This window comes from Nonomuraea africana, from assembly GCF_014873535.1.
Lineage (GTDB): Bacteria > Actinomycetota > Actinomycetes > Streptosporangiales > Streptosporangiaceae > Nonomuraea > Nonomuraea africana.
The window spans coordinates 7,847,317-7,902,929 of sequence record NZ_JADBEF010000001.1; the positions used below are offsets into that span (position 1 = coordinate 7,847,317).

The 55,613-nt window shown below is 70.2% G+C and carries 54 protein-coding genes, 1 tRNA gene and 1 pseudogene (1 of these 56 running past the window's edge); 33 read left to right on the forward strand and 23 right to left on the reverse strand.

Annotated elements, in window-relative coordinates:
* Positions 1-182: 182 nt before the first annotated feature.
* Both H4W81_RS37405 and H4W81_RS37410 read left to right on the forward strand, forming a co-directional pair.
* Complete coding sequence (locus H4W81_RS37405) at positions 183-1,013, forward strand: thioesterase family protein (protein ID WP_192779114.1); 831 nt, start codon at positions 183-185, stop codon at positions 1,011-1,013.
* 303 nt (positions 1,014-1,316) lie between these two features.
* Positions 1,317-3,338, forward strand: a complete 2,022-nt coding sequence (locus H4W81_RS37410; protein ID WP_192779115.1) for an AAA family ATPase — start codon at positions 1,317-1,319, stop codon at positions 3,336-3,338.
* Between the two features lie 124 nt (positions 3,339-3,462).
* Here the strand turns inward: H4W81_RS37410 and H4W81_RS37415 are convergent, their stop codons facing one another.
* Both H4W81_RS37415 and H4W81_RS37420 read right to left on the reverse strand, forming a co-directional pair.
* Complete coding sequence (locus H4W81_RS37415) at positions 3,463-4,584, reverse strand: sensor histidine kinase (protein WP_192779116.1); 1,122 nt, start codon at positions 4,582-4,584, stop codon at positions 3,463-3,465.
* Entirely contained in the window at positions 4,581-5,240 is a 660-nt protein-coding gene (locus H4W81_RS37420) for a response regulator transcription factor (RefSeq protein WP_192779117.1), read from the reverse strand. Before H4W81_RS37420 ends, H4W81_RS37415 begins: the two co-directional genes overlap by 4 nt.
* A 187-nt stretch (positions 5,241-5,427) precedes the next feature.
* Between H4W81_RS37420 and H4W81_RS37425 the strand changes: the two genes are divergently transcribed.
* The 3 genes and pseudogenes from H4W81_RS37425 to H4W81_RS50240 form a co-directional block, all read left to right on the forward strand.
* Positions 5,428-5,658, forward strand: a complete 231-nt coding sequence (locus H4W81_RS37425; RefSeq protein ID WP_192779118.1) for a hypothetical protein — start codon at positions 5,428-5,430, stop codon at positions 5,656-5,658.
* A 197-nt stretch (positions 5,659-5,855) separates the two neighbouring features.
* On the forward strand, positions 5,856-6,746 hold the full coding sequence (locus H4W81_RS37430) for a CHRD domain-containing protein (RefSeq protein WP_192779119.1): 891 nt from the start codon (positions 5,856-5,858) through the stop codon (positions 6,744-6,746).
* An 18-nt stretch (positions 6,747-6,764) separates the two neighbouring features.
* Positions 6,765-7,037, forward strand: a pseudogene (locus H4W81_RS50240) (D-alanyl-D-alanine carboxypeptidase); the annotation flags it as partial.
* Here the strand turns inward: H4W81_RS50240 and H4W81_RS37440 are convergent.
* The 4 genes from H4W81_RS37440 to H4W81_RS37455 form a co-directional block, all read right to left on the reverse strand.
* A complete protein-coding gene (locus H4W81_RS37440; protein ID WP_192779121.1) occupies positions 7,018-7,893 on the reverse strand; it encodes an SGNH/GDSL hydrolase family protein in 876 nt (291 codons plus the stop codon). The pseudogene H4W81_RS50240 and the gene H4W81_RS37440 sit on opposite strands and share 20 nt — an antisense overlap.
* Positions 7,894-8,319: 426 nt before the next feature.
* Positions 8,320-8,646 (reverse strand): SCO4225 family membrane protein, encoded by a 327-nt coding sequence (locus H4W81_RS37445; protein WP_192779122.1) that lies wholly within the window; start codon positions 8,644-8,646, stop codon positions 8,320-8,322.
* Between the two features lie 438 nt (positions 8,647-9,084).
* A tRNA-Pro gene (locus H4W81_RS37450) sits at positions 9,085-9,158 on the reverse strand.
* A 63-nt stretch (positions 9,159-9,221) separates the two neighbouring features.
* Positions 9,222-10,115, reverse strand: coding sequence for a metallophosphoesterase (locus H4W81_RS37455; RefSeq protein WP_192779123.1), 894 nt, complete (start codon positions 10,113-10,115; stop codon positions 9,222-9,224).
* Between the two features lie 30 nt (positions 10,116-10,145).
* Between H4W81_RS37455 and H4W81_RS37460 the strand changes: the two genes are divergently transcribed.
* The gene (locus H4W81_RS37460) at positions 10,146-10,598 is read left to right on the forward strand and encodes a GatB/YqeY domain-containing protein (RefSeq protein ID WP_192779124.1); all 453 of its coding nucleotides are present in this window, start codon (positions 10,146-10,148) and stop codon (positions 10,596-10,598) included.
* Positions 10,599-10,757: 159 nt separating this feature from the next.
* Here the strand turns inward: H4W81_RS37460 and H4W81_RS37465 are convergent, their stop codons facing one another.
* A complete protein-coding gene (locus H4W81_RS37465; RefSeq protein ID WP_318782260.1) occupies positions 10,758-12,998 on the reverse strand; it encodes a transglycosylase domain-containing protein in 2,241 nt (746 codons plus the stop codon).
* A 243-nt stretch (positions 12,999-13,241) separates the two neighbouring features.
* Between H4W81_RS37465 and H4W81_RS37470 the strand changes: the two genes are divergently transcribed.
* Positions 13,242-13,538 (forward strand): WhiB family transcriptional regulator, encoded by a 297-nt coding sequence (locus H4W81_RS37470; protein ID WP_148036282.1) that lies wholly within the window; start codon positions 13,242-13,244, stop codon positions 13,536-13,538.
* A 50-nt stretch (positions 13,539-13,588) separates the two neighbouring features.
* On the opposite strand, the gene bagB is transcribed toward H4W81_RS37470, so the two are convergent.
* Both bagB and bagA read right to left on the reverse strand, forming a co-directional pair.
* Positions 13,589-14,722: an ATPase BagB gene (gene bagB / locus H4W81_RS37475; protein ID WP_192779126.1), complete on the reverse strand. Its 1,134-nt coding sequence runs from the start codon at positions 14,720-14,722 to the stop codon at positions 13,589-13,591.
* Entirely contained in the window at positions 14,719-15,723 is a 1,005-nt protein-coding gene (gene bagA / locus H4W81_RS37480) for an ATPase BagA (RefSeq protein WP_192779127.1), read from the reverse strand. The genes bagB and bagA overlap by 4 nt, the downstream gene beginning before the upstream one ends.
* A 296-nt stretch (positions 15,724-16,019) precedes the next feature.
* Here bagA and H4W81_RS37485 point away from each other — a divergent pair, with 296 nt between their 5' ends.
* Genes H4W81_RS37485 through H4W81_RS37500 form a run of 4 tightly spaced genes read left to right on the forward strand, consistent with a single transcriptional unit; the run spans position 16,020 to position 18,239 of the window.
* The gene (locus tag H4W81_RS37485) at positions 16,020-16,175 is read left to right on the forward strand and encodes a Sp36 family protein (RefSeq protein ID WP_183652343.1); all 156 of its coding nucleotides are present in this window, start codon (positions 16,020-16,022) and stop codon (positions 16,173-16,175) included.
* Positions 16,172-16,627 (forward strand): RidA family protein, encoded by a 456-nt coding sequence (locus H4W81_RS37490; RefSeq protein ID WP_192779128.1) that lies wholly within the window; start codon positions 16,172-16,174, stop codon positions 16,625-16,627. Before H4W81_RS37485 ends, H4W81_RS37490 begins: the two co-directional genes overlap by 4 nt.
* 26 nt (positions 16,628-16,653) lie before the next feature.
* Complete coding sequence (locus H4W81_RS37495; protein ID WP_318782261.1) at positions 16,654-17,454, forward strand: NUDIX hydrolase; 801 nt, start codon at positions 16,654-16,656, stop codon at positions 17,452-17,454.
* Positions 17,451-18,239 carry an MBL fold metallo-hydrolase gene (locus H4W81_RS37500; protein WP_192779129.1) on the forward strand — a complete coding sequence of 263 codons (789 nt, stop codon included), beginning with the start codon at positions 17,451-17,453 and terminating at the stop codon, positions 18,237-18,239. Before H4W81_RS37495 ends, H4W81_RS37500 begins: the two co-directional genes overlap by 4 nt.
* Here H4W81_RS37500 and H4W81_RS37505 read toward each other — a convergent pair.
* Positions 18,221-18,901: a Crp/Fnr family transcriptional regulator gene (locus H4W81_RS37505; protein WP_192779130.1), complete on the reverse strand. Its 681-nt coding sequence runs from the start codon at positions 18,899-18,901 to the stop codon at positions 18,221-18,223. The genes H4W81_RS37500 and H4W81_RS37505 overlap by 19 nt on opposite strands.
* 193 nt (positions 18,902-19,094) lie before the next feature.
* Here H4W81_RS37505 and nth point away from each other — a divergent pair, with 193 nt between their 5' ends.
* The gene (nth, locus tag H4W81_RS37510; RefSeq protein WP_192779131.1) at positions 19,095-19,790 is read left to right on the forward strand and encodes an endonuclease III; all 696 of its coding nucleotides are present in this window, start codon (positions 19,095-19,097) and stop codon (positions 19,788-19,790) included.
* Between the two features lie 54 nt (positions 19,791-19,844).
* Positions 19,845-20,492 carry an NUDIX hydrolase gene (locus H4W81_RS37515; RefSeq protein WP_192779132.1) on the forward strand — a complete coding sequence of 216 codons (648 nt, stop codon included), beginning with the start codon at positions 19,845-19,847 and terminating at the stop codon, positions 20,490-20,492.
* Here H4W81_RS37515 and H4W81_RS37520 read toward each other — a convergent pair.
* On the reverse strand, positions 20,454-20,969 hold the full coding sequence (locus H4W81_RS37520) for a HEAT repeat domain-containing protein (protein WP_192779133.1): 516 nt from the start codon (positions 20,967-20,969) through the stop codon (positions 20,454-20,456). The two genes, H4W81_RS37515 and H4W81_RS37520, sit on opposite strands and share 39 nt — an antisense overlap.
* 79 nt (positions 20,970-21,048) lie before the next feature.
* On the opposite strand from H4W81_RS37520, the gene H4W81_RS37525 reads away from it, so the two are divergent.
* Positions 21,049-22,242 (forward strand): MarP family serine protease, encoded by a 1,194-nt coding sequence (locus H4W81_RS37525; RefSeq protein ID WP_192779134.1) that lies wholly within the window; start codon positions 21,049-21,051, stop codon positions 22,240-22,242.
* On the opposite strand, the gene H4W81_RS37530 is transcribed toward H4W81_RS37525, so the two are convergent.
* The 5 genes from H4W81_RS37530 to acs form a co-directional block, all read right to left on the reverse strand.
* Positions 22,243-22,680: a DUF309 domain-containing protein gene (locus tag H4W81_RS37530; protein ID WP_192779135.1), complete on the reverse strand. Its 438-nt coding sequence runs from the start codon at positions 22,678-22,680 to the stop codon at positions 22,243-22,245.
* On the reverse strand, positions 22,677-23,594 hold the full coding sequence (locus H4W81_RS37535; RefSeq protein ID WP_192779136.1) for an alpha/beta fold hydrolase: 918 nt from the start codon (positions 23,592-23,594) through the stop codon (positions 22,677-22,679). The genes H4W81_RS37530 and H4W81_RS37535 overlap by 4 nt, the downstream gene beginning before the upstream one ends.
* A complete protein-coding gene (locus tag H4W81_RS37540; protein ID WP_192779137.1) occupies positions 23,587-23,997 on the reverse strand; it encodes a phage holin family protein in 411 nt (136 codons plus the stop codon). The genes H4W81_RS37535 and H4W81_RS37540 overlap by 8 nt, the downstream gene beginning before the upstream one ends.
* 31 nt (positions 23,998-24,028) lie before the next feature.
* Positions 24,029-25,255: a Na+/H+ antiporter NhaA gene (gene nhaA / locus H4W81_RS37545; RefSeq protein WP_318782263.1), complete on the reverse strand. Its 1,227-nt coding sequence runs from the start codon at positions 25,253-25,255 to the stop codon at positions 24,029-24,031.
* 280 nt (positions 25,256-25,535) lie between these two features.
* Positions 25,536-27,524 (reverse strand): acetate--CoA ligase, encoded by a 1,989-nt coding sequence (gene acs, locus H4W81_RS37550; RefSeq protein ID WP_192779139.1) that lies wholly within the window; start codon positions 27,522-27,524, stop codon positions 25,536-25,538.
* A 210-nt stretch (positions 27,525-27,734) separates the two neighbouring features.
* On the opposite strand from acs, the gene H4W81_RS37555 reads away from it, so the two are divergent.
* The 8 genes from H4W81_RS37555 (at position 27,735) to H4W81_RS37590 (ending at position 34,716) form a co-directional block, all read left to right on the forward strand.
* Positions 27,735-28,514, forward strand: coding sequence for a Fic family protein (locus H4W81_RS37555; RefSeq protein ID WP_192779140.1), 780 nt, complete (start codon positions 27,735-27,737; stop codon positions 28,512-28,514).
* Between the two features lie 594 nt (positions 28,515-29,108).
* The gene (gene ssd, locus H4W81_RS37560) at positions 29,109-30,149 is read left to right on the forward strand and encodes a septum site-determining protein Ssd (protein WP_192779141.1); all 1,041 of its coding nucleotides are present in this window, start codon (positions 29,109-29,111) and stop codon (positions 30,147-30,149) included.
* On the forward strand, positions 30,146-31,315 hold the full coding sequence (locus H4W81_RS37565) for a TadA family conjugal transfer-associated ATPase (protein WP_192779142.1): 1,170 nt from the start codon (positions 30,146-30,148) through the stop codon (positions 31,313-31,315). Before ssd ends, H4W81_RS37565 begins: the two co-directional genes overlap by 4 nt.
* 300 nt (positions 31,316-31,615) lie before the next feature.
* A complete protein-coding gene (locus H4W81_RS37570) occupies positions 31,616-32,308 on the forward strand; it encodes a type II secretion system F family protein (protein WP_318782264.1) in 693 nt (230 codons plus the stop codon).
* On the forward strand, positions 32,305-33,081 hold the full coding sequence (locus H4W81_RS37575; protein ID WP_192779144.1) for a type II secretion system F family protein: 777 nt from the start codon (positions 32,305-32,307) through the stop codon (positions 33,079-33,081). The genes H4W81_RS37570 and H4W81_RS37575 overlap by 4 nt, the downstream gene beginning before the upstream one ends.
* Before the next feature lie 210 nt (positions 33,082-33,291).
* The gene (locus tag H4W81_RS48980) at positions 33,292-33,537 is read left to right on the forward strand and encodes a DUF4244 domain-containing protein (protein ID WP_192779145.1); all 246 of its coding nucleotides are present in this window, start codon (positions 33,292-33,294) and stop codon (positions 33,535-33,537) included.
* A 124-nt stretch (positions 33,538-33,661) separates the two neighbouring features.
* Positions 33,662-34,141, forward strand: coding sequence for a TadE family type IV pilus minor pilin (locus H4W81_RS37585; RefSeq protein ID WP_192779146.1), 480 nt, complete (start codon positions 33,662-33,664; stop codon positions 34,139-34,141).
* 197 nt (positions 34,142-34,338) lie between these two features.
* Positions 34,339-34,716, forward strand: a complete 378-nt coding sequence (locus H4W81_RS37590) for an Rv3654c family TadE-like protein (RefSeq protein ID WP_192779147.1) — start codon at positions 34,339-34,341, stop codon at positions 34,714-34,716.
* A gap of 407 nt (positions 34,717-35,123) precedes the next feature.
* Here the strand turns inward: H4W81_RS37590 and H4W81_RS37595 are convergent, their stop codons facing one another.
* Complete coding sequence (locus H4W81_RS37595; protein ID WP_192779148.1) at positions 35,124-35,807, reverse strand: GAP family protein; 684 nt, start codon at positions 35,805-35,807, stop codon at positions 35,124-35,126.
* 408 nt (positions 35,808-36,215) lie between these two features.
* On the opposite strand from H4W81_RS37595, the gene H4W81_RS37600 reads away from it, so the two are divergent.
* Positions 36,216-36,629, forward strand: coding sequence for a hypothetical protein (locus H4W81_RS37600; RefSeq protein WP_192779149.1), 414 nt, complete (start codon positions 36,216-36,218; stop codon positions 36,627-36,629).
* A 341-nt stretch (positions 36,630-36,970) separates the two neighbouring features.
* Positions 36,971-38,602, forward strand: a complete 1,632-nt coding sequence (locus tag H4W81_RS37605) for a fibronectin type III domain-containing protein (RefSeq protein ID WP_192779150.1) — start codon at positions 36,971-36,973, stop codon at positions 38,600-38,602.
* 118 nt (positions 38,603-38,720) lie between these two features.
* On the opposite strand, the gene H4W81_RS37610 is transcribed toward H4W81_RS37605, so the two are convergent.
* Positions 38,721-41,105 (reverse strand): DEAD/DEAH box helicase, encoded by a 2,385-nt coding sequence (locus H4W81_RS37610; protein ID WP_420538731.1) that lies wholly within the window; start codon positions 41,103-41,105, stop codon positions 38,721-38,723.
* A gap of 398 nt (positions 41,106-41,503) precedes the next feature.
* On the opposite strand from H4W81_RS37610, the gene H4W81_RS37615 reads away from it, so the two are divergent.
* The 5 genes from H4W81_RS37615 (at position 41,504) to H4W81_RS37635 (ending at position 48,035) form a co-directional block, all read left to right on the forward strand.
* Entirely contained in the window at positions 41,504-41,854 is a 351-nt protein-coding gene (locus tag H4W81_RS37615; RefSeq protein WP_183652283.1) for an STAS domain-containing protein, read from the forward strand.
* Positions 41,855-41,856: 2 nt separating this feature from the next.
* Complete coding sequence (locus tag H4W81_RS37620) at positions 41,857-42,285, forward strand: ATP-binding protein (protein ID WP_192779152.1); 429 nt, start codon at positions 41,857-41,859, stop codon at positions 42,283-42,285.
* A gap of 448 nt (positions 42,286-42,733) precedes the next feature.
* The gene (locus H4W81_RS37625) at positions 42,734-45,043 is read left to right on the forward strand and encodes a sodium-translocating pyrophosphatase (protein ID WP_192779153.1); all 2,310 of its coding nucleotides are present in this window, start codon (positions 42,734-42,736) and stop codon (positions 45,041-45,043) included.
* Positions 45,044-45,516: 473 nt separating this feature from the next.
* Positions 45,517-45,984: a SixA phosphatase family protein gene (locus tag H4W81_RS37630; protein WP_225958985.1), complete on the forward strand. Its 468-nt coding sequence runs from the start codon at positions 45,517-45,519 to the stop codon at positions 45,982-45,984.
* A 23-nt stretch (positions 45,985-46,007) separates the two neighbouring features.
* Complete coding sequence (locus H4W81_RS37635) at positions 46,008-48,035, forward strand: FUSC family protein (RefSeq protein WP_192779154.1); 2,028 nt, start codon at positions 46,008-46,010, stop codon at positions 48,033-48,035.
* Here H4W81_RS37635 and serB read toward each other — a convergent pair.
* On the reverse strand, positions 48,025-49,239 hold the full coding sequence (serB, locus tag H4W81_RS37640) for a phosphoserine phosphatase SerB (protein WP_318782528.1): 1,215 nt from the start codon (positions 49,237-49,239) through the stop codon (positions 48,025-48,027). The two genes, H4W81_RS37635 and serB, sit on opposite strands and share 11 nt — an antisense overlap.
* 103 nt (positions 49,240-49,342) lie before the next feature.
* On the opposite strand from serB, the gene H4W81_RS37645 reads away from it, so the two are divergent.
* Both H4W81_RS37645 and H4W81_RS37650 read left to right on the forward strand, forming a co-directional pair.
* Entirely contained in the window at positions 49,343-50,029 is a 687-nt protein-coding gene (locus H4W81_RS37645) for a GNAT family N-acetyltransferase (protein ID WP_225958986.1), read from the forward strand.
* Positions 50,026-50,901, forward strand: a complete 876-nt coding sequence (locus H4W81_RS37650; RefSeq protein WP_192779157.1) for a lysophospholipid acyltransferase family protein — start codon at positions 50,026-50,028, stop codon at positions 50,899-50,901. The genes H4W81_RS37645 and H4W81_RS37650 overlap by 4 nt, the downstream gene beginning before the upstream one ends.
* Before the next feature lie 67 nt (positions 50,902-50,968).
* Here H4W81_RS37650 and H4W81_RS37655 read toward each other — a convergent pair whose 3' ends face one another.
* The 3 genes from H4W81_RS37655 to H4W81_RS37665 all read right to left on the reverse strand — a co-directional run bounded on the left by H4W81_RS37655 (position 50,969) and on the right by H4W81_RS37665 (position 53,362).
* Entirely contained in the window at positions 50,969-51,514 is a 546-nt protein-coding gene (locus tag H4W81_RS37655; RefSeq protein ID WP_192779158.1) for a DUF11 domain-containing protein, read from the reverse strand.
* 118 nt (positions 51,515-51,632) lie between these two features.
* Positions 51,633-52,709, reverse strand: coding sequence for an S-adenosylmethionine:tRNA ribosyltransferase-isomerase (locus tag H4W81_RS37660; RefSeq protein ID WP_225958987.1), 1,077 nt, complete (start codon positions 52,707-52,709; stop codon positions 51,633-51,635).
* Positions 52,706-53,362 carry an SDR family NAD(P)-dependent oxidoreductase gene (locus H4W81_RS37665; RefSeq protein ID WP_192779159.1) on the reverse strand — a complete coding sequence of 219 codons (657 nt, stop codon included), beginning with the start codon at positions 53,360-53,362 and terminating at the stop codon, positions 52,706-52,708. The genes H4W81_RS37660 and H4W81_RS37665 overlap by 4 nt, the downstream gene beginning before the upstream one ends.
* 93 nt (positions 53,363-53,455) lie before the next feature.
* Between H4W81_RS37665 and H4W81_RS37670 the strand changes: the two genes are divergently transcribed.
* Together H4W81_RS37670 and H4W81_RS37675 are read left to right on the forward strand one after the other, a co-directional pair.
* Positions 53,456-54,571 (forward strand): GAF domain-containing sensor histidine kinase, encoded by a 1,116-nt coding sequence (locus tag H4W81_RS37670; RefSeq protein ID WP_318782266.1) that lies wholly within the window; start codon positions 53,456-53,458, stop codon positions 54,569-54,571.
* Positions 54,568-55,173, forward strand: coding sequence for a response regulator transcription factor (locus H4W81_RS37675; RefSeq protein ID WP_318782267.1), 606 nt, complete (start codon positions 54,568-54,570; stop codon positions 55,171-55,173). Before H4W81_RS37670 ends, H4W81_RS37675 begins: the two co-directional genes overlap by 4 nt.
* A 221-nt stretch (positions 55,174-55,394) precedes the next feature.
* Here H4W81_RS37675 and H4W81_RS37680 read toward each other — a convergent pair whose 3' ends face one another.
* On the reverse strand, positions 55,395-55,613 hold the 3' end of the coding sequence (locus H4W81_RS37680) for a hypothetical protein (RefSeq protein WP_192779160.1). The gene runs 456 nt beyond the window's last position; the window shows 219 of its 675 coding nt (coding positions 457-675); its start codon lies off the right edge, out of view; the stop codon is at positions 55,395-55,397.

A 55,613-nucleotide genomic window follows, 5' to 3' on the forward strand; every position in this document is an offset into this window, starting at 1 on the left:
ACACGTCGGGTGGCTAAGCCTTGCATGTCGCGCGCGAGCAACGTGACACCGGACTGTTCGAGCACCGTGTTCAGCACGCCCAGGACTCGCGGCGGAGAAGCGATGGGCCCAGGTGCGCGCAGGCCGCTTACCGACAAGTCGGCCTGACAGCGTCCTCGCCACATTGACTACATGGAGAGACATTGAGCGCCACAAGCACATTCGACCAAGCCATCGCACTTGCCCGCACCGAACGCGCGGCCGTCCACCACGCCGAACTGGACGCCTCCTGGGGGTTCGGCCCGAGGATCCACGGCGGGCTGCTGATGGCCCTCGCCGGACACGCGCTTTCGCTGGATCTGCGGGAGGAGTCTGGGCACGCCGATCCCATCTCCCTGAGTGCGTACTTCCTCTCAGCCGCGCAGTCCGGCAAGGCCGTTGTGAGCACGCAAGTCCTTCGCCGCGGCAGAAGTCACACCAGCGCGATGGCTTCCCTCGCACAAGACGGCCAGGAACGGATGCGTATCCTCGCGACGTTCGGCAATTTGGACGACCAGCCTTCCGCCGCTCCTGTGCAGGTGTTCACGGCTCCGCCGAGGATGCCTTCCCCCGAGAAGTGCGTGGGCACGGAGGCGGCACCACCCGAGTTACTCAAGGAGGCGCCACTCCTGGAGCGTTTGGACCTACGCCTCGACCCCCAGTGTGTGGGCTGGGCGCTCGGGGCGCCTTCCGGTCAGAGCTGGATGCAGGGCTGGCTGAGGTTCCCGGACGATCGTGAGCCCGATCCACTGATGCTCCTGTTGGCCGTCGATTGCCTTCCGCCGGTCAGCCTCGACCTCGGTGTCTCGGGTTGGGCGCCGACGTTGGAGCTCACCGCGCACATCCGGGCGAGGCCCGCCCCGGGCTGGCTACGGTTGAAGCATTCCACGGTTCTGGTCGGCGGCGGCTACATGGAAGAGGACGCCGAGATCTGGGACTCGGAAGGACGTCTGGTTGCGCAGTCCCGGCAACTGGCCCGGGTCGGGCGGGCGTAGCCTGGCCCGGTGGTCGGCGACCTCGCCAGAGGCGCCGGGCCATCCCACATCTGACGCAATCCGTACCCCACCGGATAGGCAAGAATCACCGACGCGAACGTGCGCGGGCCACTGCGATCGTCGTGAGCATGAGCAGCGCCCCTCCTCAGGCTTATGACCAGGACACCGCCGGTTATCCTGCCGGATGCCGCCGCAGGGGAAACGCGCTCGATCACGAAGCGATCCTGACGTGTCGCGAAGCGTTGCGGCAGCGGCCGGAAGGGGACTGGTGAGCAGTGGAGGGTGGGCGTGCTAGGAGGCCAGGTGCAGGCGGCACGAGACCGTGCCTTCGTGGGGCGGGCGGCCGAGCTGGGCATTTTCCGCGCCGCGCTGTCCGGTGGCGCGAAGCCTGTCGCGGTGGTGTACTTGCACGGGCCCGGAGGCATGGGCAAGTCCATGCTGCTGCGCCGCTTCGCCGCCGAAGCGCGAGCGGCTGGACGTCATGTGCTGGAAATCGACGGCCGGCTCATTGAGCCTACTCCGGAGGCGTTCGCGAAAGAGGCCGAGACGGTGCTCACCGACGAATGCGCCGTCCTACTCGTCGACACCTTCGAACGATGCCAGGGACTCGAGGGATGGCTGCGGGACAGGTTTCTGACCCGGCTGCCGGCCGGGGCACTCGTCGTCATCGCGGGACGGCAGCCGCCGGACGTGCGGTGGGTCTCCGATCCAGGCTGGGCGGAGCTGCTGCGGACGGTGGCCCTGCGGAATCTCGCGCCGGACGAGGCCACGGCCTTCCTACGCCTGCGTGGCGTGCCGGAGCGGATGCACGCGGCGCTGCTGGCCTTCACCGGTGGCAATCCCCTCGCCCTGACGCTCGCTGCGGCGGTGGCCGAGCGGGACGAAGAGGGAAGGACGGACTGGCGGCCCAGCCGCGATGTCATCGAGACGCTGCTGCCCCAGCTGATCGGCGAGGTGCCCACGCCGGTGCACCGCCGGGCTCTGGAAGTGTGCGCCCACGCCTATCTCACCACGGAGTCGCTCCTGCGTGCCGTGCTCGGCGACGAGGCGGTGCGGACGTTCGCCTGGTTGCGCGGCCTTCCGTTCGTCGAGTCCGCCCAGCAGGGCCTGTTCCCGCACGACGTGGTCCGTGAGGCGCTGGAGGCCGACCTGCGATGGCGTGATCCCGAGGGGTACGCGGAACTGCACGGCAAACTCCGCCGCCACTTCTTCGAGCGGATCCAGACAGCCCCAGAAAGCGGGATGCTGCCCGCCGTGGGGGCGTTCATGTATCTGTACCGGGCCGGTCGGTACATGTCCGACTACATCACCTGGCGTGGTGAGGACGAGCTGTGGCTGAGCCGCTGCGAACCGGCGGACCACGCCACGGTGATCGACATGACGGCCGAGGTCGAGGGCCCGGACTCAGCGGCCGTGGCGCGTTTCTGGCTGAGCCGGCAGCCGGAGGCGTTCCGGCTGTGCCGGTCGACGCGGAACGACGAGATCGTGGGCTTCTCCGCCTGGCTGCGGCTGACCGAGCCGTACGGCGAAGACGCCGACCCTGTGATCGAGACGGTCTGGGCGCACGCCCGAAGCTCCACCTCGTTGCGTCACGGCGAGCATCTCGGCGTGGCGCGCTTCTCCGTGACCTCGCGGAAGTATCGCAAAAACCTCAACAGTCCCATCTCGCCGGTCGAGGATCTCCATCAGTGGCGAATCGTGGCCGAGATCGCCCGTGCCGGGCCCAGGCTGGCCTGGTCCTATCTCGCGATCCGCGCCGGAGAGTTCTGGGCTCCGTACCTGACGAGTCTCGGCCTCGAGATCGTCGCGGACCGGCCACGAGTCGGCGACCTGACCTACACGCTGTTCGGGTACGACTGGCGGACCCAGCCGCTATGGACGTGGGCGGAGGAGAGGACCCGTCTGATGCTGTCAGGCCTGCCATCTGTTCCCGAGGCGCCCGCCACGGGCCGGCGCACCGAACTCGTGGTCCTGGACCGGCCGGAATTCGATGCCGCCGTGCGCGACGCGCTGCGCGTGCTGCAGCGGTCGGCGGAGCTCGCGAACAATCCACTGGCCCGCAGCAGGTTGATCGTCGAGCACGGTGTGGCGCTGCATGACGTACTGACCCAGGCCATCGAAGCGCTGCGCAAGGAGCGGGGCGGCGAGAAGCACCATCGTGCGGTCGTGGCCACCTACCTGCGCGGCGTGTCCACCCAGGAGTCGGTCGCCGCGCGGCTGGGGCTGCCGTTCAGCACGTATCGCAGGCACCTTGCCGGCGGGGTGGAGCGGATCTGCGATGCGCTGTGGCGGAAGGAGATATACGGGGCAGGCGCCGATCAGTGAGATGCAGGGCATCACTGAGCTGGAGCGTGAAGTCTGCAGCGTCGAAGGTCGGCTCCACCTCTCGGGTGGGATGGCGGCCCGACGCGTACGGGCGGGCGGCGGGCGGCATCGTACGCGGGAGCGCTCATGGAATTGAACGGGCGAGGCGTACTTGCACGGTGAGGCCGCCGGCGGGGTTGGCGGTCGCGGTGAGCGTGCCGCGGTGCGCGGTGGCGACCGCGCGGACGATCGCGAGGCCGAGGCCATGCCCACCGGGCCGCTCGGCGTCGCGGTGGCGGGTCCGGCCGGTGCCGCGGGTGAAGGGCTCGAACAACACCTCCACCTGCTCCGGCGTGACCCGCGGGCCGGTGTTGGCGACGGTGATGACGGCCTGGCGCTGGTCGGTGCCGACGTCGACCATGGCCCGGCCGCCGGGGTGGTTGTGCCGGATCGCGTTGACCACGAGATTGACGGCGAGCTGGCGCAGCAGGGTCGGATCGCCGTCCACCAGTGCCGTGTCGAGCCGTGCGGTCACCGACACGCCGCGCTCGGCAGCCTCCCTTGCCGCGATGGCGATGGCGTCGCGGGCGAAGCCGGCCAGGTCAGCGGGTGCCGTGGTGGCGACGCCGTCCTCTGCGCGGGCGAGGTCGAGCAGGGCGGTGACGATCCGCTCGCTGCGCTCGTTGACCTCGGTCAGCTCGGCGAGCAACGTGGACAGGTCACAGGCCGACGGGTCGGCCGCAGCAAGGTCCAGGAGGGCCTGACTGGTGGCCAGCGGGGTGAGCAGCTCGTGCGAGGCGTTGGCGGCGAAGCGCCGGTGCCCCTCGAAGGCAGCCTGCAGGCGGGCGAGCATGCCGTCGAAGGTGTCGGCCAGCACCCTGAGCTCGTCGTACGGCCCCTGCAGCGAGACCCGCTCGTCCAGGTTCCCGCCGGCGATCCTCCCCGCGGTGGCGGTGATCCGGCGGATGGGGGCGAGCATGCGGCCGACCACGAGCCAGCCGACGCCCGCCGCACCCAGCGCGCACGCCGCCAGCGCCACCCCGGAGGCGAGCAGCAGCGTGTCGAGCACCTGCGTTCCGGCGCCGGCCGGCGCCGGAACGGTCTCGTTTGCAGACACGGTCGGCGTGGGCGCGACGGCGGGGGTGAGCAGGCGGGACATCAGCAGGTAGACGATGGCCAGCGCGGCGGCCGTACCCGCGGTGAAGGTGGCGCAGTACAGCAGGGTGAGCCAGGCCCGGATGGTCAGCCGGGGGCGCAGGCCCATCATGGCCCCAGCCGGTAGCCTGAGCCGATCTCGGTGTGGATCGCCGGCGGGTCACCGAGCTTGCGCCGCAGCGAGTGCACGGTGATCCGCACCGCGTTGGTGAAGGGGTCGGCGTGTTCGTCCCAGGCCTTCTCCAGCAGGTGCTCGGCGCTGACCACGCCGCCCTGGGCGACGAGCAGGATCTCCAGCACGGCGAACTCCTTGCGGGTCAGCCGGATGTCACGGCCGTCACGGCTGACGCGCTGGGTGTGCGGGTCGAGCCGTATCCCGGCGCCGGTCAGCACCGGCGGACGGGTCTGGGCCGGGCGCCGGTGCAGCGCCCGCACCCTCGCGACCAGCTCGGGGAGCCGGAACGGCTTGGTCAGGTAGTCGTCGGCGCCCAAGCCGAACCCGCTGACGGTGTCGTCGAGCGTTCGCGCCGCGGTCAGCATCAGGATGCGACACGCCGAACCGCTCTCGACCAGTCTCCGGCACACCTCGTCACCGTGCACGAGAGGCAGATCACGGTCCAGGATCAGCACGTCGTACGCGGTGACGGCGAGCCGCTCCAGCGCTGCGGCCCCGTCGGCGGCCAGATCCACCGCCATGGCCTCGCGGCGCAGGCCCGCCATCAGCGTCCGCGCCAGCAGTGGTTCGTCCTCGGCTATCAGAACCCGCACCGGCCCACTCTCTTCACCGTGCCCGTCACTCCTGTGCCCCATCCTGGCCGACGCGGTGTTTGGCCGGCGTTCGCTCGCGGACCGCGCCGATGGCCCGGTTTCCAAACCCTGGCCGAATGCGCCTGCTGGCTCAATGGGCGGTGCTCGAACACCGACGAGCGAGAACATCGGCGAACAGGAGCAGCGAATGAAGATAGGACTCAAGCCGGCGGCACTGATCGGTGCCCTCGTCCTGGGCGGGCTCACCGCCGCTGGAGTGGCATACGCCTCGGAGGGCGACACCAGCAATTGCGGGGTGCCCGGCCCGCTGACGTCGGCGGTCAGGCCGGACTCCGCGCCGGCCGCCGAGGCGGGACAGCGGGAGCCCGGCGACGGCCCGCTGTGTGTACCGGCCGTCCCGGCGGTCCCGGCGAAATGACCGAACGCGCCCGCGCACGGAGGTGCGCGGGCGCGTGCCGCCGCGATCGGCGATCCAGGTCGGCCCTGGATGTCCAGGTGGCGCCCCTCGAAGGGCCGGAACGGGCAGCAGTTGACAGCGAGTGGCCTGGTAAGTGAGCAACTCGCCATCCGATGCTTTGGCGCGGCGTCACAAGGCGTGACGTCAGGGAGGATCTGATGGTCAAGTTCAACCGTTCGAGCGCGATCGCCGTGGTGGCCACCGCGGTCATGGCCAGTGGCTGCCTGATGGCGACACCGGCCACCGCGGGGACGGCCGTGGACGTCTACCTCGCCGCTACCCTGCTCGGGGACAACGAGGTAGGGACGGGCGACAAGGACGGCGGGGCGATCGCCCTGTTCCACATCACCGGGAACAAGATCGAGTACGCCGTCCAGTGGCGTGGTACCGAGGCCCCGACCGCGTTCCACATTCACCAGGGCAAGGCGGGGAAGGACGGCAAGGTCGCTGTGCCCTTCTTCGGGGAGCAGCTGCCCGGCCGGCTCAACGCCGTGGCAGGCGTGGCCCGTGCGGATTCCGGGCTGCTGAAGAGCATCGCGAAGAACCCCAAGAACTGGTACGCCAACCTGCACACCGCCGAGTTCCCCGACGGCGCCGTACGCGCCCAGCTCAGGCGGGTGCCGAAGGTGGACCTCGACTCGCTCCTGGACGTGGGTGCGAAGACCGCGTTCAGCGCCGTGGCCAACGCCGAACAGGAAGTACGCGAGCCGGGCAAGAAGGTCGGGGACAAGAGCGGCGTGGCCGTCTGGCTCGTCTGGCTGAAGGGCACCAAAGTCCACTTCGCCACCCTCTGGCAGGGCATCGGAGCGCCCACCAACGCCCACCTGCATCGGGGCAAGAAGGGCAAGAACGGCCCTGTGGCGGTGGACTTCTTCGCCGCGTCCGGCGGGCTGCCGGCGGGTGTCACCGGCGTCGCAGGCAGCGTGAACGCATCGTCCTCGATCATCAAGGGCATCAAGCAGAGCCCGAAGAACTGGTACACGAATCTGCACACCGCCGAGTTCCCTGACGGCGCGGTCCGCGGCCAGCTCGCCAAGGGCGGCTGGTAGCGGGCGCGGCTCGCCGGGGCCCGCATCGGGTGTGTGATCAGAAGCGCGGCCACGGCGGAACTGCTCTACCAGAGGGACGCGGACAAGTTGTTCATCCCCGCGTCCCTCGCCAGACTCCTCACCTCGGCGGCGGCACGATCGCCTTCTCCTTCGTCCTCAACCAGGACCTGGTCACCTCGTCAAGCCGGTGGAGGAGTCATTGCGATCAGGCTCTCCCGCTTCGGCCGGGGGCCGGACTCCCGGCAAAGGGAATCCGGCACCAGCAAGTCTTCTAGCCGATGCTCCTGCTGATCTGGGCAGCCATCATGACGTGCCCCGTCAGGTTGGGGTGGGCGGACATGGCGCCGAGGGGCACCACGGGCTCGATGAACCGCTTGTTCGCGGGCTGGCACATGTCCGCGCCCTTCGTGGCCGTGTACAGGTCGACGTAGGTCGTGCTGTTCCACGCCGCCTGCTGCCTGAGCATCTCGTTGAGCTGGAAGACGGTGCGGTCGAGGTACGGGATGTCGCCCTTGGCGAAGGGCACGGACTCCCACTTGCAGTCGGCGCCGTTGGCGGGTAGCAGCGAGGGGTAGCCGACCAGCACGACCCGTGCGCGGGGACTACGCCGCTTGATGTCCTGCAGGACCGCCCCGATCCGGGGGGACAGCTTCTCGATCCGCTGTCTTAGCTGGTCGCCGTAGTGCTTCTGGCACGGGCTGCCGTTGCGGTCGCTCGAGGCGCGCGAGACGCAGGTGGCGATGATCTCCGAGAAGCCGATGTCGTTGCCGCCGATGGTCAGAGTGACCAGCGTCGTGTCCGCGGACAGGGAATTGGCCTGCGGCGGTTTGCTGCCCTGGTGGTTCCAGATGCTGCGGGTGGTGGCGGCGGTGCAGGTGGCGTTCTTGAACGAGGACTTGTAGACCTTGGCCAGCAACGCTGGCCAGCTCCGGGCGGAGCGCGCGCACTGGGAGTCCTGTTGCTCGCTGAGGCCGGTGCCGGAGGCGTACGAGTCGCCGAGGGCGACGTAGCGGGATGTGACGGTCGTACCGGCCGTGCCGTCGGTCTCGGCGACGGCGATGCCGGTGGTGGCTGAGATCGAGGCGCTGACCACTGCGGCCGTCGTCGCGATACCCCGCGCGAATCGCATGCGGATATGTCCGGTCATGAGGGTTCTTTGCTCCAATGGTGTGTCCGGGGGTGAACGAGACAATGGGGCGTCGTCGGAGCGCCATGCGCTGCCTGTGACGGCCGGACGCAGATGATCGCACCGAGCGGTGATCACTTCACAGATCAGACGGGTGTTCAGTCGGCGCTCACTGCTGATCAGAGCGGGACACCGGATCTATCCGTACGCCCGGCCGGCGCGGGGCTTCGCGCGTACCTTCTGGGGGCGCCCAGGCGCTGGGCGGCCGGACGTCATGGGTTCGAGATGGGCGGCCGGCTCATCGAGCCCACGCGCGAGGCCGGAGTTCGACGCCGCGGTGCGTGATGTGCTGCGGCGGCATGCGCTGAACGGCGGAACTCGTGCCGAACCCGCTGACCTCAGCAAGCTGACCGTCGAACGGATAGGCTCCCGGCTGATGAACAGCGGTCAGCTTTCCGGCTTGCTCGCGATCTTCTTTCCGCGTACCGCGGAGTACAGCACGGATGCCTGGAACACGCCGGCCGTGGTCAGAGTGAACAGGAACGTGGTCGGTGCGAGGTCTGGCGCGATCAGCGTTACCAGCCAGGACAGCGGCATTGTCACCACGAACAGCCAGACGCCGGCCAGGCCGTCGTTGTCCGGCAGCCGGACCGAGATCTCCACGAAGAGCCTCACACCGATAATGAGCAGGATGTAGGACCCGCTGAGCGCCACGGCTAGCTTGCCCCGCTTGTACCCGGCGATATGGCGATATGCGTTACGAACCGATCTCATGAATGCCGCTCTGTCGAAGGAAGGCCATCCAAGTACGCGTCCGGGCCCAGTCGCAGGCGTTGGGACGATGAATCGCCCCCGGAGCTCGTAACGGAAGTCCTCTGGCCTGATCTGCCGGGCACACCATGGCAGCGGTGATTGCTCACGCACCAGGCCGCGCGTTGCTCACCGCTGCTCGCTTCCCGCGTCCTGCGCAGGCCGAGCGCCATCCGCGTCGGCATGCCCTTGGTGCCTGCCTGTTCGGGGACGACCGCATACCGGCACCAGCTCAAGCCGGTGATCACCAAAGGTCCTCGCACGATGAACACCGTCTTCGGCGACAGGCCGACGGGTTGAGTCCGAGTGAGATGGCTCCCCGATTGGCTCCTATCGACTTCCAGAAACGGAAAAGGGCCCGACCCGCTTTGCGGATCAAGCCCTCTACCTGGTCTAACTGGGTCGGGGTGGCGGGATTTGAACCCACGGCCTCTTCGTCCCGAACGAAGCGCGCTGCCAAGCTGCGCTACACCCCGGTGCACGCCCGTCTTGCACGTGCCTGCACGAGTCTAGCGGACTTCGGGGGTGCGTGTGACGCCTCAGCGGCGCGGTACCAACGTCAGCAGCGAAGCTTCGGGGAAGCAGGCGAAGCGGGCGGGGGCATAAGGGGAGGTCCCGAGCCCCGCCGACACGTGCAGCCAGGCCGACTCGTGCCGGTGAAGTCCTTTCACGCGGGCCCTGTCGATGCCGCAGTTGGTCACCAGGGCGCCGTAGAACGGGATGCAGAGCTGGCCGCCGTGGGTGTGCCCGGCCAGCAGGAGCTGGTAGCCGTCGGCGGCGAACAGGCTCATGTTGCGTGGTTCGGGGGAGTGCATGACGCCCAGGCGGAGGTCGGCGTCGCGGGGGGCCGGGCCGGCCACGAGGTCGTAGCGGTCGCGGTCGATGTGGGAGTCGTGGATGCCCGCCACGGCGATGTCGAGGTCGCCGACCTTGATGCGGGCCGTGGTGTTGTTCATGTCGAGCCAGCCCTCGGCGGCCATGCCCTCACCGAGCTCGCGCCAGGGCAGGGAGGGGACGTGCTGGCGGCGTTCGCCCTTGGAGGTGCGCCAGAGGTAGCGGACCGGGTTCTTGGGCTTGGGCGCGTACAGGTCGTTCGAGCCGTACACGAACAGGCCAGGACGCGACAGCAGCGGCTCGAGGGCGTGCATGAGCGCGGGGACCGCGTCGACGTGGGCGATGGAGTCGCCGGTGTTGACGACGAGGTCGGGCTCGAGGGAGCCCAGCGAGCGCACCCAGTTGATGAGCATGCGCCGGCCCGGCGTCAGGTGGAGGTCAGAAAGGTGCAGGATGCGCACCGGGCGCTGGCCCCGTTCGAGGACTGGCACGTCGAAGCGGCGCAGACGAAAGCTGTTGCGCTCGATGACCGAGGCGTAACCGAGGCCGGCCACGCCCAGGCCGAGCAGGGACAAGGGGACTGCGACAGCTTTCCTCATCTCTTCATGATGCCTGAAAGGATGGAGCACATGAGCGCATTGAAGGACAAGCTGAAGGCCGACCTGTCGGCCTCGATGAAGAGCAGGGACGAGGTACGCCTGCGGACCATCCGCATGGCGCTGGCCGCGATCAACGTGGAGGAGGTCTCGGGCAAGCAGGCCAGGGAGCTGTCCGACGACGAGATCCTCAAGGTCCTCACCAAGGAGGCCAAGAAGCGCCGCGAGGCCGCGGAGGCGTTCGGCGGCGCGGGCCGCGCGGAGCAGGCCCAGGCGGAGCTCGACGAGCAGGCCGTCCTGGAGGAGTACCTGCCGGCGCAGCTGTCGGACGAGGAGCTGGGCCGCATCGTCGACGAGGCCGTCGCCGAGCTCGGCGTGTCGGGTCCGCAGGCGATGGGCCAGGTCATGAAGGTCGTCAACCCGAAGGTGGCCGGCCGCGCCGAGGGCGGCCGCGTGGCCCAGATCGTCCGCACGCGCCTTTCCTGACCGTACGGCAAGCCCACCCGAGCCCACCGCGGTCACCGCCGGCCGTCCGTCCATCACGGCACTCCAGCGGCGACGGTGACCCGCCGTGACGTGGCGGCCGGGAGAGCCGTAGGACACACCAGCGCCGGAGGCCCGCGCAGGCCTCCGGCGTGAGAAGGGTCAGTCTCGGCCGCGGCCGGGAGTGATCGGGCCGCCGTCGCCCTCGGTGTCCCAGATGTCGATCGGGCCGTTGTCGTCGGGGTTGCCGAACGGGCCGTCGTCCCCGCGGTCCCTGCCCCTGTCCTTGTCCTTCTTCGGCGGCTTGGGCGCGCAGCTCTTGGAGCATCCGCCGAACCGGTCGCGGTTGTAGGGCGTGAAGGACGGGGCCTCGACGCCCTTGAGCGCCTGGATCATGGAGTCCTTCCAGATCCGGCCCGAGATGGTGGCGCCGTACACGTAGCTGTAGAACTGGCCGCCGATGGTCACGTTGGTCAGGTCGTGCTCGAAGGCGCCGCGCGGGTCGCCGACGCTGACCGCGGAGGCCAGGTTGGGCGTGTAGCCGGCGAACCAGGCGGCGGTGTAGCCGTCGGTGGTGCCGGTCTTGCCGGCCGCCTCGCGTCCGATGCCGCCGACCTCGCCCATGGTGCCCCTGGTGAACACCCCGGACATGACCTCGTTGACCGCGTCGGCCACTTCCTCGTCCATGACCTGCTTGCACTTGGGCTTGGCGGGGGTGATCTTGCCGTTGCGGTCGCGGATCTCGGTGATGGCCATCGGCCTGCAGTACTGGCCGCGGGCGGCGAAGACGGCGAAGGCGTTGGAGACGGTGACGGGGTCCATCTCGTTGACGCCGAGGGTGAAGGTCGGGACCTCCTGCAGCTTGCCGCCGTCGGCGCGCTTGATGCCGAGCTTCTCGGCCACCTTGACGACCTTGCAGAGGCCGACGGCCTCCTCGAGCTTCATGAAGAAGGTGTTGACCGAGCCCTCGGTGCCGGTGCGCAGCGTCTTGAAGCCGCCGCCGCCCTCACTGGAGTTGCGGACGCTGTGCGTCTCGCCGACCCGCCTGCCCTTGCAGTCGCGGAAGGGCGACAGCGCGTTGGTGGGGATGTCGTACGAGGAGCCCGTGGAGTTGCCGTCGTCGATCTTCCAGCCGTTCTCCAGCGCCGCGGCCAGCGTGAACGCCTTGGCGGTCGAGCCCTGCTGGAAGCCGACCCCGCCGCCGTGCTTGCCGTCGGCGGCCAGGTTGATCAGGGTCTCGTTCTTCTTCTTGTTGTCGCCGAACTTGCGGCTGGCGGCCATCGCCTTGATCTCGCCGGTGCCCGGCACGACCATCGCCTGGGCGGCGACCGGCTTGTCCTTGGTGCTGACCCGCTTGGCGATGGCCTGCTCGGCGGCCTTCTGCATCTTGGGGTCGAGCGTGGTCTTGATGCGCAGCCCACCGCGCTGGAGCAGCTTCTCGCGGTCTTCCGGCGTGGCGCCGAAGTCGGGGTTGGTGAGGATCTCGTTCTTCACGTAGAGGCAGAAGTACGGGTACTTGCTCTCCTCGCAGCCGCCCGGGATCTTGGTGCCCTTGAAGCCCAGCTTCTCCTTCTTGGCGGCGGCCGCCTCGGCCACGGTGATCTTCCCCAGCTCGGCCATCCTGTCGAGGACGGTGTTGCGCCGGTTCATCAGGTGGTCCCTGGCGGTCTTGCCCAGGGTGGGGTCGGTGCGGACCGGGTTCTGCACCGCTCCGGCCAGCGTGGCGGCCTCGGACAGGTCGAGCTTGGCGGCGGGCTTGCCGAAGAAGCGCTTGGCCGCGGCCTGGATGCCGTAGGCGCCCGCGCCGAAGTAGGAGATGTTGAGGTACTTCTCGAGGATCTGGTCCTTGGTGTACTTGGCCTCGATCGCCATGGCGTAGCGCAGCTCGTCGAGCTTGCGGGAGACGGTCGGCGCGATGGCCGCCATCGCCTCCTTCTTCGTCTTGGCCTTGTTGAACTGCACCAGCTTGACGTACTGCTGGGTGATCGAGGAGCCACCCTGGACCACGCCGCCGCCCGTGATGTTCTTGGCGAGGGCGCGGGCGGTGCCCTCGATGTCGATGGCGCCGTGCTCGTAGAAGCGGAAGTCCTCGATCGAGATGATCGCGGTGCGCATCACGGGGGCGATCTGGTCGATCTTCACCGACTCGCGGTTCTGGTAGTAGAACTGCGCGATCTGCTTGCCGTCGGCGTCGAAGATCTCGGTGCGTTCAGGAAGCGGGGGCTCGTCGAGCCGCTCCGGTCGCAGGGAGAGCGACTCCGTCGTCGACTTGGCCGTCAGGCCCACGCCGCCCACGGCGGGCAGCGCGATGGCGGCGGTCAGCACGCCACCGGCGGTGCCGGCGGCCAGCAGCCGTACGACGTTCACGAACGGGTTCGAGCGGTCTTTGCCCTGAGCTTGCACGGAACCAAGACTACGTCGAAAGAGAGGCGTAATCGGTAACTGGAGCCCATTTCGCCTTGACTGGGTGGGGTGACTAGTCATTCCCGGTCAAGTATCTCGCGAGAAATTGGTCCTGCCGGGTCTGTCGGCCCGAAGGTCTGGTTGCGTACGTTCTCCACTGCGGCAACTGAATACGGAGGCTCGGCGCCCGCGCCCGTCGGCCCCAAATGACGACTGACCACCTAAGGGGAGTGGGGTCGAAACATGTGGATCACGGATTGGACCTCCCGTGCCGCCTGTCGGGGTGCGGATCCGGACGCGCTGTTCGTCCAGGGAGCCGCTCAGAACAGGGCGAAGCTGATCTGCCGAGGATGCCCGGTCCGTACCGAGTGCCTCGCCGATGCGCTCGACAACCGCATCGAGTTCGGGGTGTGGGGCGGTATGACGGAGCGGGAACGGCGAGCGCTGCTGCGGCGGCGGCCCGATGTGGACTCATGGCGTGAGCTGCTGGAGTCCGCGAAGGAAGAGTACGAGCGGACTAACGAGCTGATCGCCGGCTGAACGTCGCGACGGCACGGCCGGCGGAACCTCGCCGGCCGTGCCGTCGTGTCTCATGCCCTGGCCAGGGCCAGCAGGTCGCCGATCTCGCGGAGCCCAGCGAGGTCGTGGACGTCCTCCGACATGGCCGGGATCTGGGCGACCGGCACCGTGGGGTGGGCCGAGACGAAGTGCTCCTGCTCGCGGTGCTCACGGGCGGCGAGCTGCATCCGTCCGGCGTGCAGCCGCAACACGGCGGCGGTCAGCTCGTGCTCGCCCTTCGACTCCAGGTCCTCCGCTGCGGCCGCGCTGCGCGCCGCTGAAAGCCCTGCTGCGGGCGAGAGATGCACGCGGTTGACCACGAGCCCGGCCAGCGGCATGCGCTCCTCAGCGAGCCTCTCGACGAAGTACGAGGCCTCGCGCATCGCGTCGCGCTCGGGCGCGGCGACGACCACGAAGGCCGTGCCGGGCGCCTGCAGCAGCTTGTAGGTCATCTCGGCGCGCTGCCTGAAACCGCCGAAGACCGCGTCGAGCGCGGAGACGAAGGTCTGCAGGTCCTTGATCACCTGCGCGCCCAGCAGCTTGGTCATCGCGCCCGCGACGAGCCCGAAGCCGGCGTTGAGCAGCTTGAAGGCGCTGCGCCCTCCGGCCTTGGCCGGCGCCATCAGCAATCTGATGAAGCGCCCGTCGAGGAAGCGGCCGAGGCGCTCGGGGGCGTCGAGGAAGTCGAGTGCCGAGCGCGAGGGCGGCGTGTCGACGATGATCAGGTCCCACTCGTCCGAGCGGCGCAGCTGGCCGAGCTTCTCCATCGCCATGTACTCCTGCGTGCCGGCGAAGCTGGAGCTGAGCGACTGGTAGAAGGGGTTGGTCAGGATCTGGCGGGCCCGCTCCGGATCGGCGTGCGCCTCGATGATCTCGTCGAAGGTCCGCTTCATGTCGAGCATCATCGCGAACAGCTGGCCCTCGCCCGAGGAGTGGACCAGGCGTGGGGTGTTGTCCAGCTCGGTCAGGCCCATCGACTGGGCCAGCCGGCGGGCGGGGTCGACGGTCAGCACGACCGCGCTGCGTCCCCGCTCGGCCGCGCGCAGCCCCAGCGCCGCGGCGGTCGTGGTCTTGCCCACGCCGCCGGAGCCGCAGCACACGACGATGCGGGTGCCCCTGTCGTCGAGGATCGCGTCGACGTCGAGCACGGGCGGGACCCTGGTCATGCCGCTCCCTTGGTGCAGATGGCCTCGGCCAGCTCGTACAGCCCCGCCAGGTCCACGCCGTCGGCCAGCAACGGCAGCTCGTAGCACGGGACCGCCGCCGCCATCAGCGAGGCGCGCTCGGTCTTCTCCAGTTCGGTACGGCGGGCGTGCTCCACGACCTCCGCTGCCAGGGCGTCCGCCACGGCAGAGGCGTCGCCGGCGCCGTCCGCGAGGCCTGCCGCCTTGAGCCCGAGCGCGATCTCGCCCGCGTCGAATCGTCCTTTGACAGCGGAGTCAAGTGTCGCCTGCGGAAGCAGTGATTCACGGACCATGTTGATGAAGATTCCACCCGCGGGAAGACCTGCCGAGCGCAATTCGGTAATGCCGTCGAGAGTTTCCTGAACCGGCATCTCCTCTAGAACCGTCACGAAGTGGACAGCCGTCTCGGGAGACTTCACCACTCCGCTCACGAGATCCGAGTGGTTCTTGATGGGCCCCACGCGCGCCAGGCCGGCCACCTCCTGCGTCACGTTGAGGAAGCGGGTGACGCGGCCGGTGGGCGGGGCGTCGAGCACGACGGCGTCGTAGACGCGCTTGCCGTTCTTGCCGCGCCGCCGTACCGCCTCGGTCGTCTTGCCGGTGACCAGCACGTCGCGGAAGCCGGGCGCCACGGTGGTGGCGAAGTCGACGATGCCCATCTTGGCCAGCGTGCGGCCCGCCCTGCGCATGCCGTAGAACATCTCGAGGTACTCGAGCATGGCCTCTTCGGGGTCGATGGCCAGCGCGTAGACGTCGCCCCCGCCGGGGGCGACAGCGATCTTGCGCTCCTCGTACGGCAGCGGCGGCAGGTCGAAGATCTGGGCGATGCCCTGCCTGCCCTCCACCTCGACGAGGAGGACCTTGCGACCGCCCGAGGCCAGCGCGAGGGCGAGCGAGGCGGCCACCGTCGTCTTGCCCGTGCCGCCCTTACCGGTCACGACGTGCAGCCGCACGCCGTCCCAATCGGTGTCCCTTGCCGTCACATCTGCCAGGCTACCGAACGGTTACTTGTGTCCCTCTTTGAGATTGCTCACAACCCCGCCCCCACCGGGGGATGGCGAGCTCCACCCGCGTGCGCGAACGTGCGGGTGGGATGGGGGCAGGCGTTCTTGGGTTCTTAGGGACGTGGGTCCATTCCTCGAAGACCTCGCCATCTCCCGCGTGCGGGGGCGTGCCGGGTGGATGGTGCGGGCTGGGGTTCTTGGGTTTTTCCGGGGGCGGCGGCGCGTGGCCGGTGTGCGTGGGCGGTGGTCGTGGGTGGGTCACTACGCTGGCCCTCATGAAGAAATGGGAGTACCTCACCGCCCCGGTGCTGATCCACAACACCAAGATGATTCTCGACAACTTCGGCGCCGACGGCTGGGAACTGGTCCAGATCGTGCAGGGTCCCGACGGCCAGGGCCTGGTCGCCTACTTCAAGAGGGAGAAGGCATGACCCCCGAGGAGAAGCTGGCCGAGCTCGGCCTGACGCTGCCCGAGGTCGTGGCCCCGCTGGCGGCCTACGTCCCGGCCGTGCGCAGCGGCGACTACGTCTACACCTCGGGCCAGGTCCCGATGGTCGACGGCAAGCTGCCCCAGACCGGCAAGGTCGGCGCGGAGGTGAGCCTCGAGGAGGCTCGCGAGCTGGCGAAGATCTGCGCGCTCAACGCCCTGGCCGCGGTCAAGTCGCAGATCGGCGACCTGTCGAAGATCAAGAGGATCGTCAAGGTCGTCGTCTTCGTGGCGAGCACGCCCGACTTCACCGCCCAGCCCCAGGTCGGCAACGGCGCCAGCGAGTTGCTGCGAGACGTCCTCGGCGACCTCGGCGTGCACGCCCGCAGCGCGGTGGGCGTCACCGTGCTTCCGCTGGACGCCCCAGTGGAAGTGGAGCTGATCGCGGAGGTATAACCGAGTGATGTTCTGGAGGAGGTCATGTGGACAACGGCATCCCGCTGCCCGGTGAGTTCGGCGAGCGAGCACGAGACATCCTGGCCGGACGGGTCCAGCCGGTCCCCCCGAGGGACGCCGCCACGGTGGTGATCCTGCGTGACAGCCCTCGCGGTCCGCAGGTCTACCTCCTCAGACGCAAGGCGAGCATGGCCTTCGCCGCCGGCGCGTACGTCTTCCCCGGCGGCTCGGTCGACCCGCGCGACACCGACCACGCGGTCGCGTGGGCCGGGCCCTCGCCGAAGGAGTGGGGCGAGGTGTTCAACGCCGACGAGAAGACCGCCAGGGGCCTGGTGTGCGCCGCTGTACGGGAGACCTTCGAGGAGTCGGGGGTGCTCCTTGCGGGTCAGGGAGAGGACACGGTCGTCGCCGACACCACCGGCGACGACTGGGAGGCCGACAGGGTCGCGCTGATCGACAGGAGCCTGGCCTTCGCCGACTTCCTCGGCAAGCGCGGCCTGGTGCTCCGCTCCGACCTGCTCAAGCCGTGGGCGCACTGGATCACGCCGGAGATCGAGGTCAAGAGGTTCGACACCAGGTTCTTCGTCGCGGTGCTCCCCGAGGGGCAGCGCACCCGCGACGTGGGCGGGGAGGCGGACAAGGTGGTGTGGCGGCGTCCGGCCGAGGCCCTGGGCGGGGAGTTCTTCCTGATGCCGCCGACCCACCGCACGCTCACCGAGCTCTCGGCCTTCGGGAGCGTCGAGGAGGTCATGGCGGCGGAGCGGGAGATCGTCCGCATCATGCCCCGAGCGGTGGAGATCGACGGCGAGATGCGGCTGATGGCATGAGCGGTCTGTACCTCCCGCTGGCGGGCCCCGACGGCATCCGCACCGACCACGCGGAGAACCTGCTGGCGCCCAACCCTTCGGAGATGACCCTGGAGGGGACCAACACCTGGGTGATCGGCACGGACGAGGTGGTCGTCGTCGATCCCGGCCCCGATGACGAAGCGCATCTCCAGCGGATCGTCCGGCACCTGGGTCGGCGCAGGGTCGTCCAGATCCTGCTGACGCACGGCCACCACGACCACAGCGGCGGCGCAGGACGCCTCGCCGAGCTGGTCGGCGCGCCCGTGCGGGCGCTCGACCCGCGGCACCGGCTGGGTGACGAGGGGCTGTCCGACGGCGACGTGATCGAGGTCGGCGGCCTGGAACTGAGGGTGTACGGCACGCCGGGGCACTCGTTCGACTCGCTGTGCTTCTGGCTGCCCGCGGATCTCGCCATGCTGACCGGCGACACCGTGCTGGGCAGGGGCACGACGGTGATCGCCCACGACGGGAACCTGGCCGACTACCTGCGCACGCTCGACCGGCTGCGCGCCGCGGCCGAGGAGCTGGGAGCCGAGACGCTGCTGCCGGGACACGGGCCCGCGCTCGCCGACCCGCTGCACGCGCTCGACGGCTACATCGCCCACCGGCGCGAGCGCCTCGACCAGATCAGGGCGGCGAGGGCATCAGGCGCCACGACGCCGCGCGAGATCGTGGAGATCGTCTACGCGGACGTCGACAGGGCACTGTGGTTCGCCGCCGAGATGTCCGTGCGCGCCCAGCTCGACTACCTGGACCGGTTGTAGAGCCGTTCCATGTCGAGGATGACCACGGCCTTGGCCTCGATGCGCAGCCAGCCGCGCTGAGCGAAGTCGGCCAGCGCCTTGTTGACCGTCTCCCTCGAGGCGCCGACCAGCTGCGCCAGCTCCTCCTGGGTGAGGTCGTGGTGGACGCGCAGGCCGTCGTCGGTCTTGGTGCCGAAGCGCTCGGCCAGGTCGAGCAGCGCCTTGGCCACGCGTCCCGGCACATCGGTGAAGACCAGGTCGGCCAGCACGTCGTTGGTGCGGCGCAGCCGCTGCGCCAGCGCGCGCAGCAGGTGGAGCGCCACCTCGGGGCGGCCGGTCAGCCATGGCCGCAGGTCGTCGTGGCCGAGCCCGGCCAGCCTGACATCGGTCAGCGCGGAGGCGGTCGCGGTACGCGGGCGTGGGTCGAACAGTGACAGCTCGCCGAACATCTCGCTCGGCCCGAGCACGCTCAACAGGTTCTCGCGGCCGTCAGGGGCCGTGCGCGACAGCTTGATCTTGCCGTCGAGAACGACGTAGAGCCGGTCACCGGTCTCGTTCTCGCTGAACAGGGTCTGACCCTTGGACAGCTGAACCTCGGTGATGCTCGTGCGCAGCGCGGCGGCGCTCTCGCGGTCGAGCGCGGCGAACAGGGGGGCCTTGCCCAGCACGTCTTCGGTGTTCACTCTGCCTCCTCAGCAGCCATTGTGACCTACCCCACTGCAGAGGTCAGGAGTGACCCATGCGAAAAGGCTCAAGGGGACGCCACCTGCTGGTCGCCACGAAGTTCCCTGGACGGAGTTTACGGACTGAACGCGACAAAGCGTTACTCAACGGATCGCTTCCCCCGCACGTAGCCGCTGGCCATACGCTTGCGGGATGGAGACCCGGCTGGCGCTGGTACGGCGGGCGCGACGGATGAACAGGATCCTCGCCGAGACCTACCCCGACGCGCACTGTGAGCTCGACTTCACCAACCCCCTCGAGCTGCTGGTTGCCACGATCCTGTCGGCGCAGTGCACGGACAAGCGCGTCAACATGGTCACGCCCACGCTGTTCGCGAAGTACCCGACCGTCGACGACTACGCAGGCGCGGACCCGTCCGAGATGGAAGAGATCATCAAGTCCACCGGGTTCTTCAGGGCGAAGACCAACAGCATCATCGGGATGGCCCAGGCGATATCCGCGAAGCACGGCGGCGTCGTGCCCGGCCGCCTCGCCGACCTGGTCGCCCTGCCCGGAGTGGGCCGCAAGACCGCCAACGTGGTGCTCGGCAACGCCTTCGGCGTGCCGGGTCTGACCGTCGACACGCACTTCCAGCGGCTGGTGCGGCGCTTCGGCTGGACCGAGGAGGCGGACCCGGTGAAGATCGAGCGGGTGGTGGGGGAGCTGATCCCCAAGCGCGAGTGGACCGTGTTCTCGCACCGGGTGATCTGGCACGGCCGGCGCATCTGCCACGCCCGCAGGCCGGCCTGCGGGGTGTGCCCCCTGGCGGCGCTCTGCCCCTCGTACGGCACCGGCCCCACCGAGACGGGTCAGGCGGCCAAGCTCGTCAGGTCGGGTCCCTTCTCGTAGCTGACAGGACCGGGCGAGGGAAGCCCGGAAAGGCGTGATGTGTTGGAGTCAGACGTGACCGACGTCCCCGCATGGCTGGACAGGCTGGCCGCCCGAGCCGTCCACACCCCCGTCCCCCAAGGGCTGCGCCCGCCCGCTCGTGGCGGGCGGCCCGCCGCGGTGCTGATGCTCTTCGGCGAGGGCCCCGACGGCCCCGACCTGCTCCTCATCCAGCGCAGCTCGCGCGGTCGCAGGCACGCGGGCCAGCCCGCCTTTCCCGGCGGCGGCGTCGATCCCGAGGACGGCGGGCCCGTGGGCGCGGCGCTGCGGGAGGCCGCCGAGGAGACGGGAATCGATCCCGCGGGGGTCAAGGTGCTCTGCACCCTCCCCGAGCTGTTCGTCTGGCGCAGCGACAACCGGGTCACCCCTGTCATCGGCTGGTGGCACACGCCCTCCGCGCACTACGCCGCGGCTCCCGACGAGGTCGAGTCCGTGGAGCGGGTCCCGATCGCCGAGCTGGTCGATCCGGCCAACCGGATCATCCTGCGCACCCCGACGGGGCACCAGGCTCCCGCCTTCAAGGTGCGCGGGCTGCTGGTGTGGGGGTTCACCGCGATGGTGCTCGACGCGGTGCTGCGCGAAGGCGGCCTGGAGCGGCCGTGGGACACCGGCAGGGTGGAGGACCTACCCCCCGACGTCCTCGACCTGGCTGCCCGTGGCTAGCGCCAGCCCGAGCGTCGCCCAGTCGGCCACGTCGTCGTCGCTGTCACGCATGAGCGCGCGCAGCGCGGCGAGCCCGGTCGGATCGGGCGGCCGGCCGCACACGTTCGGCAGCGCGTAGGCGGCGCCGTACCTCACCCTGGCATCCGGGTGGCCCGACAGTTCGATCACCGAGGGCAGGGAGCGCGGGTCGCCGAGGTGGCCGAAGGCGATCAGCACGGAGAAGAGCACCATGGGGTCGTCCTCGCTGGCGGCCAGGAAGCGCAGCACGGGCAGCGCCCTGTCCTTGAAGGTGGCCAGCTGGCCCATGATGTCGATGCCCAGCAGGCGTTCGGCGACCTGCTGCCCCGCGCACAGCCGCCTGGCCTCCGTGAAGGTCTCCAGATCGCCCCGTTCCTGTAGCGTGGAGATCACATGCCAGCGAACGGGGCCGCCGGGATCGGTGTCGCCAAGTGCTGCCTCGATGAGATCGCGCATCATTTAGAGGGTATTTCCGCCGCCGGGGCCGTCGTAGCCGAAGACGTGCACGCTTGACCGTCCCGGTGGATACCTTTGAAGCGTGCGCGGTGATCTGCTCGACCTCATTCTGATCGGCCTCGTGATCGCCTTCGGCATCTCGGGTTACCGCCAGGGCTTCGTCATCGGCGCCTTCAGCTTCGTGGGGTTCATCGGCGGGGCCCTGCTCGGCATCTTCATCGCGCCGCCGATCTCCAAGGCCGTGGTCGAGGGGGAGACCGAACAGGCGCTGCTCGCGATCGTCATCGTCTTCCTGACCGCGACCGTCGGCCAGTTCGCCTCCTCCACCATCGGGGCGGTGGTCCGCAGCCACGTCACCTGGGAGCCCGCCAGGGTCGCCGACGCCGTGGGCGGCACGTTCGCCAGCGCGCTGTCGGTGCTGGTCATCGCCTGGCTCATCGGGTCGCTGATCGTCTCCACGTCCTTCACCGTGCTCAGCACCCAGGTAAAAGACTCCCTGCTGCTCAACACCGTCGACCAGGCGCTGCCCGAGGCCGTGCGCAACTGGCGGCCGCCGTTCAAGGACTTCATCGACAGGTCCGAATTCCCTCCCGTCTTCGACGCCATCGCCAACGGGCCCTTCGTCGAGGTGGACCCGCCGGCGCCGCGCAGCCAGCTGCAGGGTCCCAAGCTGCAGCGGGCCCAGCGGGCCATCGTCAAGGTCCAGGGCACCGCGCCGAGCTGCAGCAAGCGCATCGAGGGCACCGGCTTCGTCTACGCTCCCGACCGCATCATGACCAACGCGCACGTGGTCGCCGGCGTCACCAGAGACCTGCGCGTCACCACGCACGACAACAGGTCGCTCGAGGCCGAGGTCGTGGTCTACAACCCCAAGCGCGACATCGCCATCCTCCACGTGCCCAACCTGGGCGTCCAGCACCTGGTCTTCGACAGCACCGCGGAGAAGGGCGACAACGCGATCATCGCGGGCTTCCCCAAGGGCCAGGGCTTCACCGCCGAGGGCGCCCGCATCCGCGTCAAGCAGATGGCCAAGGGGCCCGACATCTACCGCAGCAGCGAGGTCGAGCGCGAGGTCTACGCGATCCGCGGCAAGGTCCTGCCCGGCAACTCCGGCGGCCCGCTGCTGACCGTCGAGGGCAAGGTGTTCGGCGTCATCTTCGCCGCGGCCACCAACCAGGCCGAGACCGGCTACGTGCTGACGGCGGGCGAGGTCAGGCCCGACGCGGTCAAGGGCCAGAACGACACGACGCCCGCCGACACCATGGAGTGCGACTAGCTACAGCGCGGCGGCGACGGCGTCGATCGCCGCCTCGGGGTCGCTGTCCTCCCGCAGCGCCAGCGCCACCCCCGCCACCTCCTCGTACGGCCTGCCGTACCGCTGGATCCGCGCGGCGCCACGGGCCAGCAGCGTGAGCGCGCCCCGCCCGTTGCCGCGCTGCAGGTGGGTGAGGCCCACGCAGATCTGCGCCAGCCCCTGCCACAGCTCACGCTCCTGCTCGGGGGCGCACTTCCACCTGCCCTCGAAGACCTCGTGCGCGTGGAAGGGCCGGTGCGCGCCGAGGAGGGCCATGGCGTCGGTCATGGCCTGCTCGGCGCTGGGCGCGTAGTCGTCGGGGACGCGCTCGACGCCCTCGGCGCCGTGCGGGAGCGGCCTGCCGTACTCGTCGCGCGGTCTGGCGTTGCGCGGACGGCCCTGCGGGTCCCTGTCCCTCATCGGTCGGGCTCGGGGTCGGCCAGCCACGCCAGCAGCTCGGCGTCGAACACCTCGGGCGCCTCCTCGTGGGGGAAGTGGCCCGTGCCCTCGAGCAGCCGCCACCGGTACGGCGCGGCCACGTAGCGGCTCGAGCCCTGCGCGGTGCGCGGCAGGATGCATCGGTCGAGCGCGCCGTGCAGCTGCAGAGTGGGTGCCTCGACCTCGGTGCGCATGGCGCGGGCGTAGCGCAGGCCGTCGGGACGCACCTGGGAGCGGCCGAACCAGCGGTGGTACTCCAGCGCGCAGTGCGCGACGGTGGGGATGCCGAAGGCCTCCCGGTAGACGCGCGAGGTGTCCTCTTCGGGCCAGCCCGGCCGCGACCAGGTATCGAGCAGCTGCCCGACCAGCTCGCCCTCGCGACGGGTCAGCCGCCGCTCAGGCAGGAACGGAAGCTGGAAGCCCAGGGTGTAGCCGCTGGCCCTGAGCTGGCCGAACGGGTCGGTCAGCAGCGCGCCGCGCAGGCGGAGCGGATGCGGCGCCGACACCGCTACCAGGCGGTGCACGGACTTGGGGTCGGTCACGGCCATCGTCCAGGCCAGCAGCCCGCCCCAGTCGTGGCCGACGACGATGGCGCCGGTCTCCCCGAGCGCGCGGATCAGGCCCGTGGCGTCGCCCGCCAGGGTGGGCAGGTCGTAGCCGCGCGGCGGCTTGTCGCTGCCGCCGTAGCCGCGCAGGTCGACGGCGACGGCCCGGTAACCGGCCGCGGCCAGGCTCTCGAGCTGCCGCCGCCAGGTCCACCAGAACTGCGGGAAGCCGTGCAACAGCAGCACGAGTGGCCCTTCACCCGCCTCCACGACGTGGAACCGGGTGCCGCCCGCGTGGACGCTCCGATGCGTCCACGGCCCGTCGAGGTGGACGAAGCTCTCGTCAGGCATCGGGTTTCACCAGCTCGCCGTCCGGGGTGGCGATCTCCTTCAGGCCCTTCAGCGACCTGGTGGTGCGCTTCATCCCCGCCAGCCCCTTCAGCTTGCGAATCCCGACGAACACCAGCAGACCTGCCACGATCAGGTAGAACACCGTCACGATCGTGAAGGCGAGCCACTGGGTCAGGCCGATCTCCACGAGCACGTACGCGATCGCGAAGGAGGCCAGGATCAGGCACAGGTGGGCCATGAAGGCGGCCGCCGCGAACAGCCCGGCGGCCGTGCCGACCCGCTTGGCGTCGAACCTGAGTTCGGCCTTGGCCAGCTCGATCTCCGAGCGGACCAGCGTGGAGATGTGGCTGCTCGCCTGGGCGACGAGGGCGCCAAGGGATTCTTCCTCGGAAGTCTGCGGCATGAACGTCTCCTATCGGGGCCAGGTGCCCGTGTCAAACATCATCCAGTCCATTGCGACGCTTTCGCACCCTGACGTGCAGGAGAACCGCCGCCAGTGCCGAGGCCACGAGACTGGCGGCGAGCACACCCGTCGTCACAGCCATGGCCCTCTCCTCATCCGCGCCGAAGGCGAGGTCGCCGATGAGCAGCGACACCGTGAATCCGATGCCGCCGAGCAGCGAGACCGCCGCCATGTCCCTCCAGTGCAGCTCCCCGGACAGCCTGGCCAGGCCGAGCCGTACCGCGAGCCACGCGCCACCGAACACTCCCAGGAACTTACCGATGACCAGACCGGCCATCACCCCCAGGACTACCCGATCGCTGAAGATCATGCTGAGGCTGTCGCCGTCCAGCGGCACACCCGCGGACAGGAACGCGAAAACCGGCACCGCGAATCCGGCGGAGAGCGGCCGTACGTAGTGGTCGGCCCGCTCGGCCGGCGAGGTGTCCTCGTCCCCGTTGGCGGTGACCCTGGTCAGCAGGCCGAGGGCGACGCCCGCCACCGTCGCGTGCACGCCGCTGACCTCGACGAAATACCAGGCGAGTACGGCCAGCGGCAGGTAGACCCAGAGGCTCCTGACCTGCTTGCGCTGCAGCACTCCGTAGAGCGCGAGCAGGGCGGCGCCGACGAGCAGCATGACCACGTCGAGGTCGTCGGTGTAGAAGACGGCGATGATCGTGATCGCGCCGAGGTCGTCCACGACGGCGCAGGTGAGCAGGAACGCCCTCAGCGCGGCCGGCATCGCGCTCGCGGTAACGGCGAGCACGGCCAGGGCGAAGGCGATGTCGGTGGCCGTCGGGACGGCCCAGCCCTTGCCCGCTCCCTCGGCGCCCCAGCTGACGGCCAGGTAGACGAGGGCGGGGACGACCATGCCGGCGACGGCGGCGATGATCGGGAGGGCGGCCTTGCGCAGGTTGGCCAGCTCGCCGTGGACGAACTCCTCCTTCACCTCCAGTCCCGCGACGAAGAAGAAGATCGTCAGGAGGCCGTTCTGGGCCCACTTGTAGAGCTCCAGGTCGAGATGGAGGCTCTGCGGGCCGAACGCCGTGGTGCGGAGCGCCTCGTAGGAGTCGAACGAGACGTTGGCCCAGATGAGGGCGGCGACGGTGGCGAGCAGCATGACGATGCCGCCGATGGTCTCCGCGCGCAGGGCCTCGGCCAGGGTGCGGGCGTAGCGGACGGTCGGTCGGAGCGGCCACACCTCGGCGGCTCGGCGCACGTTGATCTCCTTGGGTGTACGGGTGCGGTCTGTCGTTCCCCCGCCGACCAGACTTCCCGGCACACCTGCGCAAGATCCTACCCAGACGCCTCCCCTGACCCCCGACACCCCCATTCCAGCCCACAACCCACCAAACCACCCACCGCAGGCCGTCCCCTCTCTCCTGAGAACCCCAGCCCTGCTCCCACGGGTTGGGCCACTGAACAGGCCTCGGTCGCGTGCCGACCTCCGGGCATGCCGAAGGGCCGGGGGCAACCCCCCGGCCCTCGGGTGGAGATCGTCAGTCCTCGGACTTGGCGCTGGGCAGCTTCTCGGAGATGAGGTTCATCACCGTGCTGTCGGCCAGCGTCGTGACGTCGCCGACGCTGCGGTTCTCCGCCACGTCACGCAGCAGCCGCCGCATGATCTTCCCCGACCGCGTCTTCGGCAGCTCGGGAACCACCAGGATCTGGCGCGGCTTCGCGATGGGCCCGAGCGTCTTCGCCACGTGGTTGCGCAGCTCGGTGGCGATGTCCGCGCCCTCCTCCGCGCTCCCGCGCAGGATCACGAAGGACACGATCGCCTGTCCCGTCACCGGGTCGGTGGCGCCCACGACGGCCGCTTCGGCGACCTTCGGGTGGGAGACGAGCGCCGACTCCACCTCGGTGGTCGAGATGTTGTGCCCGGAGACGAGCATGACGTCGTCGACGCGGCCGAGCAGCCACAGGTCGCCGTCCTCGTCCTTCTTGGCGCCGTCGCCGGGGAAGTACATCCCCTCGAACCGCGACCAGTAGGTGTCGATGTAGCGCTGGTCGTCGCCCCAGATCGTGCGCAGCATCGACGGCCACGGGTCGCGGACCACGAGGAAGCCGCCGCCGCCGTTCGGCACGCTGTTGCCCTGGTCGTCGACCACGTCGGCGGTGATGCCCGGCAGCGGGCGCATCGCCGCGCCCGGCTTGCCCGCGGTGACGCCGGGCAGCGGACTGATCATGATGGCGCCCGTCTCGGTCTGCCACCAGGTGTCCACGACGGGGCAGTGCTCGCCGCCGATGTGCTCGCGGTACCAGACGTACGCCTCGGGGTTGATCGGCTCGCCGACCGAGCCGAGGATGCGCAGGGACGACATGTCGAACTTGGCGGGGATGTCGTCGCCCCACTTCATGAACGTGCGGATCGCGGTGGGCGCGGTGTAGAGGATCGTGATCTTGTACTTCTGGACGATCTCCCAGAACCGGCCGCGGTGCGGGGTGTCGGGCGTGCCCTCGTAGATGACGCTGGTGGCGCCGTTGGCGAGCGGGCCGTACACGATGTAGGAGTGCCCCGTCACCCAGCCGATGTCAGCGGTGCACCAGTAGATGTCGCTGTCGGGCTTGAGGTCGAAGACCGCGTGGTGGGTCCAGGCCGTCTGGGTCAGGTAGCCGCCGCTGGTGTGCAGGATGCCCTTCGGCTTCCCCGTGGTGCCGCTGGTGTAGAGGATGTAGAGCGGGTGCTCGGCGTCGTGCGGCTGGGCCTCGTGCCGGTCACTCTGGCGCTCGACCACGTCGTGCCACCAGACGTCGCGCTCCTGGGCCGCGACCTCCTGCCCGGTCCTGCGGACGACGAGCACGTGCTCGACGCCCGGCGTCTGCGCGACGGCCTCGTCCACCGTGGGCTTGAGCGCGGACGGCGCGCCGCGACGGTAGCCGCCGTCGGCGGTGATGACCAGCTTGGCGTCGGCGTCCTCGATACGGCTCTGCAGCGCGCTGGCGGAGAAGCCGCCGAACACCACCGAGTGGATCGCGCCGATGCGGGCGCAGGCCAGCATCGAGATCGGCAGCTCGGGGATCATCGGCATGTAGATCGCCACCCGGTCGCCCTTGCCCACACCCAGCTCGGTGAGCGCGTTGGCGGCCTTGTTGACCTCGCGCTGGAGGTCGGCATAGGTGAGGGTACGGCTGTCGCCCTCGGGCTCGCCCTCCCAGAAGTAGGCGACCTTGTCCCCGTTGCCCGCCTCGACGTGCCTGTCGACGCAGTTGTAGGCGATGTTGAGCTGACCGCCGACGAACCATTTGGCGAACGGCGCGTTCCATTCGAGCGTGGTGTCCCAGCGCTTGGCCCAGGCCAACCGGTCCGCCGCGCGCTCCCAGAACGCCAGCCGGTCCGCCTCGGCCTCCGTGTAGGCGGCGGCGGTCACGTTCGCGGCCGCGGCCAGGTCCGCTGGTGGTGCGAACCGGCGGTTCTCCTGTAGCAGGTTCGACAGCGCCTGAGGCTCGGTGCCAGGGGTCTCCGGGGCCACTTCATGCTCCTTCATATGGCCAGATTGAGTGTTGCTGTCCCACTTCACCAGGCGACCCGTGCTCACCACAAGAGGTCTAGACAGGTCTGTACCAACCGCCTCCCGCTGACCGGGACAGCTGACAACTGCTATTAAACCGTTGTAATCCCGAAATCCAAGAAATATGGACCGCGCCAATTGGGCCCCGTCCTAAAAGCGGGCTACCGGCCGGTAAGGTCGGAACCTGTGAGTGACCCATTGGCTGCCATTGCCGGCCTTCCTGGAGTTCCAGAAGCGGTCGAAGAGGCGCGTGAAGCCGTAGACCGCTTGTACCGGCATCGCGTGCTGCGCCGCCGCAGTCCCGAGGTGTCGGCCGAGGCCGCGCTGCGCGGAGCGCGGGCCTCGGCGGCGCTGGCGGGAGACGACGTCCCGCTCGACGCGCTGCGCAGGGGCGAGGTCTCCTCGCCGGTGGTCCAGGGCGCGCTGCGCGCCTCGGCCGAGCTGGGACGACTCGGGCCGACATGGCGGAGCGCGCCCAGGCAGGTGCTGGCCAGAGTGCACACGCTCGCGGCCGTGGGGCTCGCCGACGAGGCGGACATCGGCCGGCCTCGTACGGGAGCCGCCCCCGCCGACCCTCTCGGACTCGGCGCCGCCCCTTCGGCCGAGCAGGCCGCCGCCCGTATGGACGCGCTGTTCGCGCTGCTCACCGGGCAGACGAAGGCGCCCGCCCTCGTGCTGGCCGCCGTCGTGCACGCCGAACTCGCCGTCCTTCGCCCCTTCGGGATCGCCGACGGCGTGGTCGCGCGCGCGGCCGAGCGTCTCACGCTCGTGGAGTACGGTCTCGACCCGAAGTCGCTGGTCCCCGTCGAGGTGGGCCACCTGGAGCTCCCGTACGCCGAGGGGCTGCGGGCCTACCTGCTCGGCACCGGTGAGGGGGTCGCCGCCTGGGTACGGCAGTGTGCCTCGGCGGTGACATTGGGGGTCAGGGAGACGACCGCCATCTGCGAGGCCATGCAACGCGCATAGCTGACGGCGTCCCAATAGATGAGACGCCGTCTGCCGATGCGTCACACCGGGTTACCAAGCGTGCACCTTAATTCGTCGGAGCGGGTCAAGCCCGTCTCGACGCGCCTCCCGCGGCTGGTCGCGCGTGGGTGCCCGGCTGACGCACCCGGACTGTAGGTCCGTGAGACCTTTCTACGTCGGATTCCGCCTGATGGGAAGCCCTCGCAGCAAGACCTTTACCCCGCCCTGGCGATCACTCTGGGCGATCTAGCGGTCTGTAGTCGTTCAACTACGACCCAAAAAAACTCGCGAAAATTGGAGATTGCTCCTCGACGAAACTCGACTCGATCGGGCAGCATACGAGGGTATCTTCCGAAACTGGAGCGACTGTGCAGGGGATAGCTTTGCAAGTCCCTTGCCATGCTCTGGTTAAGTGATGAAAGCTTTCTTCTGAAACGGGACCGGCTCTACCCCCCCGGAGCCGGACCGATCAGGCGACCCCCGCTCTCCCCCCCGGCGGGGGTCGCCGCTTTTTATCCACAGAACTTGGTTCGGTAGCCCGCGCCGGTCGGCTCCACCCGCATGCTGTGCCTCCCCACCCCCGAGGAGGCAGCAATGACCCGACCTCTGGCCATCACCGACGACGGCGACCTGCTCGACGATCTGGTTCGCGTCGCCGCGGCGGCGGGCTCCCAGCTCGACGTCGCCCACGCCCCCGCGCTCGCCCGTCCCTACTGGTCACACGCGCCGATCGTGGTGGTCGGCGACGACCTAGCCGACGCCGTGGCCGCCACGGGGCCGCCGGGCCGGCCGAAGGTCTTCCTCGCCACCAGGCAGGGCGGCGATCCCGACAGTTGGCGGCGGTGCGTCGCGGTGGGCGCTCAGGGCGTGGTCGAACTGCCCGAGGGCGAGTTGCGGCTGGTCGAGGAGTTCGCCGACGCGCTGGAGCCGTCCCCCCGAGCGGGGGTCGTGGTCTGCGTCGTGGGCGGCAACGGAGGGGCGGGCGCCAGCCTGCTGTCGGCCTGCCTCGCGCTGACGGCCTCCCGACGCAAGCTGCGCACCCTGCTGGTCGACGCCGACCCGCTCGGCGGCGGCATCGACGTCCTGCTCGGCCAGGAGGAGGCCAAAGGCGCCAGGTGGGCCGACTTCGTCTCGCGAGAGGGCCGGGTGAGCTCCGCGGCGCTGCAGGCCGCGCTCCCCGCCTTCGGCGAGCTCACCGTGCTCGCCTTCCATCGGGGCGAGGTCGAGTCGATCCCGCCGGGAGCGATGCGCTCGGTGCTGGAGGCCGGACGGCGCGGCTTCGACCTCGTGGTCGTCGACCTGCCCCGCCACCTCGACGCCGCTGCCACAGAGGCGCTGAGCCGCGCCTCGTCCACGCTCCTGCTGGTCACCGCCGACGTGCGCGGGGTCCTGGCGGCCGCCCAGGTGCTCGGCGAGGTCAGACGCCACACGGGCGCGGTCGGCATGGTCCTGCGGCCGGGGGTGCTGGAGGAGGCGGTCGTCGCCGCCTCGCTCGACCTGCCCTGCGCGGGGCACCTCTCCGACCAGCCGCGCCTGGCCACCGCGCTCAACAAGGGCGACCTCACCCTCATCGACCGCCGCTCGGTGCTCGGCCACTTCTGCACCACGCTCCTGACCGACCTCATGGCCGCATGAACGGCGTCTCCAAGGAGCTGGTCGAGGCGGTCAGGGTCAGGCTGGCGCGCGCGGGGGTGGAGCCGAGCGCGGCCCAGGTGGCCGTCGCCCTCCGGGCGGAGAAATCCGTGTACGGCGACGCCGAGATCCTGGCCGTAGCCCGCGCCCTGTGCGCCGACCTCATCGGCGCGGGGCCGCTCGAACCGCTGCTGGCCGCGCCCGACGTCACAGACGTGCTGGTCAACGGCCCTCGCGAGGTGTGGGTCGACGACGGGCGAGGGTTGCGGCGCACCACGATCGCCTTCCCCGACGACGGCGCGGTCCGCCGCCTGGCCCAGCGCCTGGCCGGCGCCGCGGGCCGTCGGCTCGACGACGCCTCCCCGCACGTCGACGCGCGGCTGGCCGGCGGCGTGCGGCTGCACGCCGTCCTGCCGCCCATCGCGTCCGAGGGCACGTGCGTGTCGCTGCGGCTGCCGCCCCGCCGCACGTTCACGCTCTCCGACCTGGTCGCGGCGGGCACCGTCCCCGTCGAGGCGGTCGCCGTCCTGTCGGCGGTGGTCGAGGCCAGGCTGGCCTTCCTGGTCACCGGCGGCACGGGCACCGGCAAGACCACCCTGCTGAGCGCCCTGCTCTCCCTGGCCGATCCCGGCGAACGCCTGCTGCTCGTGGAAGACTCCGCCGAGCTGCGCCCCCTCCACCCCCACGTGGTCCGCCTGGAGACCCGCCCGGCGAACCTGGAGGGGGCCGGTGGCGTGGGTCTCCGAGATCTCGTACGGCAGGCGCTGCGCATGCGGCCCGACCGGCTCGTGGTGGGAGAGGTGCGGGGCGCCGAGGTCGTTGATCTCCTGGCGGCCTTGAACACCGGTCACGAGGGCGGTTGCGGCACCCTCCACGCCAACACCGCCGCCGACGTCCCTCCGCGGCTGGAGGCGCTGGCGTGCGCGGCGGGGCTCAGCCGTGAGGCGGTGCACAGCCAGCTGGCCGCGGCGCTCGACGTGGTGATCCATCTGTCGCGACGGCGCTCGGATGGGCGGCGGCTGGTGTCGGAGGTGTGCTTGCTGTCACGGAGGGCTTCGGGGTTCGTGACGGCTGAGGCGGCGCTGACGTTCGACGGGGAGGGGCGCGCGCAGGTGGGGCCGGGGTACGAAGCCCTGCTCGCCCGCACGTCCCTGGGGCCGGAACGGTGACGCGGGACGGGCCCGGCCTGGGAGCGGTTACCAGGCCTTGGGCCTTGGTTTGGCTCCGTGCCCCTGGAGGTTGGTCGCCTCTCGGGTCGTCAGTCCGGTGGACCTCGCCGCGTGGCCTCGTTCCGGCCTGGGGGTCCGGAGATCAAGGGTGACGCTGAGCGGCGCTCGCTCGTCCTGCTGATCCGCTGTCCTGACCCTGCGGAGGCCGTCTCGCCCGGTTCGGCTGGGGTCGTGAGGCGGAGGTGCCTCGCCGCCCACGCGTCAGTCTCGCCATCGAAGATCGGAAGTATCCCGTTGACCGTGATCGCCGCACTCTGCGCCGCGCTGGCCCTCTGGCTGTGGACCGGGCCCACGCATGCCCGCCTCCGCCTCGCCCGTCTCTTCGGCGCGCCGCCCCCACGGCAGTGGCCCTCGCTCTGGGCGAGCGTCAGACGCCCCTCCGCCGCGCGCAGGGCCGAGGCGTGGCGCGTGGCCTCCATCGAGCTGTGCCTGGCGCTCTCCGCCGAGTTGGCCGCCGGCCGTACATCAGGAGAGGCCCTCACCCGCGCCCTCGCGGCGGTCGACCTCCCGGACCCGCTGCGCCCCTTGGCGGCGGCGGCCCGCGACGGCGGCGACGTGGCGGCCGCCTTCCGCGAGGTGGCGCCCGCCCAGGGCGGCGAAGGACTGCTGCGGCTGGCGGCGTGCTGGGAGGTCAGCGTGTCGGTCGGCGCGGGGCTGTCGGGACTCGTCGACCGGGTGGGCGTCGCCCTGCGCGCCGCCCAGGCGCACCGAGCCGAGGTGTCGGCCCAGCTCGCCGGTCCCAGAGCGACGGCCAGGATGCTCGCCGCCCTGCCCGCCCTCGGGCTCCTCATGGCGGCAGGGCTCGGGATGAACCCGGTCGGATTCCTGTTCGGCAGCGTCCCTGGGGTGGCCTGCCTCGTCGTCGGCGTGGCCCTCGACGCCTGCGGCCTGTGGTGGACCCATCGCATGTCATCCAAGGCGGAGGCCGCATGAGCATGCTGCTGGCCGCCGTCGCCTGTGCCTTCATGGCGACCTGGCTGTGGTTTCCTGCGAACGGCCCGGCGGAACGGCTGGCCGCTCTGCGTCCACCTGGAGGTCAGGCGCGCGTTCCTTCGGCGGGAACGGACGAGTGGTTTCCTCCGCGTGCCGTCCATGGGCGTCGCCTCGACCGGGGTGCGCTCGTGCCCGGCTCGTGCGCGGGGCTCGTCGTGTTCGTGCTCGTGGGCGGCGTCGCCGGCGCGATCGCCGGGCCTGTCGTGGGCGGGGTGGTCACCGTACTCGTCCACAAGAAGGCCGCCGGCCCCCATCTCCGCCGCGACCGTGACCGGATCGCCGCCGACCTGCCGTTCGCCACGGACCTCATGGTCGCCTGCCTTCAGTCGGGACAACCCGTCAGCACGGCCACCGAGATCGCCGCCACGGCGATCGGCGGGCCACTCGGGCAGCGCCTGACCTGGATCAGCGGCCAACTCCGCCTGGGGGCCGACCCTGAGCCCGTGTGGATGGTGCTGGCCCGCGAGCCGTCCATGGGGCCGCTGGCGCGGGCCATGTCGCGCGCGGCGCAGAGCGGGGCTCCGGTGGCGGACGTGCTCACCCGCCTCGCTGACGACGCCCGGCAGGCGTCTCGCATGGCTTCCCTGGCCGCGGCCCGTCGGGTGGGCGTCCAGGCGGTGGCGCCGTTGGGGTTGTGCTTCCTGCCGGCCTTCGTGCTGCTGGGGATCATCCCGGTGGTGGCAGGCTTGGCCAGCGGCGTCCTGATCCCTTAGAACGGCGACGGCACGGGGACTCATCGGCCGCACGGGAGCATCGCCAGAAGGGGCTCGTCCCGCCTTGTCCAGGCTTTATCCACAACCCCACGCCACCCTCCCCACCTTCATCCACAGAACCGCGCTCGGCCCCACCTCCACCCCACCCCCTCCGCGAATCTGGTCGTCCAACCGCCGGACCCCATCCGGTCCCACCCCTCGGAGGCACTGATGCGCAAGCCATCCACCGTCACGCCCGTCGTCCGGCTCCGACGCGCCCTGTCCACCTGGTGGACCGGCCGTACCGCAGCGGCCGCTCGCCTGGGCCTCGACCGTGGCATGTCGACCGCCGAATACGCCGTCGGCACCATCGCCGCATGCGGATTCGCGGCCCTGCTCTTCAAGGTCGTCACCAGTACAGAGGTCCAGGAGATGCTCACCACGCTCGTCAACCGCGCCCTGAACACCGCAGGCTGACCCTCACTCGCCACATCCAGCCGCCACGCGCTTGTGCTGCGGTCTCGTGGGCTGCCAGCCGTACATTCCGGCCCCGAGACCGCTCAGCGCGCACACCACCGAGACGAAACGACCTGGTAGCCGCATGCCCAATCCCCACGGAGTTCCAAGATCACGCACGCATGGGCGCAGGTTCTGCCCTTCGAGAGGCTCGGTCACGGCCGAGACCGCAGCCGTCCTGCCCGCCCTCATGGTCGTACTCGCGGCGGCCCTGTGGGCGGTCACCGTGGTGAACGCCCAGCTGCGATGCGTGGACGCGGCCCGCACCGGCGCTCGCGCCGCCGCCAGGGGCGAACCCATCACCGAGGTCCAGGAGCTAGCCAGGTCAGTGGCACCACAAGGCGCTCAGATCGACATCAGGAGAGGAGCGGAGATGACGAGCGTCCAGGTGACCACCCACATCAAGCCCGCATGGGCCGCCGCCCTCCCTCCCGTCGAAGTCAAAGCCTCAGCCACCTCCGCCACCGAACCCGGCATCCTCAACTCTGCAGCCGCCACCTCCACCACCGAACCAGCCCCCGAGCTTCCAGACGTCGCCTCCATCACCGAACCGAGCGCCCCTTAGACGCGAACCCCCGCTCCCGTTGCGGCGGCGTAGCCCTCGGGGTCACCCGGTCGCTCGTCCAACTCAGCCCCTCCATGCCGCTCAAGCCCCTGATGCATGCCAACCCCCCTCCGATGCCGCACAGCCCGTCAGACACCTCACCCGCCCTTCGTAGACGGAGACCGATGAAGCAACATGTTGGATCCCAGCAGCGCCCCATGGCAGCGGAGAGAGGGTCGGCGACGCTCTGGTGCGTGGCGCTCTCGGGCTTGCTGTTCGCGATCGCCACGACCTTCGCGATGGTGGGAGCAATACGAGTCGCGCACCATCGCGCCCAGAGCGCCGCCGATCTGAGCGTCCTCGTGGCCGCTCGATGGGCCCTCGCCGCGCCCACGGAGGCGTGTGAACGAGCATCCCGCCTGGCCGCTGAGAACGGCGCCCAACTCGTCCGCTGCATCCTCACCGATGCCGTGGCTGACCTCGCCGTCTCGGTCGGCCTCTCGCTGCCCGTCCTCGGCGATCGCGTGGTCCTCGCCCGCGCCCGAGCCGGACCAGCCAACGGCACACCAGACGCCCCGTCGGGCCCTGCACCGTAGTCCGCTGGCAAGGCTGACTCCCCACCCCTGGGTACCTACCTGGCGTGGAGGGACGGCCCGCACGGCGATCGCCCATCAGCCCTGGCCCTCGGAATCGCGTTAAGGGAAACCGCCTGCCGCTTGGGCACCCCTGGAGGTTGCCAACAGACCGAGCGGTTTCCTGGGGGCGGGCCGCGGCCTGATGAGCGAGGGGTTGCCCGTGGAGGGCGGGTCGCCGCCCGACGAGCGAGCGGTTGCCTGAGAGGTGGGCCACTGCTCGACGATCAGGTGGCGGCACTACGAGAGGTGGTCGCCTGAAGAGTGGACGGCTACGCCAGGAGTCGGTTGCGTGAGGGGTAAGTGGCTGTGCGAGCGAACGCTTGCGCGAAGAGCGAGCGACTGTCTCACGGGCTGTCAACAGCCGCCGGTCAAAGGGAGAACAAGTAGAACGCGGCATCACGAGCCACCAGGAAACCGGCGATTCCCAGAGTCCAGCTCACGGCTGATGCCGAGTGCTTGTTCATCCATGCGCGTAGCCATTCCAGCTTGGGCTCGAGCCAGCTTCTGGCGATGGTCCGAAGAGCGAGGAGTGCGAGAGAAGGCATGATCATGATGGCGACATAGGCCGCGAGCAACGGGACCCACTGTGTCACCGACAGGTTCGAGGTGGTCATCATGCCGATCGCGGCAAGGTAGGGCACCATCGTCGCGACCTCGAGCAACCCGGCGGTCAGGCCCAGCAGCACCATCACCCGCGGACCGCCCAGCCGAGGCTCGAACCGGCGCTCGGGCTTGCCGAGCTTCTGCCTTCGCTTGGGGTCGAAGCGGAAGCTCAACGCGAACAGGCCCACGCCTAGCGCGAGTTGGACCCAGTAGGCGGTACGGCTGTGCAGGGCATCACCGAAGTTCTCCAACAGCGTGGACAACCCCAGCATGAGTGCCACGCCGACGAGAAAGTAGAAGACCGCCACGGTTCCGAGATAGATCATGAGCCGGGACAGCTGTGATCGCTCGGAGGAGAGCAGCAGGTAGACGGGAATTCCGAGGGTGCCGAAGCTCGCGCTGTCGACGACCGCCAGGGCGGCGAGGGTGAGCAGCAAGCCGATTGTCATGATTCCAGCCTGCTGGCACGAAGTAGGCCGTACCTCCTACCGCGGACCCAGCCTGGAGTACATCTTTGTGCGCATCTGAGCGGGCGTCGATTGCGTGGCACACCTCGCGGCTCGGGGGCCGTGAGGTGCCTCATGGCGGTCAGTGCGCCTTGGGGGGGCGTTGCGCTCAATTGCTACAGAGCATCCTGTGGTGATCTCGCGGGGTTGTGTCCGCTGTCCTGTGGTGACGCCGCGCCCAGGTGACTCGGCTTGGTTGGCTGTCTTCAGCGTTCAGTTATGGCGGCTTGGTGGGTGTCTGCAGCGTTCGGTTACGGCGGCACTGTGGATTGGGGGTGGCTGTCCCAATGGACCGCGACACGGCGACTTGCCGGGGGGCCGATCGGATATTGCGATCACCGGAGAGGCGGAATGGCGCTGCGTCAACCGAATGCCGGACTGCGTGAGTTGGTGGGGAGGTCGCTTGCGCTGAGGCGTCCGGTGGATGCGGCGTGCCAGGTGATCCATGGGGATCTGGCGGGAAACGTGCTGTTCGCGGACGGTGCTGTGCCTGTGGTGATCGATTTCTCGCCCTATTGGCGGCCCGCGGCGTACGGCGAGGCCATTGCGGTGGTGGACGGGTTGTTGTGGTGGGAGGCGGGGCGGGAACTGGTCGAGCCGGCCGGTCGCGGAGACGACTTCGGCCAGATGCTCGTGCGGGCGCTCATCTTCCGACTGGTCACGCTGGACGAGTGGTGTCGGCGGGAGGGGAGCGGGGTTCCCACAGGGGAGGCGGAACGCTTCGCCATGGTGGCCGACCTGCTCGCCGAAGGCTGCGGGCGCTGACACATGAGATACCTGAAGCATGCGATCTCGAAGCGGGAGGTCGTGAAAGGAACGCCGCCACGCGGCACCAGTGGGACTGGTGGGGCTAGGTCGCAATCGAGTCACGACTTCTTGGACCGCGTGTCCAAGAGTAGGAAATCTCACATAAGGTCGCGCTTACTTCGGTCCATGCCGTCTGGTGCTGAGGTCTGGGATACTGCGGGCCTTTGTCGCTAGGCTGCACGACACCGTCGAGGTCGACGGGTGCGGATTCGAGGAACTGGCACTTCCGGTCGCCGTGCGGTCGCTCGTCGGGGGCGAGGGGTCGGGCGGTGCGAGGCTCTCGATGAAGGGGAAGCGTCGTGACGGCAGTTCGCAGGCTGATGGCCGCAGGCGTGGTGATGCCGATCGTGATCGGGGTCGCGGTGTTCGGCGTGGCGACCCCGGCGCATGCGCGAGCGGACATCGACATGCCCGCACGGGTGACCACCAACGCGCCGGTCACGATTCAGGGGACGGTCGACCTCGCGTTCGACGCCATCCTCTACATCGACGGCGCCGAGGTCGCGAAGGGCAACCAGCGCGTCACCTACACGTGGAACCCGGCCGAGCACGCCAACGGCAGCTACCAGGTACGGCTGGTCCAGAAGGGCAAGCTTCTCGGCTCGAAGTGGGACGAGAGCACCTCGACGCTGCGGCAGGCGGTCCCCGCGGAGCCGCCTTCGGGCGTGTCGGCCGCGATGCAGGGCGGCGACAAGATCGTGGTGACCTGGAGCAAGGGGTCGGAGCCCGATCTGCAGTCGTACGAGATCTCCACGAGCCAGTCCGGCTCGGTCGGCCAGGTGTCGGCGGGTAGCGCCTGCTCGGGCGGATCCTGCAAGGCGACGCTCGCCGTACCGGGCAAGGCCGCGGGGCAGCAGGTCGGCTTCACGGTCAAGGCGTTCAGGAGCGATGGCGAGGGCGGGATGCTCGGCTCGGGCAACTCGAGCGTCGCCTCCGTGACGGTGCCCGCCCCGCCTCCCGCCGCCACGCAGCCCAAGGCGGCGCAGACCAAGCAGCCACAGGGACAGACCGCCGCCAACCAGCCGAAGAAGGTGGAGCCGCTGCCGTCGATCCCGCCGAAGAAGCGGGTCACCCCGACGGTCAAGCCGCAGCAGACCACGCCGAAGAACGTGGGCAGGCTGCCGGCGCTCCCCGAGTCGGCGACGGACGGGAACGGCGAGTACCGGCTGCCCAAGGCCAAGCCCGGTACCGACACGGGGGTCAAGACCGACGACGAGCTCGTGCCCTCGGGTGGCGACCAAACCGACCGGTCCGAAAAGTCCGACAAGGACGATGCGGCTGAGGCCGTCGACACAAGTGTCAAGGCGCAGTCGTCCGAATCGCCGATCGGGAACATCGGGCAGTACGGCATCTATGTCGCGGGCGGCCTCCTCCTCCTGCTGCTCGCCGCGCACGGCGGGGCATGGGCCCGCAGGCGCGCGCTCGCGACGGCGGGCGGCGGTACGGCGGGCCCCAGCGCGCCTCCCGCACCCGAAGCGCCGCAGCCGGGCGACAGCATCCCGCCCACGGCCACCGCGCCACGCCGTCCCGCGGTCGTGCTGGCCGTGGCCAAGACGCGCAAGCCCAAGCCGCCGTCCGCGCAGCAGCCGCACGTGCCCGAGCAGGCCGCCCCGGAGGCGGCCGGGGTGCGCCTGCCGATGTACATGAGCGCGCAGGAGGCCGCCGAACCTCCCGTACGGCCGGAGCCGATCAGGCTCGCGCTGCCCAGCTCGGCCGTGACGACCGTGGCGCCCGACCTCGACCCCGCGCCCGTACGGCCCGCGGCGGTCAGGATCGAGGACCGCTGGGACGACTATCTGCCACCCGCGCCGCGTTCCATGGAGGACAGCGGGTTCTGGGAGCGGCCGCAGCCGGGCGCGGGCGACTTCTGGGCCTCGGACGACGACGAGGCCGCCTACGTGGGACGGCGCCACCTGGGCGGCGAGAGCTGACACCCCTCTTCGGGACCCGTCGCCGACGACCTGGTCTTCATGCAACGGCCGAGGTCCTCCCCGAGGGTGGCGTCCGAATGGTCGGAGTCGGCCGGTTCCTCAAGCGCTCGCGCGATTGTCAGGCGACGCGGACAGGGGCGAGGAGGGTGTCCAGGAGGCGGATGGCGCCTGCCTTGTCGAGCGGCTCGTTGCCGTTGCCGCACTTGGGCGACTGGATGCACGAAGGGCACCCCCGCTCGCACTCGCAGGACGCGATGGCCTCCCTTGTGGCGGTGAGCCAGTCGATCGCGCGCGCGTAGCCGCGTTCGGCGAACCCGGCGCCGCCCTCGTGCCCGTCGTAGACGAAGACCGTCAGCAGTCCCGTGTCGGCGTGGAGCTCGGTGGAGACGCCGCCGATGTCCCAGCGGTCGCAGGTGGCGAACAGCGGGAGCAGGCCGATGGCGGCGTGCTCGGCGGCGTGCGCGGCCCCGCCCAGGTCGATGCCGTCCTCGGCCAGCGGGGCCACCTCCGAGGGAGGAAGCGTCCACCAGACGGCGCGGGTGCGCAGCGTGCGCGGCGGCAGGTCGAGGGGCTCGTCGCCGAGCATCTCGCCGGTCTGGACGCGTCGTTTGAGGTAGGAGACGACCTGGCGGGTGACCTCGACCTCGCCGAACGTGAGGCACGCCGTACCCAGCTGGTGGGAACGGATCGAGGACAGCACGGAGATCTCCGTGACATCCCTGGCGAACGTGCTGTAGTCGGGCTCGGCGGCGGAGACGAGGGCGACGCCCGCCTCCAGGTCGAGCAACTCGACGAGGAAGGTCTCGCCCTGGTGCAGGTAGACGGCGCCGGTGTGGACGGTGGTGTGCGCGGAGGGCTCGTCGACGGTGCCGAGCAGGCGTCCCGTGGCCGACTCGACCACCTGGACGGGCGCCCCGCCCGAGCCGCGGATGTCGGCCAGGTCGGTGGCGCGCTCGCGGCGGGTCCAGAAGTATCCGGTGGGACGGCGGCGCAGCATCCCCTGCTCGACGAGGTCGTCGGCGAGCGCCTGGGCGGTCGGGCCGAAGAGGGACAGGTCGTCGTCGCCGAGGGGGATCTCGGCGGCGGCCGCGCACAGGTGGGGGCCGAGGACGTACGGATTGTCGGGGTCGAGCACGATCGCCTCCACCGGACGACCGAACAGGGCCTCGGGATGGTGGACGAGGTAGGTGTCGAGGGGGTCGTCGCGGGCGACGAGGACGGCGAGGGCGTCCTTCCCCGAACGGCCCGCCCTGCCCGCCTGCTGCCAGAGGGAGGCCCTGGTGCCGGGCCATCCCGCGATGAGGACGGCGTCGAGGCCCGAGACGTCGACGCCGAGCTCGAGGGCGTTGGTGGTGGCCAGGCCGAGCAGGTCGCCGCTACGGAGCGCCTTCTCCAGGCTCCTGCGGTCCTCGGAGAGGTACCCGGCCCGGTAGGCGGCCACCTTGCTGGGGAGATCGGCCAGGGCGACGGACCCTCGGGGACCGTGGGGATCGAGGATCTCGGCAGGGGCGGCCGGGCTTTCGTGGAGCGCGACGGGGGTCTCCGAGGAAACCGCGGGTTCGTGGAGGGCGGGCGTCTCCGAGGGCGCGAGGGGTTCCGGGAGGGCGGGCGTCTCCGGAAGAGCGGGGACGGGCGTCTCCGGGGAAGCCGTCAGTTGGCCTTGGGCTGGGGTTTTCGGTGGGGTGGTGGCCGTGGGCCGCCAAGGGCCTGGGGCGGTCTCCGAAGGGGACTGGGCGGGGCCGAGGGGAGGGAAGTGGCGCGGGAGGCCGAAGGCGGCGTCCTCCAGTCGGGCGCGTGCTGTCAGCGCCACCGTCTCCGCCCCGCGCCTGGACCGGACGAAGGCGAGGGTTCGCACCTCCGCCAGCACGAGGTCCGCCAGCAGATCCGCCGTCTCCGCCGTAACCGTCCGCCGCACAGGAGCCCCGCCCTCGCCCCGCAGATCGGTGAGGGGAGGCTCCCAGAGCGCGAAGGTGGTTGAACCCTTCGGAGAGGCGTCCGAGGTCACCTCGTCCATTTCAAGCCCGGTCAACCGCGTGCCGAACGCCCCCGGCTCGCTGGCCGTCGCCGAAGCGAGGACGAACACCGGCGCCGCGCCGTACCGCGAGCAGACCCGGCGCAGCCGGCGCAGGATCTGGGCGACGTGGGAGCCGAAGACCCCGCGGTAGCCGTGGCACTCGTCCACGACGACGATCCGCAGCCTCCTGAAGAACGACGACCAGCGGGCGTGCTGGGGGAGCAGGGCGCGGTGCAGCATGTCGGGGTTGGTCAGGACGTAGTTGGCGTTCTGGCGCACCCAGGCGCGCTCCTCGAAGGGCGTGTCGCCGTCGAAGGTGGCCGCCCGCAGCTGGGTGATGCGCAGCTCGCGCAGCCCGCGCAGCTGGTCGGCCGCCAGCGCCTTGGTCGGCGTGAGGTAGAGGACGGTGCCGCCTTCGAGGGCGGCGGTGACGGCCGGGACGAGGTAGGCCAGCGACTTGCCCGACGCCGTGCCTGTGGAAATGATCACGTTTCGGCCACGTCTGGCCAGCTCTGCCGCTTCGTATTGGTGCGACCACAGTCCGGCGATCCCTTGGTTCGCCAAGCGCGTAACCAGAAGCTCACTTACCCAGTCCGGCCAACGCACTTGACCCGCTTGACGTGCGGGAACATGCTCCACGTGGGTGACGCGCTCATGGCGTGCGGGAACGCCGAGCAGGTGCTGGAGGAGTGGACCGACTCGGTGTGGGGAGGAAGCGGAGGAACTCACTGGTTTCCAGTCTGCCATCCATGGGCAAAGTGGCCGGGAATCGTGATTTCGTATAGACACAAGCAGCGACCGTGGTTGAATGCCGCGCGTCGGGGTCGGGCAGTTCCAGACTGCCAGGCCCGCAAGGGTACTTTCGCAGGCGAGGCGCTGGAGGATCTGTGGATCTGAAGTTGGATCACCACCAGGACGATCGACTCACCATCGTTGAGGTCGAGGGTGAGATCGATGTCTACACCGCGCCTAGGTTGCGTGAGCTTCTGATCGACCTGGTCAACAAGGGTAGCTACCACCTTCTCGTCAACATGGAGAAGGTCGACTTCCTCGACTCGACCGGTCTGGGCGTGCTGGTCGGCGGGCTCAAGAGGGTCCGCGCGCACGACGGCTCACTCGAGCTGGTGTGCACGCAGGAGCGCATCCTGAAGATCTTCCGGATCACCGGTCTGACCAAGGTCTTCGGGATCTACGCTTCGGTCGACGAGGCCAAGGAAGCTCACGGCCGAGACAAGTAGTCATGGCTACCGTCGAGCTGACGTTCAGCGCACTTCCCGCGCACGTGCGCACGGCGCGGCTGGTCGCCACGGCGATCGCGCGCCGTACCGGCGTGGAGGAGTCGCTCCTGGACGAGGTCAGGCTCGCAGTCGGTGAGGCCTGCTCCCGGGCGGTCGAGGCGCATCGCGCCCACTGCCCGGGGGAGCCGATCCGCATCGAGCTCAAGGACGACTCGGGTCGGTTCGAGGTCACGGTCAGCGACCAGGCACCGAGTGACGAGATCAAACAGGAGCAGCCCCTCGATCTCGGGGCGCTGTCCGACTCCTTCATGTCCGGCTTCGGCATCGCGGTGATCGCGGGCCTGGCCGACGACGTCGAGGTCTTCCCCAGCCCCAAGGGCATGCGCATCCGCATGAGCTGGCCGGCCGCTCCCAACGGCCACGTCATCTAGCCGCTCTCCGCGGGTCAACCCCACCTTCCCGTACGGCAAGCACACCCGGCCCCACCCGATGCGCTGGGCCGGCGTCCCTCCAGGGAGACGCTCCTCCAGCGCGCGGGGCCGGGCGCCGTCACGCGCCCGCGCATGGGATCGTTCCGCAGTTTCGGTCCAGCAATAAAACGGCGCAAGCAGCAGCCGTAACTAACGGGAAATACTTCCCTGTCAATACCAAATCGGCCCACTGTCAGGGACTTAGTGGACACGCCGATAATTGCCCACCCCAAGAGCCTTCATATCCGCGGAACCCCTGCGTAGACTCCCGGCACCGGCCAAGGTGATCCGGCACAACAGCGGGACTCAACCGGAAGCGGCAGCCCATAACCCGGACGCCGCTGGCACCGCCCGCCGAATATCACAGCGCCGTCCGGGCAGGACGTACCCGTCTTGCCGAGGAGAACGGATGTCTAGGCTCTATCTGGCCGCCGAGCCAGCCTCTGCGCTGTCCCTGAGCGGAAGCAATCTCACCATCGTGGTCGTGGTCGCGGCCGTGGCCCTCATCGCGCTGGCCGTGGCCGGTGGTCTCGTGCGCGAGGTCCTGGCAGCCGACCAGGGCACCGAACGCATGCAGAACATCGCGCGCGCCGTACAGGAAGGCGCGGCGGCGTATCTCACCCGTCAGTTCAGGACTCTCGCGATCTTCGTGGTCCTGATTCCCATCGTGCTCTGGTTCCTTCCGGGAACGACCGACGTGAAGATCGGCCGTTCCCTCTTCTTCGTGGTCGGCGCGGGATTCTCCGCGCTGACCGGCTTCATGGGCATGTGGCTCGCCGTCCGCGGCAACGTCCGCGTGGCCGCCGCGGCCCGCACGTCAGGTGAGAAGAAGGCGATGCGCATCGCCTTCCGCACCGGCGGCGTGGCGGGCATGTTCACCGTCGGTCTCGGCCTGCTGGGCGCGGCGGTCGTCGTCCTGCTCTACCAGGGCGACGCGCCGGGCGTGCTCGAGGGCTTCGGCTTCGGCGCGGCGCTGCTGGCGATGTTCATGCGAGTCGGCGGCGGCATCTTCACCAAGGCCGCCGACGTCGGCGCCGACCTGGTCGGCAAGGTCGAGCAGGGCATCCCCGAGGACGATCCGCGCAACCCGGCCACCATTGCCGACAACGTGGGCGACAACGTCGGCGACTGCGCGGGCATGGCGGCCGACCTGTTCGAGTCCTACGCGGTCATGCTGGTGGCCAGCCTCATCCTGGGCAAGGTCGCCTTCGGCGAGCAGGGGCTCATCTTCCCGCTCATCGTTCCCATGATCGGTGTCCTCACCGCCATCATCGGCATCTTCATCACCGGCCTGCGCGACAAGGACCGCAACGGCATGGCGGCCATCAACCGCAGCTTCTTCATCTCGGCCGCGATCTCCGCGGTCCTGGTGGCGGGCGCGGCCTTCTGGTACCTGCCCGCCACCTTCGGCGAGCTGTCAGGCGCGGTCGTGCAGTCCGACGCCAACCCGCGGATCGTCGCGATCGGCGCGGTGCTGATCGGCCTGGTGCTGGCCAGCGCGATCCAGATCCTCACCGGCTACTTCACCGAGACCACCAGGCGCCCGGTGAAGGAGATCGGCGAGAGCTCGCTCACCGGTCCCGCCACGGTCATCCTGGCCGGCATCAGCGTCGGCCTCGAGTCGGCGGTCTACTCGGCGCTGATCATCGGTGGCGCGGTCTACGGCGCGTTCCTGCTCGGCTTCGGGAACGTGACGATCGCGCTGTTCGCGGTCGCGCTGGCGGGCACCGGCCTGCTGACCACCGTCGGTGTCATCGTCTCCATGGACACCTTCGGTCCCGTCTCCGACAACGCGCAGGGCATCGCGGAGATGTCGGGCGACGTCGACGGCGAGGGCGCCAGGGTGCTCACGAGCCTCGACGCGGTCGGCAACACCACCAAGGCCATCACCAAGGGCATCGCGATCGCCACGGCGGTGCTGGCGGCGACCGCGCTGTTCGGCGCCTTCCGCACCGCGGTCGAGGCCGAGCTGGTGGCGGCCAGCCAGTCGGTGAAGGACGCGCTCGGCGCGTTCAGCACCTTCAACCTGGGCGTCGACCAGCCGAACGTGCTCGTCGGACTGATCATCGGCGCCGCGGTGGTGTTCCTGTTCTCCGGTCTGGCGATCATGGCGGTCGGCAGGGCGGCGATGCGCGTGGTGTTCGAAGTGCGCGACCAGTTCCGCAAGAACCCGGGCATCATGGACGGCACCGTCAAGCCCGAGTACGGCCGCGTGGTCGACATCTGCACCCGCGACTCGCTGCGTGAGCTGGCCACTCCAGGTCTGCTCGCGGTCATGACGCCGATCGCGGTCGGTTTCGCCCTGGGATACGCGCCGCTGGGCGCCTTCCTGGCGGGCGCGATCGCCTGCGGCACGCTGATGGCGGTCTTCCTGGCCAACTCCGGCGGCGCCTGGGACAACGCCAAGAAGCTGGTCGAGGACGGTCACCACGGCGGCAAGGGCTCCGAGGCCCACGCCGCCACGGTCATCGGCGACACGGTGGGCGACCCGTTCAAGGACACCGCGGGCCCGGCCATCAACCCGCTGATCAAGGTGATGAACCTGGTCGCGCTGCTCATCGCGCCCGCCGTGGTGGTGTACGCGAGCAACGCCCCGCTGCGCATCGGCATCACCGTGGTCGCGGTGAGCGTCGTGGTCGTCGCGATCGTCATCTCCAAGCGTCGCTCGGTGAGCATCACGCCCGCCGAGGACAGGGAGCACGCGCCGGTCGCACCCTGACCTTGGTCAGGGGTTCTCCAGCAAGCAAGTGACGGCCCGCGCCACCCCGGCGCGGGCCGTCCGCACGCCCGTGCGTTCTCGGGAGGTCCGTTTTTCTGGAAGGACGGCAAGCACTCTGGAGGCCACCGTGGTCACCGCTGGCCGTCTGTCCAGCACGCGTACTCCAGCGGGACTTCGGCTCCCTCCGAAACGTCGCTCGTGAAAGAGGGACTTGGGGTCCCGCCGAAACGTCGCCCGTGAAAGAGCGGGGCTTCGGCTCCCTCCTAACGTCGCCCGTGAAAGAGGGACTTCGGATCCCCCTGAAACGTCGCCCGTGAAAGACCCCGGTGGGTCCTGATGGGAGACTGGACCGCATGGGAGAGCAGCCTCGGAACTCCGGCGCCAAGACGCTGGTGATCATCTTGGTGGCCATGGTGGGGATCCTCGCGCTGATCGCCGGTCTGGCCATCTGGGCGTCGAACGGAGGCTGAGCGATGCGCACACTGATCGTGCTGCGGCACGCCAAAGCCGCCCAGGTTCCCGGCCTCGCCGACAGGGAGCGCCCTCTCACCGGCAGGGGTGAGCGCGACGCCGTCCGCGTGGGTGAGGAGATCAAGGCGCTGGGGCTCGTCCCCGAGCTGGTCCTGTGCTCGCCCGCGCGACGCACCACGAGGACGGCGGAGCTGGCCTTCCCCACCGTGGAGACCAGCTACGAGCGCGACATCTACGAGGCCTATCCCGAAGACCTCTACGAGCTGATCCGCAGGCTCGACCCCGACGTCGAGACGCTCGTGCTGTGCGGGCACAACCCGGGAGTCCACGAGATGGCGCTCAGCCTGGTCGGCGGCGAGTTCACCTTCCGGCCGGGCGCGTTCGCGGTGGTGGAGCTCGACGCCCCCTGGGTAGACCTGTGGCCAGGGGAGGGACGCCTGGTCACGCACTGGGATCCCAAAGAGGGGTAGGAGCTCGAGCGGGAGGGCTTCGGATGCGGGGGGCTTTCGTCGCGCTGCGTGAAGGCTTCTCGCTGCCGGCCAGACCTCCGTGGTCCTACGGCGTGCTGTGCGGCACCGCCGTCGCGCTCCCCCTCGGGATGGGCGCGCTGGCGGGCGCCCCCCACGTGGGCGCGATCGTCGCGCTCGGCGCCTACTTCACGGCGTTCGGCGACACCTACGGCCAGCCGTACGGCGAGCGGGCCAAGACGCTGCTCCGCACGGTCCCGCTCCTGGCGATCGGCTTCTGGGTCGGCGCGGTGCTGTCGCTCAGCCCGTGGGGCGCGGTGGCGGGCATCGGGCTGGTCGCGGCCATGGGCGCGCAGTGGAAGCAGATCGGCACGCCGCCGGTGCTGGCCGTGGTCTCGGGGTTCTACGCGGGGCTGCCGCCCGGACTCTGGCCCCCGCTGCAGATGGGGCTCGGCGGGGTGCTGTTCTGCGCGCTGGCCCTGGCCCTCTGGCCGTTTCGCCGGCTCGACCCGCTCAAGAAGGCGCTGTCGGAGGCCGCCGCGGCCATGGCCGACATGCTGGACGGCCTCGCCGTACCCGATGAGGAGTGGGCGGAGCTGCGCGAGGACGGGTCACGGGCGCTGGACGCGGCGACCACCGCCATCGCCGCCTTCAACAGCTCGGAGGACGGTGACCGCTCGCCCGACAGGTACGCCGCCTCGCTGGCCAGGATCTTCCACGAGAGCGTCGCCCTGCGCTCTCTGCGCGCGCACGCGATCGAGGCGGGCACCGAGCCGCAGGGGCTGGACGAGGCGGTCGGCAAGCTGTCCACGGCGCTGCGCGAGTCGGCCAGGCAGGAGAGCGTCGTCGCGGTGCCCGGCGCGCTGGCCGCGGTGGCCGACTTCGCCGAGCGCGTGGCCGCCGTGCGCGACACGGCCTCGCCGGTGCAGCTCGCCCTGCTCGGCCAGGTGCGCAGGTGCATGGACAGGATCGCGGTCGCGGTGCGGTCGGTCGCGCTGCGCTCCTCAGAAGGCGTGCGGGTGCCCGCCAGGCTGCCGCAGCTCACCTGGCGGGCGCCCTCGTTCCAGGGCGACTCCGCCCACGCGGCGCGGGTCGGCATCGCGGTGGCGGTCTCGATGGCGCTCCTGGTCGACGTGCACGACCACTTCGGCAGGTGGATGGTCTTCACGGTGTTCATCGTCCTGCGTCCCACGTACGGCGACACCCTGGACAGGGTGCTGCTCAGGGTGGCGGGCACCGTCCTCGGCTCCACCGTGGCCGCGCTCCTGCTGGCCGCGGTGCCAGGGCGGGCCACGCTGGTGGTGGTCGTGTGGATCTTCGCGACGCTCGGGTTCGCGCTGCGCGAGGTCAGCTACGCCTACTGGTCCACCTTCGCCACGCCGCTCGTGCTCATGCTCATGGACTTCTCCATTCAGCTGAACTGGAACGCGGCGGGCACCAGGGTGGCGTTCACGGTGGCGGGCGGCGTGCTCGCGGTGGTGGCCGCGCGGCTGCTGTGGCCGAGGGGCGAGGCGGGAAAGGTCTGCGATCTGGTCGTCGACCTGCTGCGCGAGCACGCGCGCATGGTGCGGACGCTGGTGGATCGCGACCTCGACACGCTGCCCGACCGCACGGAGGCGGCCGGACAGGCCGGGGAGAAGCTGTCCGACTCGCTCGACAGGCTGGAGAAGGAGCCCGGAGGTCAGGCGCCCGAGGAGCTCAGGCAGGCGGTCACTGACGCCCGCAGGCTGCGCGACGACACGATCCTGCTGGCGGCCGTCATGCGTGGGGCGCCGGAGGGGACGGACGCGACCGTGGCGATCCTCGACGCAGTGGCCGACCGGATGGAGGCGGCGGCCGAGGCGCTCAGGGAGGGCAAGGCGCCGCCGGAGGCCGACGAGCTCGACGCGGGCCTGGCCGAGATGGCCGGCCGCGTCGACACGCTCGTCGAGGAGGCCGAAGGCGGCGAGACGACCTCGGTCAGGCGCGAGCTGCGGCACGCGGTCGCCGCGCATCCCGCGCTGCGCACGCTGACCGCCGACGCGCTGCGCCTGACGGGCGACGTCACGAGATGACGGAGTCCTCGGCGTCGGCGGCCTCGATCTCGTCGCGGGAGATGCCGAGCAGGTAGAGGATCGAGTCGAGGTAGGGGGTGTTGACGGCGGTGTCGGCGGCCTGCCGTACGACGGGTTTGGCGTTGAAGGCCACGCCCAGGCCCGCGGCGGCGATCATGTCGAGGTCGTTGGCGCCGTCGCCGATGGCGACGGTCTGGCTGATGGGCACCCCCGACTGCCTGGCGAACCGCTCCAGCGCCCGGGCCTTGCCCGCACGGTCGACGATCTCGCCGACGACCCGGCCGGTCAGCTTGCCGTCGACGACCTCCAGGGTGTTGGCCGCCGAGTAGTCGATGCCGAGATCCGCCACCAGGGCGTCGGTGATCTGGGTGAAGCCGCCGCTGACGATCGCGAACTTGTAGTCGAGGCGCTTGAGCGTGCGCACCAGCGTGCGGGCGCCGGGGGTGAGGACGACCTCCTCGCGGACCTTCGCGAAGATCTCCTGCGGCAGCCCCTCCAGCAGCCTGACCCTGCGGCGCAGCGACTCGGCGAAGTCGAGCTCGCCGCGCATGGCCTCCTCCGTGACCTTGGCCACCTCGTCGAGACAGCCCGCGTGGGCCGCGAGCAGCTCGATGACCTCGCCCTGGATGAGCGTGGAGTCGACGTCCATGACGATCAGGCGCTTGGCCCTGCGGGACAGCCCGGTGCGCTGCACGGCCACGTCGACCTGCTGGGCGGCGGCCTCGGCGGCCAGCTCCACCCGGAGCGCGTCGGGGTCGGCGCCGGAGACGGACAGCTCGATGCAGGTCACCGGCCACTGCGCGATGCGGTCGATGCGGTCGATGTTCGCGCCTGCCGCGGCGATGCGGCCGGCGATGCCGCCGATCGCGGCAGGGGACAGGGCGGTGCCGAGCACGCTCACCGACAGGCGGCCGCGGCGGCGCTTCTCCTTGGTCATGGAGCCGGTGGCGAGGTCGACCTCCATGCCGAGGTCCTCCGCCACCCGCTCGACGGCCGTCCACAGGGCGCCGATCGTGCCGCCGGTGCCCGTGGACGGGCCTCCGGAGTAGGCGACGAGGACGCCGAGCGTGAGCCGGCCGCGGATGACGACCTGCTCGATGTCGGCCACGGTCACGGGAAACGACGCCATGACGGAGAAAAGCCGCGAGGTGACGCCAGGGCGGTCAGGCCCGGTAAGAGTGATCAGGAGCGTGCGCTGGTCCACATCGGTCACGCTACTGGCACTCGCACCATGGTCGGCGTCGAGGTTCACCATTCGGACGACTGACCTTGGGCGTGTGGCCATCATGGGCTGCCTTCATAGGACCATGCACCGCTACACCGTGGGACTGGCCCGCACGCCCGCCGATCTGCAGGCCGCCCAGCGCCTGCGCTACCGCGTGTTCGCCGAGGAGCTCGGCGCGCGGCTCGACTCGCCCGTCACCGGACTCGACGCCGACTCCTTCGACGCCTACTGCGACCACCTGCTCGTCCGCGCGGGCGACGAGGTGGTCGGCACCTACCGGTTGCTGCCCCCTGGACGCAGAGACCGGCTCTACTCGGACACCGAGTTCGACGCCTCCGCGCTCGATCCCCTCCGCTCCGACCTCGTCGAGGTGGGCAGGTCGTGCGTGCATCCCGACCACCGCAGGGGCGCGGTCATCGGGCTCATGTGGGCGGGCATCGCCCGCTACATGAGCGAGGGCGGACACGGCTGGCTCGTCGGCTGCTGCTCGGTGCCCCTGGCGGACGCCGCGCACGTCGTGGAGCGGGTGCCGTTCGGCCCCGAGGAGTACCGCGTCAAGCCGCTGACCCCGTGGGTGGACGTGGAGCCGGCCGGGTCCGCCGCCTTCGTGATGCCGCCGCTGCTGCGCGGCTATCTCAGGCTGGGCGCGTGGATCTGCGGCGAGCCCGCGCACGACGCGGCCTTCGGCTGCGCCGACTTCCTCGTGCTGCTGTCGATGGCCCAGGTGGACCGGCGTTACCTGCGTCACTTCCTCGGGGCTCCCGCATGAGCCCGTGGTTCCCCTCGTCGCCCTGCACCACCGCCAGATGCGTGGACGTGCCCATGCGCGCGGCCGGCCCGCTCCGCAGGGCTCTGCGCGCCCTGGCCGCCGTCCTGGTCGTGCTGGTCGGCCTGCCCGCGGCCCGCCTGGCCCCGCGTACGGCGCGGCGGCGCGTCACGATGCTGTGGTCGAGGGCGCTGCTCAGAGCGCTGGGGGTCAGGATCGAGGTACGGCAGGGCTTCGCGTTCTTCGCGGGCGCGGCCGACCCCGCCTCGTCGGTCGCGCCTGATCCGGTCGCGTCAGGGCCGGAGGCGCGGCTCGTCGTCGCCAACCACATCTCCTGGCTCGACCCGCTCGTGGTCGCCGCCACGATGCCGTGCAGGCTGGTCGCCAAGAGCGAGGTCGGCTCGTGGCCCGTCGTCGGCGGCCTGGCCAACGGATCCGGCGCCCTTCCCATCGCCCGCGACTCGCTCCTCGGGCTGCCCGGCGCGGTGGCGCGCATCGCCGACGTCCTGCGGTCGGGGGAGAGCGTCGCCGCCTTCCCCGAGGGGACGACCTGGTGCGGACGCGGCAGCGGGACCTTCAAGCCCGCCGTGTTCCAGGCCGCGCTGGACGCGGGCGTGCCGGTCACCCCCGTCGCCCTCGCCTACAGGGAGTCCTCGGGACCCCGCACGACCGCGCCCGCGTACGTCGGGGACGACACGCTCGCCGCCTCCCTGCTCAGGGTGATCGCGGTGCGGCGGCTGGTGGTCGAGGTCACCGTGCTGCCGCCGGTCACCGCCTCGGGACGCAGGGAGCTCGCCGACCTGGCCGAGGCCGCCGTCGCCTCCGCCACTGGTCGTCTTCCCGCACTCCGCCCCGCCCTGGCGGGCTCCGTGTGAACGAGGGCCGGGACAGCGAGAAGCCCGCTCCCGTCGCGGCGAGAGCGGGCGTCAGCAGAGCGCGCGGTTAGCGGACGACCTTGGTGGACGCCTGCTTGACGTAGCCGAAGCCGGGGACGCCGAGCCTGTCGAGCTCCTCCTTGCTGAGGTTCTCCATCCCGGTCTGGACGTTGTAGGACGCCACGCCGAGGATGGCCTTCTGCGTGCCCTTGGCGCTCTTGGTCAGCCGCGCATCGAAGACCATGGCGACCGACTCGCCCTTCTTCACCGTGGCGGGCAGGAGACAGAACAGGTCACGCCTGATCAGCTCGCACTGGGTGCCTTCGACGCTGGTGCGGTAGGTGACCTTCTTCAGGTCGATGCCCTTGGGGAACTGCCCGCCCACGAACCAGGTGCCCGCGGTGGCCTCGTGGGGACCGGTGTTGACCGCCGTGATCGTGTAACGCACCTTGCCGCCGGCCTTGGCCTTCTTGGTGGCGGTGAGCTTGACGTCAAAGACGGAGAAAGGGTCTTCGGCGCTCTTCACGACCGCCGCGGCGGCCGGTGCGACGGGCGCGGCCGACACCGGGGCCGCGCTGAAGACCAGGGCGCCCGCCACCGGGGCAGCGAGCATGAAAGAAGCGATGCGGCGCATTCACGTCTCCGTTGAAGAAGGGGAGCGAGGATGCCCAAGAAGTGATGAGCCCCCGTTTTAAGACCGCAGCTTTTTATCACGGTTGACCAGGAAAGATCTACCTTATGGGAACGATCAGCTGTGAGTCGCCGAATTCGTGCCAGAGGTATCCCTCGCGCAGCGCCGCGTCGTAGGACCTGGCCACTGTTTTCTCGCCCGCGATGGCCGTGAGCATCATCAGATGGCTGGAGCGGGGCTCGTGCAGTCCGGTGATGAGCCCGGTGACCGCCTTCACGCCGGCGGCGGGCGTCACGATGTGCGTGGTCCAGCCCGAGGCGGCGCGCACCTGGCCGTCGGCGTCCGCCGCCGTCTCCAGCGCGCGGACGACCGTCGTCCCCGAGGCGATCACCCTGCCACCCTCCGAACGCGTGAGGTTGACCAGGCGCGCGGTGGTCTCGGGAACGGCGAAGCGCTCGGCGTAGGGCGGCTCGTCCTTCTCGGGGGAGGCGACCCCGGTGTGCAGCGTGATCGGCGCGATCCTGACACCGCGCGAGACCAGCTCGGTCACCAGCTCGGGGGTGAAGGGCCGTCCCGCGCTGGGCATCTCGGCGCTGCCCCGCACCGTGGCGAACACCGTCTGGTAGTCGGCCAGCGGCCAGTCGCGATCGACGTACGAGTAGCGGATCGGCACGCCGTACTTCATCAGATAGCTCTCGACGTCGCGGTCGAGCGAGGCCCGCCAGAGGCGGGGCGTCTCCCTCGACAGGAGCCGCAGCGTGGCGCGCCCGGGCAGCGGCAGCCACTCCCCATCGTCGCCGCCCGCGTACGGCTCCAGCGTGGGACGGCGCAGCTCCACCAGCCAGGTGCCGTCCTCGCGCGCGGTGGAGAAGTGGACGAACAGCCGGTCGAGCCGGACGGCGGCGGGCAGGGTGGCGGAGTTGTTGACCACGAGCAGGTCACCCGGGGACAGCAGCGAGGGCAGGTCGGCGAAGGTGCGGTGGGAGTCGCCCTCCGCGTCGGAGACCAGCAGCCGCACGGCGTCGCGAGCCACGCCCCTGGCCTCGGGCGGCTCGTGCGCCGAGAGAGCCTCCGGCAGCACGAAATCTGTGCTCATGGTCGCGCCCGCTCGCTCCTCGTTGGCTCCTGCGTCGCTCTCTCGTCGCGAGCTCCTGCGCTCGGTGTCCATGGTGGTCATTGCAGGCTCACCCGGCCGCTGGCGGGGCGGCTTCTGATGAGGTCGTGCAGGGCCGCGGCGACGGTGGCGGGATCGGTCGCGTCGGCGGCCTCGGCGGCGCCCACGGCGTCGGCGAGCATGCGGGTGTTCATCTCGCCCGGATCCACCCACCAGACCGCCACGTCGGGCTCCTCGGCGGCCAGCACGTTCGACAGCTGCTCCAGCGCCGCCTTGGTCGCGCCGTACCCTCCCCAGCCCTCGTAGGCGCCCGTGGCGGCGTCCGAGGTGACGTTGACCACCGCCCCGCGGCGGCGGCGCAGCGCGGGCAGCGTCTCCTGCGTCAGCCCTAGAGGGGCGGTCACGTTGGTCTGGAGAAGTGCGGCGAAGGCGTCGAGTGGATAGTCGGCCAGCCGAGGGAGCGGGGTGGCGCCCAGGTCGCTGGCGTTGTTGACCAGCAGGTCCAGCTCGGGCACCGCGCGCGCGAGCCTGGACCGGTGCGCGGGGTCGGCCACGTCGCCCGCGATGGCCGTGGCGCCGAGCTCGGCCGCGGCCTTCTCCAGCTCGTCGGCACCCCGGGCGGTCAGGACGAGGTCCCAGCCCGTGTCGGACAGCGATCGGGCCAGTGCCAGGCCCAGCCCGCGGGAGGCGCCGGTGATCAGTGCGGTGTTCGTCATGACTCGACGGTAGGAAGCGCGGGCCTTCCCGGCATCGGGCCGCGGACCGAGGCTTTGGTGGGCACTTCGGCCTAGGACCGTAGGCTGAGGCTCGTGAGCCCCGAATCCGACATCCTGCGCGCGGTGAGTTCGGCCGTCCTGGCCGTCACCCGTCACCTGTCGGTGCGCGAGGTGCTGCAGGTCATCGTCCGCTCGGCGCAGCAACTGCTCAACGCCAGGTACGCGGCGCTCGGCGTGCCCGACGAGGACGGCTCGTTCGCCGAGTTCGTCGCCGAGGGCATCACCGACAAGCAGTGGGACGCCATCGGACCGCTGCCCCGCCAGCATGGCATGCTCGGCGCGATGCTGCGCGAGGGGGTCCCCGTCCGCCTGCCCGACCTGCCGAAGGACCCCCGCTTCGAGTACTGGCCGAAGGCGCACCCCGTCATGCACGACTTCCTCGGCGTGCCCATCCTCGACGGCGATCAGGTCCTCGGCATCATCTTCCTGGCCAACAAGAAGGTGCCGGGCGGCTTCACCGAAGAGGACGAGAAGCTGCTGACGATGTTCGCCGCGCACGCCGCGCTCGCGCTGACCAACGCCCGCCTCTACGAGCGAGGGCGCGAGCTGGCCATGCTCGAGGAGCGCAACAGGATGGCCCGGGAGCTGCACGACGCGGTCACCCAGAAGCTGTTCTCGCTGCGGCTGACCGCGCAGGCGGCCAACTCGCTGCTACAGGTGGACCCGGCACGGGCCGCCGTCGAGCTCGACCGTGTCCAGCGCCTGGCGGGAGAGGCGCTGGCCGAGCTCAGGGCGGTGATCGTGGAGCTGCGGCCGGCCGAGCTCGACCGGCACGGACTGGCCGAGACGCTCCGCAAGCACGTGCGGCTGCTCGACCGGCTCCAGCCGTGCGAGCTGGTCTTCGAGGGCGGCGAGCTGCCAGACGTCCCCTCCGAGGTGGAGGTCGCCGTCCTGCGCGTCGCGCAGGAGGCGCTGCACAACGCGCTGCGCCACTCCGGCGCCGACCGCGTTCTCGTACGGCTGACGCACGCGTCGGGCAAGCTGGTGCTCGTGGTGAGCGACGAAGGCGTCGGATTCGACGACACAGAACAGTTGCGCGGGCTCGGGCTGGTGTCGATGAGCGACCGCGCGGAGGCGGTCGCCGGCGCGGTGACCGTCTCCTCGGAGCCGGGCAAGGGCACGACGGTGCGCATGGAGGTGGGCGTGTGATCCAGGTGCTGATCGCCGACGATCATCCGGTCGTCCGGCAGGGCCTGCGGACCTTCCTCGACCTGCAGGACGACATCACGGTCGTCGGCGAGGCGGCGGACGGCGCGGAGGCGGTCGCGCTGGTGGAGACGCTCCGTCCCGACGTGCTGCTGCTCGACCTCAAGATGCCGGTGCTCGACGGACTCGGCGCCCTGGAGCGGCTGGGCGGCTCGGCGACCAGGGTGCTGGTGCTGACCTCGGTGAGCGACAGGTCGGACGTGGGTCCGGCGATGCGCGCGGGGGCGGCGGGCTTCCTCTACAAGGACGTCGACCCGAACGCGCTGGTCCAGGCGGTGCGGGCGGTGCACGGCGGGCAGGTCCTGCTGGCTCCTGAGGCGGCCTCGGCGATGCTGACCGCCGAGGCCCCACCGGTGCCGCTGACGGAGCGGGAGCGGGAGGTGCTGCGGCTGATCGCGGCGGGACGGTCGAACAAGGAGATCGCCAGGGATCTCACCGTGGCGGAGAAGACCGTGAAGACCCACGTGTCGAACGTGCTGATGAAGCTGGGCGTCCAGGACCGCACGCAGGCCGCCCTCTACGCCGTCCGCCACGGCCTCGGCTGACCAGTTTCCGACCGAACCCCACCCGCATGGCCGGGCTCAGAGGCTCCGGAGAACGTCGTCTCACCCGCGCGGCCGTGCCGAAGGTGTCCGGAGAACACCTGGAGAGACGACGTCCCCCGAAAAGACCTCAGCCACGCACTGGGAGGTCGGGGGAGATACCCCCTGGAAAGGCCTCAGCCCCGCACCGGGTGGGGCGGGGCTGAGGCGTCAGGCGGGGTGGATCAGGTGTCCTTCTTCTCGTTCCGCTCGACGTAGGTGTTGGACGGCGGGTTCCACTTGGGCTGCGGAGGCGGCGGCGGGGGCGTGTAGGTGCTGCCCGTCCTGCGCTTCTGCGGCCAGACGATCTTCGTCGTCGTGTTCTTCATGAACAGGTGGCCCTTGAGCCCGAGGCGGGCGAGCTCCTCCTGGTCGAGGTTCTCCGCGCCGGTCGGCAGGTCGTA

Excerpts from the sequence above, each read along its gene's own strand:
- H4W81_RS37490 (WP_192779128.1), top strand. The coding sequence starts at position 16,172 with ATGACCCCCGAGGAGAAGCTGGCCGAGCTCGGCCTGACGCTGCCCGAG.
- H4W81_RS37520 (WP_192779133.1), bottom strand. The coding sequence starts at position 20,969 with ATGATGCGCGATCTCATCGAGGCAGCACTTGGCGACACCGATCCCGGC.
- H4W81_RS37665 (WP_192779159.1), bottom strand. The coding sequence starts at position 53,362 with ATGACGAACACCGCACTGATCACCGGCGCCTCCCGCGGGCTGGGCCTG.
- H4W81_RS37535 (WP_192779136.1), bottom strand. The coding sequence starts at position 23,594 with ATGCCTGACGAGAGCTTCGTCCACCTCGACGGGCCGTGGACGCATCGG.
- H4W81_RS37650 (WP_192779157.1), top strand. The coding sequence starts at position 50,026 with ATGAGCCCGTGGTTCCCCTCGTCGCCCTGCACCACCGCCAGATGCGTG.
- H4W81_RS37630 (WP_225958985.1), top strand. The coding sequence starts at position 45,517 with ATGCGCACACTGATCGTGCTGCGGCACGCCAAAGCCGCCCAGGTTCCC.
- H4W81_RS37595 (WP_192779148.1), bottom strand. The coding sequence starts at position 35,807 with ATGACAATCGGCTTGCTGCTCACCCTCGCCGCCCTGGCGGTCGTCGAC.
- H4W81_RS37575 (WP_192779144.1), top strand. The coding sequence starts at position 32,305 with ATGAGCATGCTGCTGGCCGCCGTCGCCTGTGCCTTCATGGCGACCTGG.
- H4W81_RS37620 (WP_192779152.1), top strand. The coding sequence starts at position 41,857 with ATGGCTACCGTCGAGCTGACGTTCAGCGCACTTCCCGCGCACGTGCGC.
- H4W81_RS37455 (WP_192779123.1), bottom strand. The coding sequence starts at position 10,115 with ATGAGGAAAGCTGTCGCAGTCCCCTTGTCCCTGCTCGGCCTGGGCGTG.
- H4W81_RS37585 (WP_192779146.1), top strand. The coding sequence starts at position 33,662 with ATGCCCAATCCCCACGGAGTTCCAAGATCACGCACGCATGGGCGCAGG.
- acs (WP_192779139.1), bottom strand. The coding sequence starts at position 27,524 with ATGAAGGAGCATGAAGTGGCCCCGGAGACCCCTGGCACCGAGCCTCAG.
- H4W81_RS37645 (WP_225958986.1), top strand. The coding sequence starts at position 49,343 with ATGCACCGCTACACCGTGGGACTGGCCCGCACGCCCGCCGATCTGCAG.
- ssd (WP_192779141.1), top strand. The coding sequence starts at position 29,109 with ATGACCCGACCTCTGGCCATCACCGACGACGGCGACCTGCTCGACGAT.
- H4W81_RS37425 (WP_192779118.1), top strand. The coding sequence starts at position 5,428 with ATGAAGATAGGACTCAAGCCGGCGGCACTGATCGGTGCCCTCGTCCTG.
- H4W81_RS37635 (WP_192779154.1), top strand. The coding sequence starts at position 46,008 with ATGCGGGGGGCTTTCGTCGCGCTGCGTGAAGGCTTCTCGCTGCCGGCC.
- H4W81_RS37500 (WP_192779129.1), top strand. The coding sequence starts at position 17,451 with ATGAGCGGTCTGTACCTCCCGCTGGCGGGCCCCGACGGCATCCGCACC.
- H4W81_RS37415 (WP_192779116.1), bottom strand. The coding sequence starts at position 4,584 with ATGATGGGCCTGCGCCCCCGGCTGACCATCCGGGCCTGGCTCACCCTG.
- H4W81_RS37440 (WP_192779121.1), bottom strand. The coding sequence starts at position 7,893 with ATGACCGGACATATCCGCATGCGATTCGCGCGGGGTATCGCGACGACG.
- H4W81_RS37600 (WP_192779149.1), top strand. The coding sequence starts at position 36,216 with ATGGCGCTGCGTCAACCGAATGCCGGACTGCGTGAGTTGGTGGGGAGG.
- H4W81_RS37540 (WP_192779137.1), bottom strand. The coding sequence starts at position 23,997 with ATGCCGCAGACTTCCGAGGAAGAATCCCTTGGCGCCCTCGTCGCCCAG.
- bagB (WP_192779126.1), bottom strand. The coding sequence starts at position 14,722 with ATGACCAGGGTCCCGCCCGTGCTCGACGTCGACGCGATCCTCGACGAC.
- H4W81_RS37625 (WP_192779153.1), top strand. The coding sequence starts at position 42,734 with ATGTCTAGGCTCTATCTGGCCGCCGAGCCAGCCTCTGCGCTGTCCCTG.
- H4W81_RS37530 (WP_192779135.1), bottom strand. The coding sequence starts at position 22,680 with ATGAGGGACAGGGACCCGCAGGGCCGTCCGCGCAACGCCAGACCGCGC.
- H4W81_RS48980 (WP_192779145.1), top strand. The coding sequence starts at position 33,292 with ATGCGCAAGCCATCCACCGTCACGCCCGTCGTCCGGCTCCGACGCGCC.
- H4W81_RS37445 (WP_192779122.1), bottom strand. The coding sequence starts at position 8,646 with ATGAGATCGGTTCGTAACGCATATCGCCATATCGCCGGGTACAAGCGG.
- H4W81_RS37430 (WP_192779119.1), top strand. The coding sequence starts at position 5,856 with ATGGTCAAGTTCAACCGTTCGAGCGCGATCGCCGTGGTGGCCACCGCG.
- H4W81_RS37470 (WP_148036282.1), top strand. The coding sequence starts at position 13,242 with ATGTGGATCACGGATTGGACCTCCCGTGCCGCCTGTCGGGGTGCGGAT.
- H4W81_RS37460 (WP_192779124.1), top strand. The coding sequence starts at position 10,146 with ATGAGCGCATTGAAGGACAAGCTGAAGGCCGACCTGTCGGCCTCGATG.
- H4W81_RS37485 (WP_183652343.1), top strand. The coding sequence starts at position 16,020 with ATGAAGAAATGGGAGTACCTCACCGCCCCGGTGCTGATCCACAACACC.
- H4W81_RS37655 (WP_192779158.1), bottom strand. The coding sequence starts at position 51,514 with ATGCTCGCTGCCCCGGTGGCGGGCGCCCTGGTCTTCAGCGCGGCCCCG.
- H4W81_RS37590 (WP_192779147.1), top strand. The coding sequence starts at position 34,339 with ATGGCAGCGGAGAGAGGGTCGGCGACGCTCTGGTGCGTGGCGCTCTCG.
- H4W81_RS37565 (WP_192779142.1), top strand. The coding sequence starts at position 30,146 with ATGAACGGCGTCTCCAAGGAGCTGGTCGAGGCGGTCAGGGTCAGGCTG.
- nth (WP_192779131.1), top strand. The coding sequence starts at position 19,095 with ATGGAGACCCGGCTGGCGCTGGTACGGCGGGCGCGACGGATGAACAGG.
- H4W81_RS37660 (WP_225958987.1), bottom strand. The coding sequence starts at position 52,709 with ATGACCACCATGGACACCGAGCGCAGGAGCTCGCGACGAGAGAGCGAC.